The organism is Mycobacterium sp. NGS68, from assembly GCF_059812195.1.
This window is the reverse complement of record NZ_JCALCE010000009.1, coordinates 173,015-228,130: the sequence shown is the minus strand read 5'-3', so window position 1 is coordinate 228,130 and position 55,116 is coordinate 173,015. Positions and strand designations below refer to the sequence as shown.

General features: G+C 69.6%; 47 protein-coding genes and 2 pseudogenes (1 of these 49 running past the window's edge). 19 read left to right on the top strand and 30 right to left on the bottom strand.

Translation table 11 applies throughout. The features are described 5' to 3' along the window. Positions 1 to 203 precede the first annotated feature (203 nt). From AC5Y5V_RS12925 to AC5Y5V_RS12880, 10 genes are read right to left on the bottom strand one after another with little or no spacing between them, the layout of a single operon-like run. Positions 204 to 713: a GNAT family N-acetyltransferase gene (locus tag AC5Y5V_RS12925; protein WP_499935333.1), complete on the bottom strand. Its 510-nt coding sequence runs from the start codon at positions 711 to 713 to the stop codon at positions 204 to 206. Further along, positions 710 to 1,324: a TetR/AcrR family transcriptional regulator gene (locus AC5Y5V_RS12920; RefSeq protein ID WP_499935330.1), complete on the bottom strand. Its 615-nt coding sequence runs from the start codon at positions 1,322 to 1,324 to the stop codon at positions 710 to 712. Before AC5Y5V_RS12920 ends, AC5Y5V_RS12925 begins: the two co-directional genes overlap by 4 nt. Then, positions 1,324 to 2,394, bottom strand: coding sequence for a zinc-binding dehydrogenase (locus tag AC5Y5V_RS12915; RefSeq protein ID WP_499935328.1), 1,071 nt, complete (start codon positions 2,392 to 2,394; stop codon positions 1,324 to 1,326). The genes AC5Y5V_RS12920 and AC5Y5V_RS12915 overlap by 1 nt, the downstream gene beginning before the upstream one ends. Before the next feature lie 11 nt (positions 2,395 to 2,405). Then, positions 2,406 to 3,587 (bottom strand): lipid-transfer protein, encoded by a 1,182-nt coding sequence (locus AC5Y5V_RS12910; RefSeq protein WP_499935326.1) that lies wholly within the window; start codon positions 3,585 to 3,587, stop codon positions 2,406 to 2,408. After that, on the bottom strand, positions 3,584 to 4,030 hold the full coding sequence (locus tag AC5Y5V_RS12905) for a MaoC family dehydratase (RefSeq protein ID WP_499935324.1): 447 nt from the start codon (positions 4,028 to 4,030) through the stop codon (positions 3,584 to 3,586). Before AC5Y5V_RS12905 ends, AC5Y5V_RS12910 begins: the two co-directional genes overlap by 4 nt. Further along, entirely contained in the window at positions 4,027 to 5,142 is a 1,116-nt protein-coding gene (locus AC5Y5V_RS12900) for an acyl-CoA dehydrogenase family protein (RefSeq protein ID WP_499935319.1), read from the bottom strand. The genes AC5Y5V_RS12905 and AC5Y5V_RS12900 overlap by 4 nt, the downstream gene beginning before the upstream one ends. A gap of 13 nt (positions 5,143 to 5,155) precedes the next feature. Beyond that, positions 5,156 to 5,554 (bottom strand): Zn-ribbon domain-containing OB-fold protein, encoded by a 399-nt coding sequence (locus AC5Y5V_RS12895; protein ID WP_499935317.1) that lies wholly within the window; start codon positions 5,552 to 5,554, stop codon positions 5,156 to 5,158. Further along, positions 5,554 to 6,099, bottom strand: coding sequence for an FAS1-like dehydratase domain-containing protein (locus tag AC5Y5V_RS12890; RefSeq protein WP_499935315.1), 546 nt, complete (start codon positions 6,097 to 6,099; stop codon positions 5,554 to 5,556). The genes AC5Y5V_RS12895 and AC5Y5V_RS12890 overlap by 1 nt, the downstream gene beginning before the upstream one ends. 14 nt (positions 6,100 to 6,113) lie before the next feature. Then, positions 6,114 to 7,301: an acyl-CoA dehydrogenase family protein gene (locus AC5Y5V_RS12885; RefSeq protein ID WP_499935312.1), complete on the bottom strand. Its 1,188-nt coding sequence runs from the start codon at positions 7,299 to 7,301 to the stop codon at positions 6,114 to 6,116. A 3-nt stretch (positions 7,302 to 7,304) separates the two neighbouring features. Beyond that, positions 7,305 to 8,480 carry a cytochrome P450 gene (locus tag AC5Y5V_RS12880; RefSeq protein WP_499935309.1) on the bottom strand — a complete coding sequence of 392 codons (1,176 nt, stop codon included), beginning with the start codon at positions 8,478 to 8,480 and terminating at the stop codon, positions 7,305 to 7,307. Between the two features lie 192 nt (positions 8,481 to 8,672). Between AC5Y5V_RS12880 and AC5Y5V_RS12875 the strand changes: the two genes are divergently transcribed. Together AC5Y5V_RS12875 and AC5Y5V_RS12870 are read left to right on the top strand one after the other, a co-directional pair. Further along, complete coding sequence (locus AC5Y5V_RS12875) at positions 8,673 to 10,142, top strand: aldehyde dehydrogenase family protein (RefSeq protein WP_499935307.1); 1,470 nt, start codon at positions 8,673 to 8,675, stop codon at positions 10,140 to 10,142. Then, entirely contained in the window at positions 10,139 to 12,370 is a 2,232-nt protein-coding gene (locus AC5Y5V_RS12870) for a CaiB/BaiF CoA transferase family protein (protein ID WP_499935305.1), read from the top strand. The genes AC5Y5V_RS12875 and AC5Y5V_RS12870 overlap by 4 nt, the downstream gene beginning before the upstream one ends. Before the next feature lie 6 nt (positions 12,371 to 12,376). Here the strand turns inward: AC5Y5V_RS12870 and AC5Y5V_RS12865 are convergent, their stop codons facing one another. The 3 genes from AC5Y5V_RS12865 to AC5Y5V_RS12855 form a co-directional block, all read right to left on the bottom strand. Further along, a complete protein-coding gene (locus AC5Y5V_RS12865) occupies positions 12,377 to 13,222 on the bottom strand; it encodes a thioesterase family protein (protein WP_499935303.1) in 846 nt (281 codons plus the stop codon). A 130-nt stretch (positions 13,223 to 13,352) separates the two neighbouring features. Then, positions 13,353 to 17,567: a PE family protein gene (locus tag AC5Y5V_RS12860; protein ID WP_499935301.1), complete on the bottom strand. Its 4,215-nt coding sequence runs from the start codon at positions 17,565 to 17,567 to the stop codon at positions 13,353 to 13,355. A gap of 958 nt (positions 17,568 to 18,525) precedes the next feature. Beyond that, on the bottom strand, positions 18,526 to 21,291 hold the full coding sequence (locus AC5Y5V_RS12855) for an AAA family ATPase (RefSeq protein WP_499935299.1): 2,766 nt from the start codon (positions 21,289 to 21,291) through the stop codon (positions 18,526 to 18,528). 1,055 nt (positions 21,292 to 22,346) lie between these two features. On the opposite strand from AC5Y5V_RS12855, the gene AC5Y5V_RS12850 reads away from it, so the two are divergent. The 3 genes from AC5Y5V_RS12850 to AC5Y5V_RS12840 all read left to right on the top strand — a co-directional run bounded on the left by AC5Y5V_RS12850 (position 22,347) and on the right by AC5Y5V_RS12840 (position 25,526). After that, entirely contained in the window at positions 22,347 to 23,255 is a 909-nt protein-coding gene (locus AC5Y5V_RS12850; protein WP_499935297.1) for an alpha/beta fold hydrolase, read from the top strand. Next, positions 23,252 to 24,061: an esterase/lipase family protein gene (locus tag AC5Y5V_RS12845; protein ID WP_499935360.1), complete on the top strand. Its 810-nt coding sequence runs from the start codon at positions 23,252 to 23,254 to the stop codon at positions 24,059 to 24,061. The genes AC5Y5V_RS12850 and AC5Y5V_RS12845 overlap by 4 nt, the downstream gene beginning before the upstream one ends. 67 nt (positions 24,062 to 24,128) lie before the next feature. Next, positions 24,129 to 25,526 carry an acyl-CoA synthetase gene (locus AC5Y5V_RS12840; RefSeq protein ID WP_499935295.1) on the top strand — a complete coding sequence of 466 codons (1,398 nt, stop codon included), beginning with the start codon at positions 24,129 to 24,131 and terminating at the stop codon, positions 25,524 to 25,526. A gap of 5 nt (positions 25,527 to 25,531) precedes the next feature. Here the strand turns inward: AC5Y5V_RS12840 and AC5Y5V_RS12835 are convergent, their stop codons facing one another. Next, the gene (locus tag AC5Y5V_RS12835; protein WP_499935290.1) at positions 25,532 to 25,756 is read right to left on the bottom strand and encodes a hypothetical protein; all 225 of its coding nucleotides are present in this window, start codon (positions 25,754 to 25,756) and stop codon (positions 25,532 to 25,534) included. 239 nt (positions 25,757 to 25,995) lie between these two features. Here AC5Y5V_RS12835 and AC5Y5V_RS12830 point away from each other — a divergent pair, with 239 nt between their 5' ends. Next, complete coding sequence (locus AC5Y5V_RS12830; RefSeq protein WP_499935357.1) at positions 25,996 to 27,261, top strand: MFS transporter; 1,266 nt, start codon at positions 25,996 to 25,998, stop codon at positions 27,259 to 27,261. A gap of 227 nt (positions 27,262 to 27,488) precedes the next feature. On the opposite strand, the gene dapD is transcribed toward AC5Y5V_RS12830, so the two are convergent. Then, positions 27,489 to 28,442 carry a 2,3,4,5-tetrahydropyridine-2,6-dicarboxylate N-succinyltransferase gene (gene dapD / locus AC5Y5V_RS12825; protein ID WP_499935355.1) on the bottom strand — a complete coding sequence of 318 codons (954 nt, stop codon included), beginning with the start codon at positions 28,440 to 28,442 and terminating at the stop codon, positions 27,489 to 27,491. Between the two features lie 86 nt (positions 28,443 to 28,528). Here dapD and dapE point away from each other — a divergent pair, with 86 nt between their 5' ends. After that, on the top strand, positions 28,529 to 29,593 hold the full coding sequence (dapE, locus tag AC5Y5V_RS12820) for a succinyl-diaminopimelate desuccinylase (RefSeq protein WP_499935288.1): 1,065 nt from the start codon (positions 28,529 to 28,531) through the stop codon (positions 29,591 to 29,593). 306 nt (positions 29,594 to 29,899) lie between these two features. On the opposite strand, the gene AC5Y5V_RS12815 is transcribed toward dapE, so the two are convergent. The 3 genes from AC5Y5V_RS12815 to AC5Y5V_RS12805 form a co-directional block, all read right to left on the bottom strand. Continuing rightward, positions 29,900 to 30,229, bottom strand: a complete 330-nt coding sequence (locus AC5Y5V_RS12815; RefSeq protein WP_499935285.1) for a hypothetical protein — start codon at positions 30,227 to 30,229, stop codon at positions 29,900 to 29,902. A gap of 96 nt (positions 30,230 to 30,325) precedes the next feature. After that, the gene (locus tag AC5Y5V_RS12810; RefSeq protein WP_499935282.1) at positions 30,326 to 31,813 is read right to left on the bottom strand and encodes a cellulase family glycosylhydrolase; all 1,488 of its coding nucleotides are present in this window, start codon (positions 31,811 to 31,813) and stop codon (positions 30,326 to 30,328) included. 57 nt (positions 31,814 to 31,870) lie between these two features. Then, a complete protein-coding gene (locus tag AC5Y5V_RS12805) occupies positions 31,871 to 34,042 on the bottom strand; it encodes an AAA family ATPase (protein ID WP_499935279.1) in 2,172 nt (723 codons plus the stop codon). A gap of 60 nt (positions 34,043 to 34,102) precedes the next feature. Between AC5Y5V_RS12805 and log the strand changes: the two genes are divergently transcribed. From log to AC5Y5V_RS12770, 7 genes are all read left to right on the top strand, one after another. Beyond that, positions 34,103 to 34,672, top strand: coding sequence for a cytokinin riboside 5'-monophosphate phosphoribohydrolase (gene log / locus AC5Y5V_RS12800; RefSeq protein WP_499935276.1), 570 nt, complete (start codon positions 34,103 to 34,105; stop codon positions 34,670 to 34,672). A 16-nt stretch (positions 34,673 to 34,688) separates the two neighbouring features. Continuing rightward, a complete protein-coding gene (gene fadD6 / locus AC5Y5V_RS12795) occupies positions 34,689 to 36,470 on the top strand; it encodes a long-chain-acyl-CoA synthetase FadD6 (protein ID WP_499935272.1) in 1,782 nt (593 codons plus the stop codon). A gap of 224 nt (positions 36,471 to 36,694) precedes the next feature. Continuing rightward, positions 36,695 to 37,519, top strand: a complete 825-nt coding sequence (gene folP, locus AC5Y5V_RS12790) for a dihydropteroate synthase (RefSeq protein ID WP_499935353.1) — start codon at positions 36,695 to 36,697, stop codon at positions 37,517 to 37,519. Further along, a complete protein-coding gene (locus AC5Y5V_RS12785) occupies positions 37,516 to 38,469 on the top strand; it encodes a glucosyl-3-phosphoglycerate synthase (RefSeq protein WP_499935268.1) in 954 nt (317 codons plus the stop codon). The genes folP and AC5Y5V_RS12785 overlap by 4 nt, the downstream gene beginning before the upstream one ends. A gap of 38 nt (positions 38,470 to 38,507) precedes the next feature. Then, the gene (locus AC5Y5V_RS12780; RefSeq protein WP_499935265.1) at positions 38,508 to 38,840 is read left to right on the top strand and encodes a DivIVA domain-containing protein; all 333 of its coding nucleotides are present in this window, start codon (positions 38,508 to 38,510) and stop codon (positions 38,838 to 38,840) included. Continuing rightward, entirely contained in the window at positions 38,837 to 39,418 is a 582-nt protein-coding gene (locus tag AC5Y5V_RS12775; RefSeq protein ID WP_499935263.1) for a DNA-3-methyladenine glycosylase I, read from the top strand. Before AC5Y5V_RS12780 ends, AC5Y5V_RS12775 begins: the two co-directional genes overlap by 4 nt. Positions 39,419 to 39,595: 177 nt before the next feature. After that, entirely contained in the window at positions 39,596 to 39,763 is a 168-nt protein-coding gene (locus AC5Y5V_RS12770; RefSeq protein WP_003406247.1) for a DUF3117 domain-containing protein, read from the top strand. Positions 39,764 to 39,788: 25 nt separating this feature from the next. Here the strand turns inward: AC5Y5V_RS12770 and glgA are convergent, their stop codons facing one another. Then, complete coding sequence (gene glgA / locus AC5Y5V_RS12765; RefSeq protein ID WP_499935259.1) at positions 39,789 to 40,961, bottom strand: glycogen synthase; 1,173 nt, start codon at positions 40,959 to 40,961, stop codon at positions 39,789 to 39,791. A gap of 123 nt (positions 40,962 to 41,084) precedes the next feature. Between glgA and glgC the strand changes: the two genes are divergently transcribed. Then, the gene (gene glgC, locus AC5Y5V_RS12760) at positions 41,085 to 42,299 is read left to right on the top strand and encodes a glucose-1-phosphate adenylyltransferase (protein WP_499935254.1); all 1,215 of its coding nucleotides are present in this window, start codon (positions 41,085 to 41,087) and stop codon (positions 42,297 to 42,299) included. A 47-nt stretch (positions 42,300 to 42,346) separates the two neighbouring features. Here glgC and AC5Y5V_RS12755 read toward each other — a convergent pair. The 7 genes and pseudogenes from AC5Y5V_RS12755 to AC5Y5V_RS12725 form a co-directional block, all read right to left on the bottom strand. Beyond that, positions 42,347 to 42,850, bottom strand: a pseudogene (locus tag AC5Y5V_RS12755) (NHL repeat-containing protein); the annotation flags it as partial. 24 nt (positions 42,851 to 42,874) lie between these two features. After that, positions 42,875 to 43,147: pseudogene (locus AC5Y5V_RS12750) on the bottom strand (hypothetical protein); the annotation flags it as partial. A 213-nt stretch (positions 43,148 to 43,360) separates the two neighbouring features. After that, the gene (locus tag AC5Y5V_RS12745; RefSeq protein WP_499935251.1) at positions 43,361 to 44,035 is read right to left on the bottom strand and encodes a methyltransferase family protein; all 675 of its coding nucleotides are present in this window, start codon (positions 44,033 to 44,035) and stop codon (positions 43,361 to 43,363) included. Positions 44,036 to 44,081: 46 nt separating this feature from the next. Then, the gene (locus AC5Y5V_RS12740; protein WP_499935247.1) at positions 44,082 to 45,710 is read right to left on the bottom strand and encodes an ABC transporter permease; all 1,629 of its coding nucleotides are present in this window, start codon (positions 45,708 to 45,710) and stop codon (positions 44,082 to 44,084) included. After that, positions 45,707 to 46,615, bottom strand: coding sequence for an ABC transporter ATP-binding protein (locus tag AC5Y5V_RS12735; RefSeq protein WP_499935242.1), 909 nt, complete (start codon positions 46,613 to 46,615; stop codon positions 45,707 to 45,709). Before AC5Y5V_RS12735 ends, AC5Y5V_RS12740 begins: the two co-directional genes overlap by 4 nt. After that, positions 46,605 to 47,243 (bottom strand): TetR/AcrR family transcriptional regulator, encoded by a 639-nt coding sequence (locus AC5Y5V_RS12730; RefSeq protein ID WP_499935238.1) that lies wholly within the window; start codon positions 47,241 to 47,243, stop codon positions 46,605 to 46,607. The genes AC5Y5V_RS12735 and AC5Y5V_RS12730 overlap by 11 nt, the downstream gene beginning before the upstream one ends. A gap of 121 nt (positions 47,244 to 47,364) precedes the next feature. Beyond that, positions 47,365 to 48,048 (bottom strand): O-methyltransferase, encoded by a 684-nt coding sequence (locus tag AC5Y5V_RS12725; protein ID WP_499935233.1) that lies wholly within the window; start codon positions 48,046 to 48,048, stop codon positions 47,365 to 47,367. A gap of 202 nt (positions 48,049 to 48,250) precedes the next feature. Here AC5Y5V_RS12725 and sigE point away from each other — a divergent pair, with 202 nt between their 5' ends. The 4 genes from sigE to tatB all read left to right on the top strand — a co-directional run bounded on the left by sigE (position 48,251) and on the right by tatB (position 51,589). Beyond that, entirely contained in the window at positions 48,251 to 49,048 is a 798-nt protein-coding gene (sigE, locus tag AC5Y5V_RS12720; protein ID WP_499935229.1) for an RNA polymerase sigma factor SigE, read from the top strand. Positions 49,049 to 49,138: 90 nt separating this feature from the next. After that, positions 49,139 to 49,552 carry an anti-sigma E factor RseA gene (gene rseA, locus AC5Y5V_RS12715; protein WP_499935226.1) on the top strand — a complete coding sequence of 138 codons (414 nt, stop codon included), beginning with the start codon at positions 49,139 to 49,141 and terminating at the stop codon, positions 49,550 to 49,552. Positions 49,553 to 49,669: 117 nt separating this feature from the next. Then, entirely contained in the window at positions 49,670 to 51,184 is a 1,515-nt protein-coding gene (gene htrA / locus AC5Y5V_RS12710; protein ID WP_499935222.1) for a serine protease HtrA, read from the top strand. After that, complete coding sequence (gene tatB / locus AC5Y5V_RS12705; protein ID WP_499935219.1) at positions 51,185 to 51,589, top strand: Sec-independent protein translocase protein TatB; 405 nt, start codon at positions 51,185 to 51,187, stop codon at positions 51,587 to 51,589. A gap of 118 nt (positions 51,590 to 51,707) precedes the next feature. Here tatB and AC5Y5V_RS12700 read toward each other — a convergent pair whose 3' ends face one another. From AC5Y5V_RS12700 to AC5Y5V_RS12685, 4 genes are all read right to left on the bottom strand, one after another. Continuing rightward, positions 51,708 to 52,838, bottom strand: coding sequence for an Mrp/NBP35 family ATP-binding protein (locus tag AC5Y5V_RS12700; protein WP_499935214.1), 1,131 nt, complete (start codon positions 52,836 to 52,838; stop codon positions 51,708 to 51,710). A 37-nt stretch (positions 52,839 to 52,875) separates the two neighbouring features. Continuing rightward, the gene (locus AC5Y5V_RS12695) at positions 52,876 to 54,354 is read right to left on the bottom strand and encodes a lytic transglycosylase domain-containing protein (protein ID WP_499935210.1); all 1,479 of its coding nucleotides are present in this window, start codon (positions 54,352 to 54,354) and stop codon (positions 52,876 to 52,878) included. Positions 54,355 to 54,482: 128 nt separating this feature from the next. Next, positions 54,483 to 55,025, bottom strand: a complete 543-nt coding sequence (locus AC5Y5V_RS12690; RefSeq protein WP_499935208.1) for a DUF1003 domain-containing protein — start codon at positions 55,023 to 55,025, stop codon at positions 54,483 to 54,485. Then, on the bottom strand, positions 55,022 to 55,116 hold the 3' end of the coding sequence (locus AC5Y5V_RS12685) for a magnesium transporter MgtE N-terminal domain-containing protein (protein ID WP_499935206.1). Its footprint extends 1,216 nt past the window's final position; 95 of the gene's 1,311 nt are visible here — the last part of the coding sequence; the start codon falls outside the window, past its right edge; its stop codon occupies positions 55,022 to 55,024. The genes AC5Y5V_RS12690 and AC5Y5V_RS12685 overlap by 4 nt, the downstream gene beginning before the upstream one ends.

Here is a 55,116-nt window from a genome sequence, read left to right as displayed (position 1 = left end):
CGCACAGCCGGTCCATCTGAGCATCGAGCGCGGTGAAGACCTCCACGATCTCCTCACGCGTGCTCGCTGCCATGCCCCACAGTCTAGGAACACCCACCGACAAGAAACCCACAGTGACGCAAGGGGTTAACGGTCACCACGAGCAGACGCAAAAGCCCCCCGAAAGGGCCCAAAGAGGGGGCTTTTGCGTCTGCTCGCGCAGGCTAACCCAGCGCCCTGCGGTAGCGGAGTTCGACCAAGGTGGCGCCCGCGACGGTCCTGGTCTGCCGCGCACCGTCCGACACCCAGCCGTCGCGCTCGTAGAACCGAATCGCGCGGGCATTGCCGTCCAGCACCCACAGGGCGGCCTCGGTGTAGCCGTCGGCGCGCAGGCGCTCTCGCGCGGCGGCGAGCAGTAGGCGCCCCACGCCAGTGCCCCAATGTTCGGGATCGACGTAAAACGCCGCCAGTTCACCGGCATTCGACAGGTCGTCACCGCGATACGGGCCCATGATCGCCAGGCCACGGACGGTGTCTCCGTCCACCGCGACCAATGTCACCGGTCGCCCCGGCCCGGTGCGCTGGAAGCCGTATTTCGCCGCCCAGACCTCGGGCTTGAGGCTGTCGAGGTAGGCCTGGGGGATCAGTCCGCGATAGGCCACCTGCCAGGACCGCACGTGCACCCGCGCGACCGCCGGCGCGTCCTCCGCACAAGCCGCCCGGATTTCCGTCAACCCTGCCGCCTGGGTCGCGGGCGATCGCCGGCGAAGCCGCGCACCACGTGCGCGCTGACGAACTCGGCGACGACGTCGGGATCGTCCATATCGCGGATCGGCGACGCGGTGCTGAACAACGAGAAAAGTATGCGCGAGAACCACTCTCCGGCCGATTCGACGTCGAGGTCCTTGCGCACCTCGCCGGTGAGCTTGGCCGCTGAAAGATAGGGCGCGAAGAAGTCCACGCATTCGCGCAACAACACCGCGGCGTCCTTGGTCAGAAGCAGGCTGATGGCGTCTTCGTCGAAGTACTCCTCCGATGCGATGGCGCGCCGCGCCTGCGTCACGAACACCGCTGCCTTGGAGAGCTTTTCCTCAAGCGACCCGCCGCCGGCCATCGCCCGGGACATCTCGCGGTAGAACTGCTCGGAGGCGTGCTCGGCGCAGGCTTCCAGAATGGCGCCCTTGTCACGGAAGTATTCGTAGATGGTGCTGCGGGATACGTTGGCCTCCTTGGCGATATCGACGATCGTCGTCTTCAGCAGGCCATGCTTGCGAAAACAGGCGTAGGCGGACTCCAGGATGAGTTCACGGGTCTCGCTCGCCTGGGAAACGGAGGACTGGGTCATCAGGGCACCAGCGCGCCCCGGGGCACCAGACCGGCATCGGCCGACGCGAACGCGTCGTTGACGTCGGCGAGGCGGAACGGCTTGGGCATCAGCCGCTCGAACGGAAAGCTGGTGTGCGCCAGGAAGGATAGGCCCACCGCCAGCGTTACCGGCTCGTAGAACGACACCCCGCGGATGGACTTGTTGCCATAGACCAGCGCGCTGGGGTCCATTTCGAAGGTGCGGCCCATCCCGACGTTGCCGACCTCGAGCAGCGTGCCGCCATTGTTGAGGAAGCCGACACCGTCGGGAATGACGCCGGGCACGCCGACGACCTCCAGCACCCAGTCGGCGCCGATGCCGTCGGTGTGCCGGTGCACCTGCTCGGTGACTTCCCAGGCCGACAGGCCGCTGGCGTCGATGCACCGGGTGGCACCGAAATCCGATGCTACCGAGAGGCGCTCGGCAATCTTGTCGATCACGATCACCTCCGCGGCGCCGGCGGAACGCGCTACGGCGGCCGCGTTGATGCCCAGGCCGCCGGCGCCCTGGATGACGACGGTATCGCCCAGGCGCACGTCGCGCAAAGCGAACAACACCTGGGCCAGCGCGCAATTCAGCGGCGCGACGGCCTCGTCGGACAGCTCCTCCGGCACCTTGTACAGCGGCTGGCGCCGGGTGGTGTAGTAGTACTCGCCGTAGGCGGCGACGAAGTGTGGTGCCTGCTCATGCGTGCGGTATTCGCCGGCCATCAGGTTCTGGCACGCGTACGACCGGCCGCGCACACAGGCGTGACACTGCCCGCAGAACCAGAAGTAGGGCGTGACGACGCGGTCACCGACCGCGAGCGGCTGCCCGGCCGCATCGCAACTGAGGCCCTCGCCGAGTTCGGCCACCTCGCAGACCATCTCGTGACCCATCGCGAAAGGGCAGGGCAGCGGCAGCTCACCGCGGAAGATATGCAGGTCCGATCCGCAGATGCCGGCCATCCGTAGCCTGAGCGCCGCGGTTCCGGGAGCCGGTGTGGTGAGCGGGAAGTCGGCCAGCTCGATCGGTCCGCCGTGGGCGGTCAGCACTGCGAGCTTGGGCATGATGCTCCCCTCTAGTTGGCCGGTGCGAGGATCAGGCCGCTGGTGGGCACGCCGGTGCCCGACGTGACCAGTACGTGCTCGACGTTGTCGACCTGGTTGTGCGACGTGCCCCGCACCTGGCGCACGCCTTCGGTGATGCCGTTCATGCCGTGGATGTAGGCCTCGCCAAGCAGGCCGCCGTTGGTGTTGATCGGCAGTTCGCCGCCCAGTGAAAGGCGTTCGACGGTGGCGAAGTCCTTTGCCTCACCGCGCCCGCAGAAGCCGAGCTCCTCGAGCTGGGTGAATACGAACGGCGTGAAATGGTCGTAGATGAAAGCCGTTTGGATGTCTTGCGGCTTGAGGCCCGAATCGCGCCACAGCTGCTCGGCCACCACCCCCATCTCGGGCAGCCCGGTGATGTCGTCGCGGTAGTAGCTGGTCATCATCTCGCCGTTGTAGGCCGCGCCCTGTGCCGCCGCGGTGATGACCGCCGGCGGCTGGCGCAGGTCGCGGGCGCGTTCGGCGCTGGTAACCACCAGAGCGACGCCGCCGTCGCTCTCCTGGCAGCAATCCAGCAGGCGCAGCACCGGTTCGACGATCCAGCGTGAGCTCTGGTGGTCTTCCAGGGTGATCGGGCGCTCGTAGAACCAGGCGTCGGGGTTGCGGGCGGCGTGCGCCCGGTCGACGACGGCGATCCGGCCGAAATCCTCGTTGGTGACGCCGTACGTCGACATGTAACGCTGGGCGTGCAGCGCGACCCAGGCCGCGGGAGTGATCAGCCCGAACGGCGCGTAGTGCGCCATGAACAGTGGGGTTTCCGCGCTGGTGCGGCCGCTGCCGCCGAACCGGAAGCCGGACCGTTCGTTGAAGGCGCGCCAGCAGACGACGACGTCGGCGACCCCGGTGGCGACGGCCATCGCCGCGTGCACGACGGTGCCGGCCGCGGCGCCGCCGCCATGGTGCACGCGGCTGAAGAAGCTCAGGTCACCGATGCCCACGTTGCGGGCGATGTCGATCTCGTCGCTGGCGTCCATCGTGAACGTGACCATGCCGTCGACGTCGGCGGGCGACAGGCCCGCGTCGTCCAGCGCGGCGCTCACCGCCTCGCACGCCAATTGCAGTTCGCTACGGCCGGATTCCTTGGAGAACTCGGTCTGGCCGATCCCGGCGATGGCACAGCTGCCGGGCAGGCTGCTGGGGCGCGAGCGGCTCATGCGGTTGCCTTTTCGGACGACCCGTCGAGCAGGCTGAGGATCGCGGTGCCCGAGACGTGGTTGCCGAGGCTGTTGGCGCCGGCGAACGTCACCTCGATGAAGTTCTCGCCTTCAGTCCCTTCGGTTTTCCCGGTCACGCTGCCGGTGAAGCGCAGCGGGTCGTCCGGAAACGACGGCACGCCAAGGCGAATGGACAGGTTCTTGACCATCGCCTCTGGGCCGGCCCAGTCGGTGAGGAACCGCACGCAGTACCCGTTGGTGGTCAGGATGTTCATGAACAGGTTGGGGGAGCCCTGCTTGTTTGCGTAGTCGCGGTCGTGGTGCACCGGCATGAAGTCGCGGGACGCGATCGCGCCGGCGACGATCATCGTTGTGGTGATCGGTACTTCGAGCGGGGCGACCTCGTCGCCGACCGAAATGTCCGCCCACTTGAGTGTCGTCATGCCTGTCCTTCCGAATAGGTCGCACCGAGGCTGGCCAACTGAGCGGCGGCCGGCCCGAGGCTGAGTTCGTTGTTTTTGGCCCAGAGGAAGTAGCGGTGCAGGGGATAGCTGATGTCGATTCCGATGCCGCCGTGGACCTGCTGGGCGGTGGCGGCGACGCGGGCGCCGGCCTCGGCGGCCCAGAATTTGGCGATCCGGGCGGCCCGGTCTGTCAGTGTCAAGGGCCGCTCACGGGCGATCAGCCACGCCGCGTGCCAGGTGGTCCAGCGGATCGCCTCGACATCGATGAACGCGTCGGCCATCCGCTGCTGCACCGCCTGGAAGCTGCCGATCGGGCGCCCGAATTGCTCTCGGCCCGTGGTGTATTCGGCCGCGATCCGCAGCGCCCGCTCGACGACGCCGAGCTGGATGGCGCAGAGCCCCACCAGCGCACGGCAGTGCAGCGACCCGACGTCGCCGCGCAGCCGGTCGCCGTCGGAAACCACTGCCCCGTCCAGCAATACGTCGGCGTACGGTTCGCGGTCGGTGGTCCGTACCGGCCGGATCTGCACACCGGGGGCGTCGGCCGCGACCAGGAACAGCCCCGGCTCGCCGTCGTCCGTAGACGCCGGAATCAGCACGGTATCGGCGAGTTGGGCGGCCGGCACCAGTTCCTTTGCGCCGTCGAGGCGCCAGTTCGGGCCGTCGCGGCGCGCGGTGGTGGACGGCATGCACGGATCCGAGCGGCCGGGCTCGGCCAGGGCGGCGGTCAGGATGCGTTGGCCGGCAACGACGCCGGGCAGGAACCGTTGCCGCTGTTCTTCGTTGCCGTGCCGGGCGATCGGGTCGGCGCCGAGCAGCAGCGTCGGATACACCGGTACCGGCGCCACGCTCCAGCCGATCTCGGCGAGCAGCACGCCGAGTTCCACGAAACTCCCGCCGTTTCCGCCCACCGACTGCGGCAGGGCGACGCCCAGCAGGTCGGAGGCCGCGAGTTGCCGCCACAGCGTGTCGTCGTAACGTGTCTCGCCGGATTCCAGCTCCGTCAGTCGTTCGGGCGTCGCGCGCCGCTCGAACAGATCGCGGGCCAGCTTGGAGATGGTCTCCTGCTCTTCGGTGAAGGTGAAGTCCATGTTCTCCCCTGGTCTATCCGCTCGCGCGAAACTGGTGCAGCACCAGGTCGTTATCGAAAGCCTGGTAGTACACCTCGACCGGCATTCCGACCGTGATGTCCGCCGGGTCGATGTCGGTCAGGTTGGACACCACCCGCACGCCTTCTTCGAGTTCCACCAGCGCCACGACGTAGGGGTAGTCGAAGAACGGGAACCGGGGCTGGTGCGGCATCACGTAGCTGTAGACGGTGCCCCGGCCCGACGACTCGATCGGCGACCAGTCCAGCGAGCGGCAGCGGGGGCACATCGGGCGGGGCGGGTGACGCAGTTCGCCGCATCCGCCGCAGCGCTGGATCAGCAACTTGTGTTCCCGCAGCCCGTTCCAGAAGAATTCGGTGTCCGCGCTGATCGTCGGCGCCATCCGGGTGGCCATCAGTTGGCCGGCCTGAATCGCAACACGCGGAATCGCTGCCGCCCCAGCACTTCACCGTCTTGGTTGGTGTAGGTAGTCAGCCAGGTCAGGAAGAAGCCGGTGCCCAGCGCGGTCTTCTTCTCGTCGGAGACCGACTCGTACACCGCCGTCGCGCTGATGACGTCGCCCAGCCGGGGATACCGCTCGATCTCGAACTCCGAGTTGGTCGCCACCGTGCTGGTGTAGCCGGCCTCGTCCAGGAAGGCGGTCGGGTTGGACTTGATCACCATGGGGGCGCCGCCGCGTTCGCCGATCCCCTCGAGCAGCGGCGACGGCATGGTCCAGGTCTGCAGCATCACCGGCGGGGAGACGATCCCACCGAACCGCGACGCGGCCGCGAATTCCGGGTCGAGGTAGACGGGGTTCATGTCGGCCAGCGCGTACGCCCAGTGCCGGATCATCGGCTGGTTGACGGGATCCGGTGCCACCGTGGGCTTTCCGCTGCCACCCGTGGGCTGGCCCACGAGCGCGCGGACCTTGGCGGCGACGGTATCTGCTTCGGTCACTTGTGGTCGTCCTCCTACTTAGTCGAAGCTCGCAGGTCGCGGGGTGCCCGCGGCATGAGCAATCCGGCCATCGCGATGATGTCACGCTGCAGTTCGTTGGCTCCGCCGCCGAACGTGTTGATGACCGCCATCCGGTACGCCGACTCCAGCGCGCCGCGCAGGGGAGCGTCGGAGCCGTGGCGTAAACCGTTGCGGTCGAGCACTTCCAGCAGCTCGCGGGCGACCTGCTGGGTGAGCTCGGTGCCGAATACCTTGGCGGCCGACGCTTCCCCCATGCTCAGGACGCCCTTTGTCATGGCCGCGTTCACCCGCAGGTTGACCAGTTTGTAGGCGGCCACCTGCGCCTCTACCCGGGCCAGCGCGAGCTGCACCCAGGGCTGGTCGATGACGCGCCCTCCGTCAAGCTCGGTGGCCCTGGCCCAGGCCAGCGTCTTCTCGAACAGCGGCTCCAGAGCGCCGAGATTGCCCAGGGCCGCGCGTTCGAAGTTCAGCTGGGTGGTGATCAGCTGCCAGCCCAGGTTCTCGCCCGCGACGATCGCACTCGCCGGGACCCGCACGTCGTCGTAGAAGGTGTAGAACGTGGACACGCCCGGCATGGTGTGCAGTGGCCGCCAGGAAAAACCGGGCGAGTCGGTGGGGACGACGAATATCGTAATGCCCTTGTGCTTCTTGACGTTCGGGTCCGTGCGGGCGGCGAGCCAGATGTAGTCGGCGTAGGCGGCGCCGCTGGTGAACATCTTCTGGCCGTTGATGACGTAGTCGGAGCCGTCACGAACGGCCGTCGTGCGCAGCGATGCCAGATCGCTGCCCGCCCCGGGCTCGGAGTAGCCGATCGCGAACTCCACGCTGCCGTCCAGGATCGCCGGCAGGAACTTCTGCTTCTGCTCCTCGGTGCCGTACTGCATCAACGTGGGCCCGACGGTGTTCAGCGTCACCAGCGGGATCGGCGCGTTGACCCGGCGGGCCTCCTCGGCGAAGATGAACTGCTCGATCGCCGTAAATCCGCGTCCGCCAAACTCTTTCGGCCAGCCGACGCCCAGCAGGTCGGCCGCCGCCAGGGCCCGCACGCAGTCCCGCACCGCGGGCCCGCCCTCGAGCCGTTCGCTGACCGCGGCCGTGCGTTCGGGCGTCATCACCTGTTCGAGCGTGGCCCGGATCTCGGCGCGCAGCTGCTCCTGTTCGGGGGTGTATTCGAGTTGCACGTCTCAGGCTCCCAGCCGGACCGGCATCCGCTTGACCCCCGGCACCATGGTGGCCCGCATCCGGTCCACCTGACCGACGAGCTCCAGCGTGGGGAAGCGGCGCAGCAGCTCGTCGAACAGGACCGTCGCCTCCAGCCGCGCCAATTGCGCACCGACACAGGAATGTTCGCCGCAGCCGAAGGCGATGTGCGGGTTGGGGTGGCGGGTCACCTTGAACTCCTCCGCGTCGGGGCCGAAGATGTCCTCGTCGCGGTTGGCCGACCCGTACAGCATCACCACCACCTCGCCCTCGCGGATCAGCCGGCCGCGGATCTCGACGTCGGCCGTCGCGGTGCGGGCCATGTGGACCACCGGGCTGTTCCAGCGCAGCATCTCCTCGACCGCGCTCGGGATCAGGTGGGGATCCTCGACCAGCAACCGGCACTGGTCGGGGTGTTCGATCAGCGCGAGCGTGCCCAGCGCGATCAGGTTGCGGGTGGTCTCGTTGCCGGCCACCAGCAGCAGGAACGCGAAGTTGAGCAGCTCCTCGTCGGAGAGCCGGTGTTCGTCGATCTCCGCCTCGGCCAGCACCGACAACAGGTCATCGCGCGGCTCGGCGCGGCGGGCGGCGATCAGCTTCTGGAAGTACTCGAACAGCTGCCCGATGGCCACGAACGGGTCGAGCTCGATTTCCGGGTCGGCGGTCCCGGTGGCCGCGTCCGACCACGCGCGGAATTGCTCCCAGTCGTCCGGCGGCGCGCCGATCAGCTCGGCGATCATGCGGGTGGGCAGCGGGGCGGCGATCTCCTCGGCGAACTCGTGCACCGAACCGGGTTCGATGCCGTCGAGGATCCCGCGCACGATCTCGCGGATCTTCGGTTCCAGCACGGCCACCCGGCGGCGGGTGAAGCCGGAGTTGATCAGCTTGCGCATCTGCCGGTGCCGGGGCGGGTCGCTGAAGATGAGGTTGCCCTCCTGCACCGGGCTCGGCATCGCCGGGTCGGGGATCGTGATGCCCTTGGTCGACGAGAACAGCGCCGGAGTGCTCGACACGTACCGGATGTCCTCGTACTTCAGCAACGCCCAGAAGTTGGTGACGTCGTTCCAGCACACCGGTTCCCGGGCGCGCAGCTCGCGATAGGCGGGGTAGGGGTCGCCGGCGTAGAAGTCGGGGGAGTGCAAAGGGATCGCAGTCTGCACGGGCCGTCTCCGTATCCGACAGATTGAAGCAATCTGTCCTGTGAAGTGTGTCTACCCGCAGCCGTCCTCGACTGTCAATACGGACCCAAGGCACTGGTATAGCCACGAATTCACGTCTCAGACGATTGACGGCGGAGTCTCGCGGGTGTACACCGGACGGTTAGATGACCGACGCGTGGCGTGAGGAAGCAGATGACGACGGTTTCAAAGCTGCCAAAACTGGTCGACACCTACCAGCTCTACATCGACGGGCGATGGGTCGAGCCGGACGGCGGTCGCTACGAGGACATCTCGCCCGCCACCGAGCAGGCCATCGCCACCGCTCCCGACGCGGGCGTGGGGCAGGTCAGCGAGGCGATCGGCGCCGCGCGGCGGGCGTTCGACAGCGGGCCGTGGGGCACCATGAGCGCGCAGGAGCGCGCCGGCTGCCTCAACCAGCTCGGCGACGCGCTGATGAAGCACGCCGACGAGTTCTTCGCGCTGTCGCAGGTGGAGTGGGGCTGCATCGCGAACGAGCGGATGATGCAGATCGACGGGGCCGCGTTCATGTCGATGCACGCCGCCCAGCTCGCATCGCAGCTGGCCGACCAGGAGGTCACCGGGATCGGCGCCGGAAAAACGTTGCTGCGGCACGAGCCGCTGGGCGTGGTGTCCATCCTGACGCCGTGGAACTTCCCGCACTGCCTGAACGTGATGAAGCTCAATAATGCTCTGGCAGCGGGCAATACGGTGGTGCTGAAGCCGTCGCCGCTGACCCCGCTGGCCGGCCTCGCGCTGGCCCGGCTGATCGACGAGCACACCGACATCCCGCCCGGCGTGGTCAACGTCGTCACGCCGTCGGGGCTCGAGGCCGCCAAGCTGCTGACCACCGATCCGCGGATCGACATGATCAGCTTCACCGGCAGCTCGGTCGTCGGTCGCCAGGTCATGTCCGCGGCGGGTGACAGCCTCAAGAGAATCCTGCTGGAGCTGGGCGGCAAGTCGGCGAGCATCATCCTCGACGACACCGTGGTCACCGACGAGATGCTGGCGCAGATGCTGTTCGACTGCTGCTCGTTGCACGCCGGGCAGGCCTGCATCCTGCACAGCCGGCTGTTGCTGCCCGACTCGCTGCACGACGACGTCCTCGACCGGCTGGCCGCGCTGGCCCGTCAGGTGAAGGTGGGCGACCCGACCGATCCGGATGTGCAGATGGGGCCGCTGATCAGCGCGGCGCAGCGCGACCGCGTCGCCGCACTCGTCGACGGCGCCGTCAACGACGGGGCCAAGCTGGTGACCGGCGGCGGGCGGCCCTCCGATCTGGACGTCGGATTCTATTTCGAGCCAACGATTCTCACCGAGGTCGGCCCCGATTCGACCCTTGCGCAGGAGGAAGTCTTCGGGCCCGTGCTGTCGGTGCTGCGCTACCGCGACGACGACGACGCGGTGGCGATCGCCAACAACTCCCGGTACGGCCTGTCCGGCGCGGTGTGGGGTGCCGACACCGACCGCGCCGTCGGCGTCGCCCGGCGCATCCGCACCGGCCAGATCGCGGTCAACGGCGTCGGCCCGGGCGATGCGCCGTTCGGCGGCTTCAAGCTGAGCGGTCTGGGGCGCGAGGGCGGGGGCATCGGCGGACTGCACCAGTACATGGAGAAGAAGGCCATCGGGGTCCCCGCGTGACGGGACCCCTCGCCGGGCTCCGCATCGTCGAAATCGCGACCGAGATCTCAGGTCCCTACGCCGCAAAGCTTTTCGTCGACCTCGGCGCCGAGGTCGTCAAGATCGAGCCGCCCGACGGGGATCCGCTGCGGTACTGGGGACCGTTCCGCGGGGGAGTCGTAGATCCGGAGCGCTCCGGACTGTTCGAATACCTCAACGCGGGCAAGGGCAGCGCCACTTTGGCCGAGGCATCCGCACTCCTGGCCGACGCACACATCCTGGTCGAGAACCTGCCGCCGGGAACCCTGGACGACTGGGGACTGCGGGATGTCAACCCAAACCTGGTGTGGCTCAGCATCTCCCACTTCGGGCAGACCGGACCGTGGCGGGACCGCAGCGAATCGCCGCTGACAATGCAGGCGGTATCGGGCTGGGTCAGCCCCCGAGATCCGCAGCGCCCGCCGGTGCAGGCCGGTGCCCGCATCGCCGAGTACGTCGCGGGGGCGTACGGGGCGCTGGGGGCGTTGACGGCGTTGCGGCTGTCGGGTCCGGGCCGCGTGGTCGACGTGTCGGAGTTCGAGGCGTTGCTGTCGGCGCTGCCGTACCCGATGCTGATGGCAGAGCGCATGCGCGGCCTGGGGCTGCCGACGAATGTCAAGGCGGGACCCTTGCTGGGCGTGGTGCGGGCCGCAGACGGCTGGGTGGGCATCAACTGTCTCACCGGGCAACACTGGCTCGACGTGTGCGCGATGCTGGGATTGCCGGAGTTCGGCGAGCACCAGATCTCGATCATGCTGGGTGGCCCCGAACGCGCCGAGTTCTTCGACAAGGCATTGCCGTTGCTCGCCGAGCGCACCGTCGCCGAAATCATCGAACTGGGTCAGGCCATGCGCATTCCGACCGCGCCGGTCAACGACGGAGCCACCGCCCCGGAGTCGCCGCAGTACGCCGAACGCGGCTTCTACATCGAGAGCGGCGGTGTCCGACGGCCCGGGGCGCCGTTCCGGATGTCCAAAACGCCGGTGGGCCGACCTGGTCCGGCGCCGTGCCGGGGGGCTGGGGCCCGCTGGTCTTCGCATGCTGAATCATTCTCGCCGACAACGGGTCCCATGCCGTTTACCGGGTTGCGCGTGCTGGACTTGAGCACATTCTGGGCCGGCGCCTACCTCACCTGCTACCTCGGCGCATTCGGCGCCGACATCGTCAAGGTGGAGTCCATCCAGCGCCCCGACGGGTTCCGCTACTCGGGCGCTTACCCTTTCGAGGGCGACGACTGGTACGAGCGCAGTGCACTGTGGCAGGCCACCAACCTGAACAAGAAGGACATCACCCTCGACCTGAGTACGCGCCGCGGCCGCGACATCGCCCACCGGCTCGCCGCGGACGCGGACGTCGTCGTGGAGAACTTCTCGCCGCGGGTGGTGGAGCAGTTCGGCCTCGATTACGACTCGCTGGTCGAGCTGAACCCCGAGGTGATCGCCGTCCGCATGCCGGGCTACGGATTGCAGGGCCCGTGGCGCGACTACGTCGGCTGGGCACTCAACTTCGAACAGACCTCCGGAATGACTGCCGCCACCGGCTACGCCGACGGGCCGCCGTGCAACCTGCAGGGGCCGGCCGACCCCGTCGTCGGCGTACACGCCGCGGTCGCGCTGCTGGCGGCGATGGAACATCGGCGTCGCACCGGCGAGGGTCAGCTGATCGAGATCGCCCAAATCGAGGTGGCCGCATGCCTGACCGCCGAGCCGGTGATCGAGTACTCGATGAACGGTGTGGTGCGGCCGCGGGAAGGCAACAGGCAGCGCGGCTGGCTGCAAGGTGTTTACCCGACCAGTGTCGAGAACGGCTGGGTGGCGCTGTCGGTGCCCGACACCGGAACGCTGGACCACGACGTGTTCGACGAACTCGTCGCCGCCTGGACCCGCACCCAGACCGCGGACGCCATCGTCGAAAGCCTTAGAGCACAGGGTATTCCGACTGAAGGCGTCACCACCGGCACCCAGATGTACGACTTCGCCCAACTCGACGCCCGGGGATTCTACGAGGAGTTCGAGCACCCGATCACCGGGGCGTGGCGTTTTCCCGGCTGGCCGTTTCGCATCACGCCAGGGCCCTCCCGGCACCACCGCACCACGCCGCCGACCCTCGGGCAGCACAACGACGAAATCCTGCGCGGGCTCGGCCTTTGCGACGCTGCCATCGCCGAATTGCGGGAGGGTCGAGTTATCGGGGAGCGGGTGCTGAGCTGACGGTATCTACCGGTCCGACGAGGAGTCTTTGGGCAGCAACGCCAATTGGCGACTTTGGACGACGACCTGACCGGTGGCGTCGAGGACGACATGGTCCTGCTCGAACCAGGTGTCGCCGAGGACGGTTGAGCTGGCCATTACGCGCATCCAGCCGGGGGTGGGGCGGCGCCGTAAATAGGTGGTGAGTTGGACGGTCGGGGTCCAGCCGAAGATGCCGCAGTTCACTGTCACCCGCGGGGCGATGTCGCCGGCCATGATCGCAAAGAGCGTTGCGACGGCGGAGTCGGCTTCGTCATCGGCAAACGGGCGAGCCCACATCCGGTTGAGCGGGGCACCCTTTTGCCCACTGAGGAAGCCGGCGGTGGCGGCATCCATCAGTAGCTCGCATCCTTGGCCCACGTGGAGGATCTTTCCCAGCAGATGTGTTGCTGAGACGCGTATGGCGTCAGCGGGCGGCTGGACCGGCATGTCCGACACGGGCAGCGCTTCGACGTGTCGTGGGGGCTTTGTGTCGACGGGACCGAGGGTGACCGAACAGGTCACCGCGGTGCATTCGTTCTGTGAGAGTTCCACATCGACGAGGCATACCTGTCGTCCGCGCCGGCGGAGCTTCGTGGTGAGCTGCACCTCGCCGGGATCTGGAGGGCTGATGTAATTGGCGCTCAGCGCAACTGGCACCAAGTCAGCCGCATCGCCGATGCTCCGACGTGCGGTCGCGGCGCAGATCGCCATCATGCAGCCGCCGTGCACCTTGGGTCCGATGGTCCACGTGGGATCGACGGTGGCGCGGTAGACCCCATTACCGAGGTCATGGGTGGTGGTGAGGTCGGTGAAGGGTCGGCTGCTGATCATTGGTGCTCGGTTGCGTTCCGATTCTGGGTCAGAGTTTGGTGACGGCTTGGACGCCAGCCGCGTCCGTGGGCCGCCTTTTGGGCTGCCGTTGTAGTCTCTCGCGCCGTCGCCTCGGCGTTGCTAGGTGGTGTTAACCGGACTTGCCGTCGCCGCCGGCGGCGGGGGTGAAGGCAAAGAACGCCCCGCCGCCCGCGCCACCCACGCCGGCGTGGTTGCCGCCTGCGCCGCCGACCACGGCAAACAGCTCGGCGCCGTTGTTCCCGCCGGCGCCGCCATCGACACCGTTTTGGCCGGGACCCCCATTTAGAGACGTGCCAGTCGATCCCGCTGTGGCGCCGCCGCCACCACCACCGCCGGTGCCGCCCGGTGCGCCGACGCCGCCGGTGCCGCCGGTCCCGCCGCCACCCGGAACGAAGGCGTCGCCGCCCGCGCCGCCGTTTCCGGCGGTACCGCCGGGACCGCCGGCCGCGCCGCCTCCGCCTCCGCCTCCGCCTGCGGAGCCCCCGCCGGCCGCGGCGCCCCCGCCTCCGCCGCCGCCTCCACCGCCGGTGCCGCCGGTCGCGCCGGAGGCGTTGCCGCCTCCGCCGCCGCCTCCGCCGAAGCCGCCGGCGGCGACGGCCTGGGTGATGCCACTCGCCGCAGGTCCTCCGTCGGCGCCGTCGCCGCCGTTGCCGCCGTTGCCGCCCGAGGCCCCGCCACCTCCGCCGTCGCCACCATGGCCACCCGCGCCGCCGCCACCACCGCCACCGCCGTACCCGAAGGCGGTAGCGGTGCCGGTGGTGTTCGTGCCCCCGAAGCCGCCATTGCCGCCGTTACCGCCGTCACCGCCTTGGCCGCCGGTGGTGCTACCCGCGCCGGGCGCCCCGCCGGCACCGCCGGTTCCGCCGTTGCCGCCGGCCCCGCCGGCCGCGCTGACATCGTTGAAACCGCTGGGGACGCCGGTGAACTCGCCGCCCATGCCGCCGTCGCCGCCGGTGCCGCCGGTACCGCCTTGGCCGCCGGCGCCGCCACCCACTCCGCCGATGCCCGCACCGCCGGTGCCGCCGGTACCACCAGCACCGCCGCCGCCGCCCGCACCGCCGATGACCGGCGAGATTCCGGGCGTGCCGAGGATGCCAGTGCCGCCGCCACCGCCTTTGCCCCCTTGACCGCCGACGCCGCCGGTGCCGATGTTGCCGTCAGCGCCGCCGTCGACGCCCGTGCCGGCCGCACCCGCGCCGCCGCCGGTGCCGCCCTGGCCGCCGCCCGCACCCAGGCCGCCGGTGCTGCCGGTGTTGGTGCCGCCCAGGCCGCCGGTGCCGCCGGTCCCGCCGATGCCGCCATTGCCGCCGTTGCCCCCGCCGACGCCGTCGATGCCGGCTCCGCCATTGCCGCCTTTACCGCCGTCGCCGCCCTGGCCGCCCAGCTGACCGTTGGTGGGGTTGGGGTCGTCGGTGCCGGCGATGCCGGCCCCGCCGTGGCCGCCGTTGCCGCCGTCGCCGCCAGTGCCGCCGTGGCCGGTGTTGCCGTTGGCGCCGCCGTCAGTGCCCTGACCGGCGGCCCCGGCCTTGCCGCCGTCGCCACCGTCGCCGCCTTTGGCGCCGTTGCCGCCGGTGGTGCCGGTGTTGTCGCCGCCGTTGCTGCCGTTGCCGCCGTCACCGCCGAGGCCGCCGTTGCCGCCGGCCCCGCCGCCGGCTCCGCCGATGCCGGCCCCGCCGTCACCGCCCTGGCCCCCGCCGCCGCCTTGGCCGCCCGGGCCACCTCCGGTGGGGCCGAGGTTCGCGCCGTTACCGCCGTTGCCGCCCGCGCCGCCATCGTCGTCGGGGACCGCGGGCCTGGTGCCCGACATGCCGTTGACCGTGTTGTTGGCGCCGTTGCCGCCGGTGCCGCCGTTGCCGCCGACGCCGCCCGTGCCGATGTTGCCGTCAACGCCGCCGTCGGTGCCGGTACCGGCCGCGCCCGCGCCGCCGCCGGTGCCGCCCTTGCCCCCGTCGGCGCCGATGCCGCCGTCGGCACCCAGGCCGCCGGTGCTGGCGGTATTCGTCCCGCCGTGGCCGCCGGTGCCGCCGGTCCCGCCGCTGCCGCCGTTGCCGCCGTTGCCGCCGCCGACTCCGCCGATGCCGGCTCCGCCGTTGCCGCCTTTACCGCCGTCGCCGCCCTGGCCGCCCTGCTGACCGTTGGTCGGGTTGGGGTCGTTGTTTCCGGCGCCGCCGTCCCCGCCGTGGCCACCGTTGCCGCCGTTGCCCCCCGTGCCGCCGTGGCCGATGTTGCCGTCAGCGCCGCCGTCGACGCCCGCGCCAGCCGCACCCGCGCCGCCGCCGTCGCCGCCGTCGCCGCCCTTGGCGCCGTTGCCGGTGTTGGTGCCGCCGCCGCCGGTGGTGCCGGTGTTGTCGCCGCCGTTGCTGCCGTTGCCGCCGTGACCGCCGGTGCCGCCGTTGCCGCCGTGGCCGCCGCCGACTCCGGCGATGCCGGCTCCGCCGTCACCGCCTTTACCGCCGTCGCCGCCCTGGCCGCCCTGCTGACCTGGGTCGGGCGTGGCGCCCGACATGCCGTTGACCGTGTTGTTGGCGCCTTTACCGCCGTCGCCGCCGTTGCCGCCGACCCCGCCGTGGCCGATGTGGCCGTTAGCGCCGCCGTCGACGCCCACGCCGGCCGCACCCGCGCCGCCGCCGTTGCCGCCGTCGCCACCCTTGGCGCCGTTGCCGCCGGTGGTGCCGGTGTTGTCGCCGCCGTTGCTGCCGTTGCCCCCGCTACCGCCGAGCCCGCCGCTGCCGCCAAGGCCGCCGCCGACTCCGCCGATGCCGGCGCCGCCGTCACCACCTTTACCGCCGGCCCCGCCCTGGCCACCCTGCTGACCTGGGTCGGGCGACGCGCCCGACATGCCGTTGACCGTGTTGTTGGCACCGTTACCGCCGGTTCCGCCGTTGCCGCCGGTTCCGCCGGCGCCGATGTTGCCGTTAGCGCCGCCGTCGGTGCCGTTACCGGCCGCGCCCGCGCCGCCGCCGGTGCCGCCCTTGCCGGCGTCGGCGCCGTTGCCGCCGGCGGTGCCGGTGTTGGTGCCGCCGTCACCGCCGGTGCCGCCGGTCCCGCCGTTGCCGCCGTTGCCGCCGGCACCGCCGCCGACTCCGCCGATGCCGGCCCCGCCGTCACCGCCGTGGCCGCCGGCCCCGCCCTGGCCGCCCTGATGACCCCCGGTCGGGGTGAGCGGGTCGTCGGTGCCGGCCAGACCGGTGCCCCCGATGCCGCCGGTCCCACCCGCGCCACCGGCGCCGCCACGGCCGATGTCGCCGGCCGCGCCGACAGTGCCCAGGGAATTAGTCGCCACGGTTACCGCGCCACCGGCGCCACCGGCCCCGGCGTGACCGCCGGTCCCGCCGGTCCCGCCGTCACCGCCGTTGGCGCCAACACCCGTGGCATCACCGCCGAATCCGCCCATCCCGCCGACCCCGCCGGTCGCGCCGTCACCGCCGTGCCCGCCGGCGCCGCCGATGAGTGCTTGATCGGCCCCGCCGGCCCCGCCGGCCCCGGCGGCCCCACCGGCCCCGCCGGCCTGTCCGGTCACACCCGCCGGCCCCACCCCACCCGAGCCCCCGGCACCGCCGCCACCGCCGTCACCGCCGGCCCCGCCGACCCCGGCCACCGACACCCACTGCCGATTGGCCCCACCGGTCCCGCCGTCACCGCCGGCCCCGCCGCCCTGCCCGGTCTGGGCTGCGCCCGCACCGCCGCTGCCGCCGGCCCCGCCAGCCCCGCCGTTACCGCCGCCCAGGTACCCGTTGGCCCCGCCGGCCCCACCGGCCCCGCCGTGACCGCCCGCGGTCGTCGCGTTGCCGCCCGCCCCGCCGGCCCCACCGGCCCCGAACAGCCCCGCCGACCCACCGGCCCCACCGGCCCCGCCGGCGGCACCCGATCCGCCGTTGCCGCCGTCACCCAGAATCCAACCGCCGTCGCCCCCCGCCAGACCGCTACCCGCGGCCTGACTAGCCCCGTTGCCAGCCAACGGGCGCCCCGTCGCCAACTGCACCGGGGAAAACAGCGTCAGGTTCTGAGCCTCTTGCACCAGACTGTGCAACAACGACACATTGGCCGCCTCCCCGCCGGCATAGGACCCCGCACCGGCCAGCAGCGACTGCACAAACCCGGCATGAAACGCCGCGCTACGCGCGCTGAGCGCCTGAAACTGCTGCCCGTAAACACCGAACAACCGCGTCACCGCCGCCGACACCTCATCACCGGCCAACGGCACAATCCCAGTCGTCAACGGTGCCGCAGCCGCCGCCGCCGCCCCCAACGCCTCACCAATCCCACTCAGATCCCCCGCCGCAGCAACCAAAACCTCCGGCCCCACCAACACATAAGACGACATCTCGACCCCTCATCTAGCTAACCGACGGACAATTCTGCGACCGATGCCCTCACGCCGGTCTTCAATTGACACGCGTGTGGTTGAGGAATGGTGTGCCAAAGCCGCCACTGCAGAGAGGGCCGGCGTCGCCGCGCGACGCGGACCGTGTCGCCCCCACGGCTGGTCGGTTTCATCGACTCCCCGATGCCGCCCAGGTCTGCCGATGTTCTGTGAAAGACATCGGGCGTTGCGACCATTAGCAACGACATGGTGCTCCTAAAGTCCTCAGGCCACATCCATAGACGAGCCCGAAACACTACATACCGTCTTACGCGCATTCGGTGAGACGCGCAGCCGATTCGTGATTTGCCTGCTAACTGTTTTGAGGCGCGATGCGGAATGCTGCGCCGAATCCGCCCTTCTCTGATGTTCATGACTTTGCTGACGTGAATCACGTTGCATCACAATGAGATACGTCATGAACTTCTCTCATCAGCGTCAATGCCGCCTGCCACTTATAGCGCTCGCCGCAGCATTGTTGACGGTGATGCGAAGCTTTTGCAGGTGGTGAACTGACACGTTGTCGGAAACCGCGCCGACGTCCGCCCTGTCCAGGCTCTCCGCGGCGCTAACGCACGGTCGCTCCATCGCGCCCACCGCAATCAGCAACTCATCACGACGAGGCGCCTCGTCGGCGTAGAGGACATAGGTGGACGCGCCGTCGGTTGCCGTCGGAAAGGGCTGCGACCGCGGTTGCTGGGTCTGGTCCGTGGAGCACCGCCGCGCCGGACGAAGCTTCCTCTACCGCTGCCCAGCGCTGCATGGTCAAGCCCTGGGCTCGCGCGACACGTGAGTGCAGCCATAGCCCTCGGATGAACGCCACCTGTGTCCGCGCGTGCGCCATCTGGTGCTCCTTGACCTTGATCCCCGCTGTCTCGCGGTGACCTGAAAAGGGTGGCGCCTAGCGGGCGAGCCGGGATCAGTCAGATGACTCAATCGTGTTAGCTGCAGCATCGAGGGCAGCGAGAGCGTCATGCAATCCCGCGCGTCTGGTGATGCCCAACTTTGGGAAGAGCCGATATAGGTGCGCACCAACGGTCCGCGGCGAGAGACTCAACTGCCTGGCGATCTCTTTGTTAGTCAGTCCTTTTGCGGCCAGTTCGGCGATACGACGTTCCTGCGCGCTGAGCGGAGCAGGGCCCCCAGCGGGAGAGTGGTGCACTGCGGTGCCCGCGGCGCGAAGTTCACTGCGTGCCCGTTGGACCCACGGTTGCGCACCCAAGCCAGCGAAGATTTCCGCCGCCGCACTCAGCGCCACCCGAGCGGCGCCGTAGTGGCGCAAACGGCGAAGGCGCATCCCGTAGGCCAGGCGAACACGGGCGTGTTCGAACGGGAAGGAAGTGATCGAGGGGTGCTGTAGCACCTTTTCGAACAGTGCGGGCGCCAGCTCGCCCGAGGCGCACAAGGCCGCTGCAGCGCCCGTCGCAATGGCCAGTCGGGGTGTGGCGAGAGCAAATTTCAGATCTTCCGCCGCCTGCAGATGGCGGCGCGCTTCGTCTAACCGGTCCGTGTGTACGGCTGCCTCGACCAAATCGAGCAAGGTACGGGGCGCGTGCAGCGAGTACGGCGGGAACTCGCCGGCTGCGGAGATTGCGGTGGCGTGCAGATAGGCCGATTCATAATCACCTTCGGCAAGACTGCACAGGACCGCGATCTGCTGGGCGTTGCCCACGCAGAAGCCCACGCGCCGCGGCTCGGCCCAAACCCGCACCTCCGCGGCAAGCTCGCGCGCCCGCACCAGATCGCCCCGGAATGCTGCCAGCAAACCTAGATAGCTTCTGAACTGACAGCCGAACAGGTCGTAGCGATGCTGACTGCACAGCGAGACACCCCGTTGGCCGGAGCGAAGCGCCTCCGACCACTGACCAGCCGCCATTTGGTAGACCATGACCAGCGCAAGCGTCGCGAGCGCGATGGTGGCAGCACCGCCATGGATTTCGCGGTCGACGATACGGGCCAAAGCCGAGCGAAAATCGTCGATCAGGTCCACGTAATAGCCCGAGAGGGCAAGCCGCATCACATCCCAAGGTTCCAACTCCGGCAGCCGATTCAGCTGTAGGTTCAGCCGTTCTCTCACGGTGTGGCCGCGGCGCGCGGCATCGGCCCACGCGTCCCGGTAGATCAGAGTCAACTCGCCCAGCCGGCTGGCCAGAGAGTTCACGAGGCTGTCGGTGACTCTCCACTGATCCGGATCCCCGGTGAACATGTTGGCCGCGAGCAGCAAGTTGACCATTCGGGTGAGGGTTTCGCCGTTCAGGTCATCAGCGGATTGCAATCGCTCGACGAGCCGCTGATGGGCCGTGGTCAGGTCGCCGTAGCGATACAGCGAGATGAAAGACGAGGTAAGCACCGCCGTTCCCGACGCGTGCGTCCCCAGATCCACATCGGCGAGCAGCTGCTCGGCCTCGTCAAGTTGCGCGGCTTGCAACGCGACGAAGGCTGCATCTGCCAACAGTTCCTCTCGTCGTCGCGGTCGCACACACAATTCGGCGGCGCGACGGAGGGACCGAACCGCCTGCCGTGCACCGCCGAGCCGGATCGTGACTTCGGCTGCCCTGACGAGGGCATCGGCAACCGCTTGATCCGGACCGACGGTGGCATCGGCAAGGTGTGCGCCGTGCCGTACCACGTCATCGGGATAAAGGTCAGCGAGAAATGCGTGAGCAGCGCGGCGATGCGCAGCGGTCGACGCTTGAATCACCGCGGCCCGGACCAGCGGATGCCTGAACACCATTTCACCGCGGCTGTCGATCATCAGGATGCCGGACTCGACGGCAGCCTCTACGCCCTGCATCACGTAGCGGGTCCGCGGCGGTGCACTCGCGACACCGGCGGACGCTGCCCCATCGAGGGCCCCACGAAGGAGCTCAGTCTTCGCGGCCTCGTCGAGGTCCTTCAGCCTGGCGCCGAAGATTGCGACCAGGCGCTGAGTCAGCGGCAACGGTGTTTCGGGGGTCCACGCGTTCTTCAGGGCGCACCTAGAGAGTTCGGCCAGCGCCAGCGGGTTCCCTGCGGCCTGCTCGAGCACCGCACGACGGGCTGGCGGTGCTAGGTCGACTCCGAGTTCGTCCAGAAAGCTCGCAGAGTGCTCGGCGCCGAACGGACCCAGCAGCAGCTGTGGCCATCCTCCTTCGGACAGCGGGTTAGGAACTTCATTGCGGCACGCGCCAATCAATCTCACCGTGGCCACGTCGAGCCGCCGGCCGGCCATCGCAATCACCCGCGCGCTGACGTCATCGAACCAATGCGCATCATCGAGAACCACCAGCAGCGGCTCAGCCTCACCGACCATTGTCAAGAGGTTTAGCAAAGCAAAGGTCAGCCCGCTAACCGATGGCGCCTTATCCGACGACACGCCCAGTACGGTCTGCAAGGTGCGCTGATCCTCGACCCCAAGGGCGCCCATGAAGTCCCGCAGCGGATAGACGAGCTGGCTTAACCCCGCCAGCACGAAGGCGGCCTCCGCTTTGACTCCGCTGCATCGCAATACCCGTCTACCCTGCGCGGCCGCTCGTTCCGATAGCTCCTGTACCAGCATTGACTTGCCGACCCCGGCATCACCCCTCAGCAACAGGCCGCCGCACGAGCCGCCATCGTCGAGGAACGACTCCATGGTGGCCAGCTCATCGACCCGATCGATCAACCGGTCACCACCGGGGTTCGGTTCGGCCGAAAACGTGGACACGCTTAGCCCGCTTCGGTGATCACGTGGAGTGGGCGCCCGTTGCACGTCGGCGAGCGCATCTCGCGGACTGAATGTTTGCGCACAAGACGGCGATGACTGGTCAAATTGTGAGTTGCCGCAACAATTTTCATTGTCATTGGGGAGACATGCCGGTAGTGGTGCTCAAGCTTGATGTTCGACCATCGCGACGCTGGGCACACGCCGTCAAAGAACCGGTGGCTTCCATTGAGCGGCAGCGCCCATTGGTGGCGCGTGAGCACCCGTCGCGGATCCACGCAGCTAACATTATCGCCATTTCCTGAGCTCAGGCAGGTGATTCCCGGACGAACCGTGTCGATGCGACCCGTGAGCAAGCACCGCCGCTCTCCTTCTCAGGCTGGATGACGGCTCGTTCCCGTCGCCTCAAGGCGATACACATTAACAAAACATGCTTCGCAGACGGTGCACTCACGATATTCACCAAATCGCGCGTTGGCCCTGCACGCGCGTCACGTCAGATCGCAGCAGATTCACAGTGCATGACCGGTGCGCCAGCAGAGACTAAAAATGCTGTGCTCCATGGTATTTCGCGATAATGCATTGTTGTCGGTGCTCCGAAGCGTCGCGCGATCCGCCTTGCAGGACAACTGACTTACTATGCCGGAAAGGGATTGACCACAGTGTTTCGATTTGACGCCGTCGTCCTGTCGGCGTGGCTGCGGAGCGCAGCAACTGCTCGCCTTGGGTAGCGGGAAGTCGTGGCGCCGCTTACTGCTGATCCACGGTTATCCGTTCAATCCCTATGACTCGCAGTCGATCTGGCAAAGGTCGTCCGCTTCCTCAATGGCCGCTACGTTCACCGCAACCGATGGGTGCCCATATGGCTGGTCGCTGTGCCGAAGTGATCCCGACGCCGAGGTGGTGATGCTCGCCGATGGCATCGGGCATTGGCTGCAGCTCGACGCGGTGCTGACACTTCTTCGCCCACGTCGACCGCGTTACCACGGGCGAACGTCCGGCAGGGCATAAGCCAGAAACGTTTTACCGCGGCGTCCACACATGCAATGCTGCTCGGCATGGTCATCGCGATAGCCCGCCCCAAGCTCGAAGGAAACATCGCGGTCGGTGAGGACCGCCAGATCAGCTTCGCCGAGTTCGGTGACCCGCAGGGGCGCGCCGTCTTCTGGCTGCACGGCACCCCGGGCGCCCGCCGGCAGATCCCGACCGAGGCCCGCGTCTACGCCGAAGACAACGGCATCCGGCTGATCGGCGTCGACCGGCCGGGCATCGGCTCGTCGACGCCGCATCGGTACGAAACCATCTCGGCCTTCGCCGACGACCTGCGGACGATCGCCGACACGCTCGGAATCGACAAGATGGCCGTCGTCGGCCTTTCCGGCGGCGGTCCCTACAGCCTGGCCTGCGCCGCGAAGCTGCCCGACCGGGTGGTGGCGGTCGCGGTGCTCGGCGGCGTGGCGCCCACGCAGGGGCCCGACGCGATCAGCGGCGGTGCCATGACGCTCGGCCTGCGGGTGGCGCCGCTGCTGAAGTTCGGCGGCAACCCGCTGCGGATCGGCGCGAGCTTGCTGATCCAGTCGATCCGGCCGGTCGCGTCGCCCGCCCTGATCTTGTATGCCATGGTCTCGCCCGAGGCCGACCGGCATCTGCTGACCCGCCCGGAGTTCAAGGCGATGTTCCTCGACGACCTGCTCAACGGCAGCCGCAAGCAGTTGGCCGCGCCGTTCAACGACGTCATCCTGTTCGCCAAGGACTGGGGCTTCCGCCTCGACGAGGTGAAGGTGCCGATCAAGTGGTGGCACGGCGACCACGACCACATCATCCCGTTCTCACACGGCGAGCACGTGGTGTCCCGGCTGCCCGACGCCGAGCTGTTCCATTTGCCGGAGGAAAGCCACCTGGCCGGGCTGGGCCGCGGCGAGGAGATCCTGTCCACGCTGATCAAGGTCTGGGACGAGCGGGGCTGATAGCCGTGGCCGAGCAGGTGCCGTCGCTGCCCCTCTACCTCAGTGACATACCGCGCGCAGTGGTCGAGTACGGGGTGCTGGTCAGCGCGCTGCCGCTGCACCGGAAGTTGCCGACGGGCGACGGGCACCCGGTCCTGGTGTTGCCCGGTCTGCTCGCCGCCGACGGCTCCACCTGGACGTTGCGCCGCATCCTGCGCCGGCTGGGATATCGGGCGCATGGCTGGGGGCTGGGCCGCAACATCGGCCCGACGGCCAAGGCGGTCGCCGGAATGGCCGCGCGCCTCGACGAGCTGCACACCCGCTACGACGCCCCGGTCAGCCTCATCGGCTGGAGCCTGGGCGGCATCTTCGCGCGCACGCTGGCGCGTCGGGACCCGTCGCAGGTGCGTCAGGTGATCACGCTGGGCAGTCCGTTCGCGATGGAACACGAACGCCAGTCCCGGGCCGCGCGCAGCTTCAACCGCTTTTCGCACCTGCACGTCGAGCGGCCCCCGCTGCCGCTGGCATCCGAGGCCGAAGCATTGCCGGTGCCGGCGACGTCGATCTACTCGCGGTTCGACGGCATGGTCGCCTGGCGGGCGTGTCTCGAGCGGCCGTCGGCGCGCGCGGAGAACATCGCGGTGCTGGCCAGCCACATCGGCTACGGCCACAACGCGGCCGTGGTGTGGGCGATCGCGGACCGGCTGGCGCAGCCGGCGGGGCAGTGGGCGCCGTTCCGGCCGCCGTCGGTGCTGCGGCCGCTGTATCGCTTGGCGGACGCGCCTGCGTGGCCCGCACGTCCGTCGCCGAGTGTGCGGCCGGCTTGACGTTCGGCGCCGAACGTGCGGCCAGCGTCACGTTGGACGCCATCGGCGCCCGGGTAGCCTCGCTCCCGTGCTGTTAGCCTCCCTGAACCCGGCGGCCGCCACCGACACCGGTGACGCGGTGAGCATCGACGGCGTCACGTTGAGCCGCAGCGACCTGGTCGGCGCCGCGACGTCGGTGGCCGAGCGGGTCGGCGGCGCGCAGCAGGTCGCCGTGCTGGCCACACCCACCGCGTCGACCGTGCTGGCGATCGTGGGCTGCCTGATCGCCGGCGTCCCCGTCGTCCCGGTGCCCGCCGACATCGGCGTCGCCGAACGCCGGCACATGCTCACCGACTCCGGCGCGCAGGCGTGGCTGGGGCCGGTACCCGAGCAAACGGACGGCCTGCCGCACATCCCGGTGCGGCTGCATGCCCGCTCCTGGCATCGCTATCCCGAGCCGTCGCCGGACGCCACCGCGATGGTGATCTATACGTCGGGCACCACCGGGCTGCCCAAGGGCGTGCAACTGAGCCGGCGCGCGATCGCCGCCGACCTCGACGCGCTGGCTGCGGCCTGGCAGTGGACGGCCGACGACGTGCTGGTGCACGGGCTGCCGCTGTTTCACGTGCACGGGCTGGTGCTGGGCCTGCTCGGGTCGCTGCGGGTGGGAAATCGCTTCGTGCACACCGGAAAACCGACGCCGGCCGGATACGCGGGTGCTGGCGGCTCGCTGTATTTCGGGGTGCCCACCGTGTGGTCGCGGGTGGTGGGCGACCGCGCGGCCGCCGAGGCGCTGCGGCCCGCGCGGCTGCTGGTGTCGGGCAGCGCGGCGTTGCCGGTGCCGGTGTTCGACGGGCTGGCCGAGCTCACCGGGCACCAGCCGGTCGAACGCTACGGCAGCACCGAGTCGCTGATCACGTTGTCCACCCGGGCCGACGGTGAGCGGCGTGCCGGGTGGGTGGGCCTGCCGCTGGCCGGCGTGCAAACCCGGCTGGTCGACGACGACGGCGCCCCGGTGCCGCACGACGGGGAAACCGTTGGGAAGCTTCAGGTTCGGGGCCCGACGCTGTTCGACGGCTACCTCAATCGTCCGGAGGCCACCGCCGACGCATTCGACGCGGACGGCTGGTATCGAACGGGAGACGTTGCGGTCGTCGACGCCGGCGGCATGCACCGGATCGTCGGGCGCGAGTCGGTGGACCTGATCAAGTCCGGCGGATACCGCATCGGCGCAGGGGAAATCGAGACCGCGCTGCTGGGGCATCCGGACGTCGACGAGGTGGCCGTCGTCGGGCTGCCCGACGAGGATCTGGGTCAGCGGATCGTCGCATTCGTCGTCGGATCCGCCGACCCAGACGGCCTAATCAACTATGTCGCACAACAGCTTTCGGTGCACAAGCGGCCGCGCGAGGTGCGCCTGGTCCAGGCGCTGCCGCGCAACGCGATGGGCAAGGTGCTCAAGAAGCAGCTGCTGAGCGACGGCTGAGCCCGTTACGGCGCCAGTGCCGAGACGGGGTGCGTGACCGACCAGACCGGGTGGGTGAGGTCGTCGGTGTAGTGGTAGATCGGGTGCGTCGGCGGCGGCTCGGGCCGCATCGGGGGCGCGACGGGCCCGCCCGGGGCCGCGTTGGCTATCGCCGGCCCGGCCGCCGCTCCGACCAGCGACAGGCCAACGGCGCAGAGCACTCCCGCCGACAAGGTACGAATCCTGGACATTTCCGGCTCCTTTCGTTCGAGTCTCATTTGTCATATCTGGTTGACAATTGCGACGGTAGGCCGGACGCCCAGATACTGTCAACCAAGGTTGTCAAATTGGCAACGAACGCGCAGGAATTTGCCAGGCTTCCGGACGGGCAAACCCGAGCGACCTCACCTAGCGTGGTGGTGTGCCGCTACAGCCCAGCCCGACAACCAGTGACTCCGCTGTGACGACCGTCGGCCATGCCGCCACGCCGATGAAGCGGGTGGCCGCCGCCTGCCTGGTCGGCAATGCCATCGAGTACTACGACTTCCTCATCTACGGCACCGCGGCGGCCCTGGTGTTCCCCGCGGTGTTCTTTCCACACCTCGGCCCGGGTGTCGCGGCGATCGCGTCGATGGGGACGTTCGCGACGGCGTTCTTGTCGCGGCCGCTCGGCGCGGCCGTCTTCGGATACTTCGGGGATCGGCTGGGTCGCAAGAAGACGCTGATCGCCACGCTGGCGATCATGGCCGTCGCGACCGTGGGCGTGGGCTTGGTGCCCAGCACCGGGGCGATCGGCGCGGCCGCGCCGCTGATCCTCGTCGCGCTGCGGCTGATGCAGGGATTCGCCGTCGGCGGCGAGTGGGCCGGCTCGGCATTGCTGAGCGCCGAGTACGCGCCGCCCGACAAACGCGGCCGCTACGGCATGTTCACCCTGATCGGTGGTGGAATCGGGGCGGTGCTGAGCAGCGGCACGTTTCTGGGCGTCAACCTGACCATCGGCGAGAGCAGCTCCGCGTTCCTGCAGTGGGGGTGGCGGGTGCCGTTCCTGCTCAGCGGGGTGATGATCGCGCTGGCGTTCTACGTGCGGCTCAGCATCGACGAGACCCCCGTGTTCGCCGAGGAAAAGGCCCGCAACCTGGTTCCCGACGCGCCGATCGCCGAGTTGCTGCGGCTGCAGCGCCGCGAGATCGCGCTGGCCGCGGGCAGCATCCTGGGCGCGCTGGGCTTCATCTACATGGCCAACACCTACCTCGCTATTTACGCGCACTCCCACCTGGGGTATTCGCGTAACTTCATCTGGTCCGTCGGCGCTTTGGGCGGCGTCGCGAGCATGACGTTCATGTCGCTGTCCGCGTTTCTGTGCGACCGCGTGGGACGCCGGCGCATGATGCTCGTCGGCTGGACCGGCTGCCTGGCGTGGGCATTCGCGGTGATGCCGCTGCTGAACACCGGCAAGCCGCTGCTGTACGCGGTCGCGATCGTCGGCATGTGCGGCGTCGCGGCGATCGGCTGCGGACCGACGGCCGCGTTCATCCCCGAGCTGTTCGCCACCCGCTACCGCTACAGCGGAACGGCGCTGGCGCAGAACTTCGCGGGGATCGTCGGCAGCGCGATGCCGCCGCTGATCGCCGGAACGCTGCTGGCGACCTACGGCAGTTGGGCGATCGGCCTGATGCTCGCGACCCTCTCGGCGGCCAGCCTGGTGTGCACGTATCTGTTGCCGGAGACGAACGGGACCGCGCTGCGCCCGCGCTAGTCTTGGGCACTTTCGCTTTTTTGGCCCGCCGAACGTGAACTGGTTGCGAAACAACGGCCGTGATTTCGCAGGGAATTCACTCTCGGCGAGTACACACCCGTGGCGGGTAGAAGCTGCGCTGGCCCGGCGCCTCGCGTCCCGCGAGGGCGCTCAAATTTGCCGGAAATTACGGGTGAGGCCTCGAATTTGGGGACTCTCGCCGCGACGCCGCGTGGTCCGCGCTCGCGCTAGTTGGCGTGCAGGTCCTCGTTGAGCGCGATGCCCTGACCGTCGCGGGCCACCACCTCGACCGCCCCGGTCAGCGAATTGCGCCGGAACAGCAGGTTGTTGCCGCCGGAGAGGTCGCGGGCCTTGGCGGATTTGCCGTCGGGCATGGTGACTTTGGTGCCCGCGGTGACGTAGAGGCCGGCCTCGACGACGCAGTCGTCGCCCAGCGAGATGCCGATGCCGGCGTTGGCGCCGAGCAGGCAGCGCTTGCCGATAGAGATGACCTGCTCGCCGCCGCCGGACAGCGTGCCCATGATCGATGCGCCGCCGCCGACGTCGGAGCCGTCACCCACGACCACGCCCGCCGAGATGCGGCCCTCGACCATCGACGCGCCCAGCGTGCCGGCGTTGAAGTTGACGAAGCCCTCGTGCATCACGGTGGTGCCCGGCGCCAGGTGCGCGCCCAGGCGCACCCGGTCGGCGTCGGCGATGCGCACCCCGGTGGGCAGGACGTAGTCGACCATGCGCGGGAACTTGTCGACGCCGTATACGGTCACCGGTCCGTTGCGGCGCAGCCGGGCGCGGGTGGCTTCGAAGCCGTCGACCGCGCAGGGGCCGTGATTAGTCCACACCACATTGGTCAATACCCCGAACAAGCCGCCGGCGTTCAGCCCGTGCGGCGCCACCAACCGGTGCGAGAGCAGATGTAACCGCAGGTAGGCGTCGTGCGCGTCGGCGGCGACGTCGTCGAGCGAGCCGATGACCGTGCGGACCGCGATGACCTCGGTGTTGCGGTCGTCGTCGCGGCCGATCAGGCCGGCCAGCTCGGCGGGGACGTCGGAAACCGCCAGCCGCGTGGTAGCGCTGGTGTCTGAGTCGGTGAGTTCCGGTGCGGGGAACCACGTGTCGAGGATCGATCCGTCGGAGGCGAGCGTCGCCAGTCCGATACCTGCAGCTCCAGTCACGGCGGTCAGGTTACTTTCCCCGCCGAGCAGACACAAAAGCCCCCTGTTTCGGCCCAGAATGGGCGCTTTTGCGTCTGCTCGGCATACTTGGTGCCGTGCTGGATTTGCGTGGGGACCCCGTTGCGCTGACCGCGGCGCTCGTCGACATCCCCAGCGAATCGCGCGACGAGGAGCGTATCGCCGACGAGGTGGAGGCCGCGCTGCGCGCCCAGGCGCCGGGCTTCGAGATCATCCGCAACGGCAATGCCGTGCTGGCGCGCACGTCGCTGGGACGGCCGACGCGCGTGCTGCTCGCCGGACACCTGGACACCGTGCCGATCGCCGACAACCTGCCCAGTCGCATCGAAGACGGCGAAATGCACGGTTGCGGTACCGCGGACATGAAATCCGGCGACGCGGTCTTCCTCCATCTGGCCGCCACCGTCGCCGAACCCGTGCACGACCTGACGCTGGTGTTCTACGACTGCGAGGAAATCGAATCCGCGGCAAACGGTTTGGGCCGCATCGAGCGCGAGCTGCCGGACTGGCTCAGCGCCGACGTGGCGATCCTGGGCGAGCCCACCGCCGGCTACATCGAGGCCGGCTGCCAGGGCACGCTGCGGGTGTTGTTGAGCGCGACCGGCACTCGCGCGCACTCGGCGCGGTCATGGTTGGGCGACAACGCGATTCACAAGCTGGGCGCCGTGCTGGACCGGCTGGCGGGCTACTCGCCGCGCAGCGTGGACATCGACGGCTGCATCTACCGCGAGGGTTTGTCGGCCGTGCGGATCGACGGCGGGGTGGCCGGCAACGTGATCCCCGACGCGGCGTCGGTGACCGTGAACTTCCGCTTCGCGCCCGACCGCTCGCCCGACGCCGCATTGCGGCACGTGCACGACGTGTTCGACGGGTTGGACGTGCGGATCGAGCTGACCGATTCCGCGGCGGGCGCGCTGCCCGGCCTGTCCCGGCCGGCGGCCGGGGCGCTGGTGGATGCCGCCGGTGGGCAGGTCCGCGCGAAGTACGGCTGGACCGACGTGTCCCGGTTCGCCGCGCTGGGGATACCGGCCGTCAACTACGGCCCCGGCGACCCCAACCTGGCGCACAAGCGCGACGAGCGGGTGCCGGTGGCCAACATCACCGCGGCCGTGGCGATGCTGCGCGGATACCTGAGCCGGTAGGGCCTGCCCGCTGCGCCGAACGTGAACTGGCTGCGACAAAACCGCGGTGATTTCGCAGGGAATTCACGCTCGGCGGGCTGAAAGCCTTGTGCCGACTTTCTTGTGACGCCTGGGACTTGTGAGACCAACGCGGCGCCGCGGCGACAGTCCCCAAATTCGAGGCCACACCCGCAATTTCAGGCAAATTTGAGCGCCCTCGCCGGGCAAGCGACGGCCCGGGCCGCCGCGAGGGTGCACAAAATGCCAGTCAGGCCGGCGTGTCGCCGTACAACCGCGCACGGACACGGGCACGCGACGGGAGTAGCTCTAGGGGCTAGGTTCCGCCGGCGGTTCGGTGGTGGGACTCGATGTGGAGGGAGCATTCGGCGGGTCGGTGGGCAGCTTCGGCGGCTTCGGTGAATTGGGCGCGGGCGAGTTGGTCGCCGGCGAATTGGGGCAGGGACCCGCGTGCACGGGGCCGGTGATGACCTCGCCCGGCTTGGGCATGTAGCCCTCCGGGGGGATGTAGAACGGGACCCCGTTCAAGCGGGCGCACACCCCTCCGTCGGGACCGGCGCTCACGACCGGCGACACGGCCAGCACCGTGCCCGCGGCGGCTGCCAATACCAGTGCTGCGGCTTTCCCCTGCTTGCGCATAGCGTTCCCCCAATATCCACCAGACGGCGTGCGTCAGCTACATGATTGCTGGTGTTCCCTAGTCCCAGCAAGGGGAAACAAGTTGATTTGCTCGGCTCAGGGCGTGACGGTGACGTCGACGGTGTCCGCGCCGGCGTTCGCCGCGACGGTCAGCAGGGGCGCGTTGGGCGCCGAGACCACCTGCCCGCCCTGCACCGTCACGTGATACCCGCTGGGATACTCGACGGCCGGGGTCGAGATGACGGTCGGCGAGCCCGGGGCGAAGCTGCCCCGGCCGTCGACCCGTCGGGTCGAGTAGGACAGCTTGAAGGTGCCCGACGAGAACGACCATTGGCTCGGTGTGCCCGCCACCAGTTGCGGGTACGGCGCGGCGAGCACCGCGAGCTTGGGCATGTTGACGTTGCTGCCGGTGGGCGGCTGGCTGGGGTCGAACACCAGCGCCTGGTCGTTGGGCGACGAGCTGGTCTTGTCGTGGCCGGTGTAGGCCCACTCCAGCCAGCCTGTGCGGTCCTCGTCGGCCCGGCGCAACACCCCCGCGAGGTTCGCCAGATCGTTGGTCGCACCGAACTCGGTCAACAGTGCGGGTATTTGACGAAAGCCCGTGTAGGTCTTGGCGTTGTTGAAGACGGCGCGGTCCTGCTGGCTGCAGGTGACGTTCTTCTGCAACACCGTCAGCAGCGCGCAGTAGTCGTGAAAGGAGAAGGCCACGTTGGCGTCCCGCACCGTTCCGACGTCGGTGTGGATCACCTGGCTGAACAACACGTTCGGCTCGTAGAACACCAGCGTGGTGGGGTCGGTGGTGCGAATGGCCGTGACCACCCGGTTGTAGAGCCAGCGCAGCTTGGCGTCGTTGAGGACGCAACCCACGACGGGGTTGGCGCACGGCTCCCACACCAGGCCCGTCCACGGCTCGTTAAGGATCTCGTAGCCGAAAACGCCCGGCTTGCCCTGGAAATAGGCCGCGACGTGCGCCCAGGTCTGGGCCAGGTGGTCCTGCAGTCCGACGCCGTCCGGGCCAGGGGCGTTGCGCCACAGCGAATTCCAGGCGAAATCCTGGGCGGGGTTGGCGAAATAGTTGGCCGGAAAGCCCAATTGGGGATTGGGCAGGCCGCCGGTCTGCACGGCCCAGGCCGGAGCGCCCTCGCCCTGGAACGCCTCGTTGAACAGGTCCTGATGGAAGTCCAGCAGGCTGAGCACACCGTGTGACGCCAGCGTCTGCACGGTTTGCGCGACCGAGGCGAGGTAGTTGTCGTCGTAGCTGCCCGGCTGCGGTTCGACGGCGGCCCAGATGACACCCACCCGCATCGCGTTAAAGCCGTTGGCGGCAAGGAATGCGGCGTCGTCGTCGCCGAATCCGTCGGCGGAGGGCTCGTATGGCGGCACCTTGTACACCTGGTTGAGGCCATGCAGCACCACCACGCGCCCGTCGGCGTCGGTCATCCACGTCCCGAAGTGCCCGATCGGCAGTGTCGGCGCGGTGGCCGCCGTCAGCCGCATCCGTGGGGCTGCGACCGCGGTATTCAGCGCCGCAAGCAGCAGGCATGCCGCGACGAGGCAGGCCGCGCGGAAGGGGCGGATACGCATCACTTTTGGAAACAGTGAGGCGTGCTGGTCACTTTGCCAGCACGGCGCGGTTACGGTTTAGCGGCTAGCCACCCGCTGCGCCTGGGCAGCGGCATCGGCGGCGGCCGCGTGCATTCCGGCCGCCGCCAGCTCGTCGGCGGCCGAGCGCAGCCCCGCGCCGTCGCCGGCGGTCAGCGCACGCGCGTGCGCGAGGGCAATATGTCCTACGGCGCAATCGATCTCGGCGGCAAGGCGGGAAAGCGGGTCGACGGCGCGGGCGTCGCCGAGGCGAGCCGCGTCGTGCCAGGCGCTCAGCGCCACCGCCGACTGCCCGGCCCGCTCCGCCGTGCGGGCCGCCTCGCGCGCCGCGCTGATCGCGCCCGTGATGTCGCGGGCCGTCGCACGCGTCCACGCCCGCGCCAACCCGAGTTCGGGTGCGAACAACGCCGACTTGGTCCCGTGCCGGGTTTCCGCGCGACGCAACGCCTTTGCCGACGCGGGGATGTCGCCCTGCTGCGCCAGGGCGGTCGCGAGCAGCATCAGCGACAGCGGGCCCCAGGAGTAGCCGGTGCGTTCCAGCGTCGCGGCCGCCGGCTCCAGTATCGAAGCGGCCGCGGCGAATTCGCCGCTCACGATCAACACGTGCGCCAACAGCACCTCGCCGACGGCCCGGCCGGGCTGCTGCAGCTCGGCGAAGTCGGTGAATCGCTGAGCCAGGGTCTGGGCGGCCGCGACCTCGCCGGCCATCAGCAGCGCCGTGATCTGGCCCAGGCCGACGGTGAACCGCAGCAGCCCGGGATGCTCGGCCGTCGACGCCAGCTCGGCGAGCCGCTCGACGTCACCGAGGCGGCCCATCCGCGCCGAACACAGCGTGCCCGCGCTGGCCGCCCAGGCGACGGCCGTGTCCCCGGCGGGTGGCCCCGCCAGCACCTCGGCGCTTAACGTGATGGCGCGCTTGAGGTTTCCGGCATTCATGGCGAACGTCGCGGTCAGCGCGTCCAGGGTGGCGCGCGCGGCCGGATCGGCGACCCGGTTGCGGGTGGTCTGCAGGAACGCCGTGGCCCGCTCGGGCTCGCTGAGCATCCAGAATTGGTTCGCCGCACGCGGTACGGCCCACGACATCAGCTCGGTCTCCGACAGGCCGGCGGGATCGACCTCGCCGAGCACGGCCCCGGCCTCGCGTCCGCGGCCCTGCCAGCTCAGCGCGTACGCCAGCGGCAGCCGGGCGGCCAAACAGCCGGACCGGTCCTCGGACCGGTCCTCGGATCGGTCCAGTGCCGCCCAGCCGAATCGCTCGGCAAGCGCCATGTCGCCCAGCCGTAGCGCCTGTTGCTCCGCCTCGATCACCTCCGGCACCGGTTGCGGGGCGTCGCTGTCGAGGGCCAGCGAAGCCAGCCGCAGCCGGTCACTGAGGTGTTCCCATGGCCGCTGCGCGTGCAGCCTGACCAGATCGGTGCGGCGCCGGCGGGCGCCGTCGCGGCCCAACGCGGCCAGCGCTCGTTCGGCAAACAGCGGGTGCGCGGTGTACACCATGGGCTCGTCCGCCCGTCCGCCCGGCACCCGGCTTTCCGCCGCGCCCCAGTCTTCGGCCTGCCCCACGGCGCCGTCACCGGCGAGGACGGCGAGATCCGCGACCGACAGCGGCTCGGCAACGGCCAGATAGTCCAGCACCGACCGCGCCGGCCCCGGCAGCTCGGCGAGGAACTCGTCGACCTGGGCCGGCCCGGCGGGCCCCGTCGGCCCGGACGCCTCCGTCGGCGCCTCGAGGTCGATCCGTTCCAGCAGGCCGTCGGTCCACAGCGCCGCGATGGCGTCCGGTGCCGCGTCAGCGCGGGCGCTGACGATCATCCGCGCGGCGCCGGCCAGCGCAAGCTGGTACACCAGGGTGGCCGAAAGGATGTCGAGGCAGTGCGCGTCGTCGACGACGAGCAGCAGGTCGCCCTCGCGGCCGTCCCGGACCAGGGACGCGCGGGCCGCCCGCAGCAGCGCGGCCGGCTTGCCGATGTCGGCGATCTCCACGAGATGGCTGAAGGCCCCGAACGGGACCACGCGCTCGGTCGGTGTGCCGGTGACCCAGCGGGTGATGGTGGCCGGGCGCTCGGCGGTGACGTGTTCGGCGGCCAACCGGGCCAGCGTGGATTTGCCCACGCCGTCGGGGCCGAGCAGCACCGCGCCGCCCTCGCGTTGCAGGCTGAGCTTCAGCCGCTCGAGGGCGGCTGCGTGTTCCGGAACGTTCCACCGAATCGGCACCTACCGAATTTTATGTACCAGCGTCGCGAGTTGACCAGCGTGGTTTACCCTTTGGCAAATATGCGCCCTAACCGCGATCCGGCCGCCGAGTGGGCGGTTTGTGTGTTCTGTGCGGCCACGCCGACGCATCCCCGGTTGCTCGAACTCGCCGCCGACCTCGGCGAGGCGATCGCGGATCGGGGCTGGACGCTGGTGTGGGGCGGCGGTCGCGTCTCCGCGATGGGCGCGGTGGCCAGCGCCGCCCGCGCGCGGGGTGGCCGGACCGTCGGCGTGATCCCGCAGACGCTGATGCGGCGCGAGATCGCGGACACCAACGCCGACGAGCTGATCGTCACCGACACGATGAGCGAACGTAAGCAGATCATGGAGGACCGCTCCGACGCGTTCATCACGCTGCCGGGTGGCATCGGGACCATGGACGAACTGTTCGACGTGTGGACGGCGAGCGTACTGGGCATGCACGACAAGCCGATCGTGATGCTGGATCCCTGGGGCCACTATCGGGACCTGTGGGTCTGGTTGAGCGGGCTGCTGGACGAGAACTACATCTCACAGCTCGCGATGGACCGGTTGGTGCTGGTCGATAAGGTGAGTGCCGCAATCAAGGAGTGCGAGCCCGACGGGTCATAAGGAATCGAGGGATCACGTGTCCGATCATGACGGGGGCGCTCGCAGCGCGATCAAGCTCACCGACATCGCCGTCCGGGTGCCTGCCGTGCTGGCCGACCTGCCCGTGATCTTGCGCGGTGTGGTGACCGGGCTGGCCCAGCCGAATGCCAAGAAGTCGATCGGCTCGGTGTTCCAGGAGCGCGCGGCGCGCTTCAGCGACCGTGTCTTCCTCCGGTTCGGCGACCAGCAGATCACCTACCGCGAGGCCAACGCGACCGCCAACCGGTATGCGGCGGTGCTGGCCGCGCGCGGGGTCGGCCACGGCGACGTCGTCGCCGTCATGCTGCGCAACTCGCCCAACGCCGTGCTGACGATGCTGGCCGCCGTCAAGTGCGGTGCCGTCGCCGGGATGATCAACTACCACCAGCGCGGCGAGGTGCTGGCCCACAGCATGGGCCTGCTGGACGCCAAGGTGCTGGTCGCCGAGACCGACCTGATCAGCGCCGTCACCGAGTCCGGGGGCGCGGGCGCCACCGAGGCGCTGACCATCGAGGATCTGGAGCGGTTCGCGGTCAGCGCGCCCGCCACCAACCCCGCGTCGGTGTCGGCGGTGCGGGCCAAGGACACCGCGTTCTATATCTTCACCTCGGGCACCACCGGCTTCCCCAAGGCCAGCGTGATGACGCACCGGCGGTGGCTGTCCGCGCTGGCCGGCTTCGGCGGGCTGGGGCTGCGGTTGCGCGGCTCCGACACGCTGTACAGCTGCCTACCGCTGTACCACAACAACGCGCTGACGGTCGCGGTGTCGTCGGTGGTCAACTCCGGCGCGACGCTGGCGCTGGGCAAGTCGTTCTCGGCCTCCCGGTTCTGGGACGAGGTGATCGCCAGCGAGGCCACGGCGTTCATCTACATCGGCGAGCTGTGCCGGTACCTGCTCAACCAGCCGACGAAGCCGACCGACCGCAGGCACAGGGTGCGGGTGATCGGCGGTAACGGGTTGCGGCCCGAGATCTGGGACGAGTTCACCGAGCGGTTCGGCATCAAGCGGGTCTGCGAGTTCTACGCCGCCAGCGAAGGCACCACCGCCTTCGTCAACATCTTCAACCTGCCCAGGACCACGGGGATCTCGCCGACGCCGCTGGCCTACGTGGAGTACGACCCGGACACCGGCGCGCCGCTGCGCGACTCCGGCGGGCGGGTGCGCCGGGTGCCCCCCGGCCAGCCGGGTCTGGCGCTCAGCGCGGTCAACCGGTTGCAGCCGTTCGACGGCTACACCGACAAGGCGTCCAGCGAGAAGAAGCTGGTGCGCGACGCCTTCAAGGAGGGCGACTGCTGGTTCAATACCGGTGACGTGCTGCGCCCGCAGGGTTTTGGGCACGCCGCGTTCGTCGACCGGCTCGGCGACACGTTCCGCTGGAAGGGCGAGAACGTCGCCACCACCCAGGTGGAGGCGGCGGTGGCGACCGACCCGGCCGTCGAGGAGTGCACGGTCTACGGCGTCGAGATTCCGCGCACCGGCGGCCGTGCCGGGATGGCCGCGGTCAAGCTGCGCGACGGTGCCGAATTCGACGGCCACGCCCTGGCCCGCGCGGTGTATGACCAGCTGCCCGCGTATGCGTTGCCGCTGTTCGTGCGCGTGGCGCATTCGCTGGAGCACACGTCGACGTTCAAGAGCCGCAAGGTGGAGCTGCGCAATCAGGCCTACGGCGACGACGTCGAGGATCCGCTGTATGTGCTGTCCGGGCGCGCGGAGGGATACGTGCCGTTCTACGGCGAATTCCCCGAGGAAGTGGCGGCGGGTAAGCGCCCGCAGGGGTAGCTTTCGCGGGTCGGGCCGCTTCGGGGCCGCTTCGGGGCCGCTTCGGGGCCGCTTGGGCCCCGGCGAGCGTCGGGTTAAGACACGCTCCCGGCGATTTTGCGTGACACAACCCGACACTCGTCGAATGCGGCGATCGCCGGGGCACCAGGCACTATGGAGGCGTGCAGTCAACCGTGCAGTCGACTCTGTGCGGCCGCCCGGTCGCCGCGGATCGCGCGCTGATCATGGCGATCGTCAACCGCACCCCGGACTCGTTCTACGACCGGGGTGTGCACTTCAGCGACGATGCGGCCAGGTCCGCAGCGCACCGGGCCGTCGCCGACGGCGCCGACGTCATCGATGTCGGCGGCGTCAAAGCGGGCCCGGGCCAAGACGTCGACGCGGCGACCGAGCTCGCCCGCCTCATTCCCTACATCGAATGGCTCCGCGGCGCGTACCCCGACCTGCTGATCAGCGTCGACACCTGGCGCGCGGGCGTGGCCCGCGCGGCGTGCGCGGCGGGCGCCGACATCATCAACGACACCTGGGCCGGCATCGACCCGGCGCTGCCTGAGGTGGCCGCAGAGTTCGGCGCCGGGCTGGTGTGTTCGCACACCGGCGGTGCGCAGCCGCGCACACGACCGTTCCGGGTGAGCTACGGTACGACTACCCGCGGTGTCGTGGACGACGTGATTCGCCAGGTCACCGAAGCCGCCGAGCGGGCGGTCGCGGCCGGCGTAGCCCGCGATCGGGTACTGATCGACCCGACGCACGACTTCGGCAAGAACACCTTCCACAGCTTGCTGCTGTTGCGCCACGTGGCCGATCTTGTTAAGACCGGATGGCCCGTGCTGATGGCTTTGAGTAATAAGGACTTCGTCGGGGAGACTCTGGGCGTGGAATTGACCGAACGGCTCGAGGGAACGTTGGCGGCCACCGCGCTGGCGGCGGCCGCGGGCGCCCGGATGTTTCGGGTACACGAGGTCGCCGCGACCAGGCAGGTGCTGGAGATGGTGGCCTCGATCCAGGGGACGCGCCCGCCGACGCGCACGGTGAGGGGACTCGCATGACTGCATCCGAGCTGGTCGGCGAGTTCACCAGCGACGGCAGCCCGGCGGACAGCTGGCTGGCGCAGCGCAGCTGGAACCGACCCGGCTGGACCGTCGGCGAATTGGTGGCGGCCAAGGCGGGCCGAACCATCTCGGTGGTGCTGCCCGCCCTCAACGAGGAACAGACCATCGAATCGGTGATCGACAGCATCTCGCCGCTGGTGAACGGGCTGGTCGACGAGCTGATCGTGCTGGACTCCGGCTCCACCGACGACACCGAGATCCGCGCGATCGCCGCGGGCGCCCGCGTGGTCAGCCGGGAGCAGGCGCTGCCCGAGGTCCCGACGCGGCCCGGCAAGGGTGAGGCGTTGTGGCGCTCACTGGCGGCCACCAGCGGCGACATCGTCGTGTTCGTCGACTCCGACCTGATCAATCCGCACCCCATGTTCGTGCCGTGGCTGGTCGGCCCGCTGTTGACTGGTGACGGCATTCACCTGGTCAAGGGCTTCTATCGACGGCCGCTTCAGGGCGAGGGCGCCACGGGCGGGGGGCGGGTCACCGAGCTGGTGGCCCGGCCGCTGTTGGCCGCGCTGCGGCCCGAGCTGGGCTGCGTGGCCCAGCCGTTGGGCGGCGAGTACGCGGCCAGCCGCGAGCTGCTGACGTCGTTGCCGTTCGCGCCGGGCTACGGCGTGGAGATCGGCCTGCTTGTGGACACCTTCGACCGGCTGGGCCTGGACGCGATCGCGCAGGTCAACCTGGGAGTGCGGGCGCACCGGAATCGGCCGCTGACCGAGCTGGGCGGGATGAGCCGGCAGGTGATCGCCACGCTGTTCGCGCGCTGCGGGATCCCCGACTCCGGGGCCGGGCTGACGCAGTTCTTCGCCGGTCCCGACGATTTCGGCTACACGGCGCAGACGGCGCCGGTGTCGCTGCTGGACCGGCCGCCGATGAACGTGTTGCGGCCCCGCTAGTCGGCGGGTTGTCGGTGCTCTAAGGCAAGATCGACGGCGTGGCGTTGGTGTTGCTGTACCTGGTGGTGCTCATCCTGGTGGCGATCGTGCTGTTCGGGGCGGCCAGTCTGCTGTTCGGCCGCGGCGAGCAGTTGCCGCCATTGCCGCGGGGAACGACGGTGACGGTGCTGCCCGCGTTCGGCGTCACCGGGGCGGACGTCGACGCCGTCAAGTTCACCCAGGTTCTGCGCGGCTACAACACCAGCGAGGTGGACTGGGTGCTGGACCGGCTCGGCCGCGAACTCGAGGCGCTGCGCGGACAGCTCGCCGCGCGGGAAAAGGCCGACGTCGTGGAACCTGGCGGCGGTGAGGAACGTCAGGACGAGGTATGAGCGATGACGGAGTGGTCCGCTGCGGCTGGGCGATAGGACGGCCGGGGCCGGACTTCGAGCTGTACCGCGACTATCACGACCAGGAATGGGGCCGCACGCTGCGCGGCGGCGTGGAGTTGTTCGAGCGGATGAGCCTGGAGGCCTTCCAGAGCGGGCTGTCCTGGCTGATCATCCTGCGCAAACGGGAGAATTTCCGGCGCGCGTTCGCCGGGTTCGACATCGAGCGGGTCGCCGGCTTCACCGACGCCGACGTGCAGCGGTTGCTGGCCGACCAGGGCATCGTGCGCAACCGGGCCAAGATCGAGGCGACCATCGCCAACGCGCGGGCCGCCGCCGACCTGGGAAGTCCCGACGACCTGGCGGACCTGCTGTGGTCGTTCGCCCCGCCGGCCCGGCCGCGGCCGGCCGACCTGTCCGAAATACCCTCGGCCAGTGCGGAATCGAAGGCCATGGCGCGTGAGCTGAAACGGCGCGGTTTCCGGTTCGTCGGGCCCACCACCGCCTATGCGCTGATGCAGGCAACCGGCATGGTCGACGACCACATCCGGGGTTGCTGGGTGCCCCCATCGGCGGCCTGAGGCCCCGGCGGGAGCCGCATAGCCGGGTCTTGTGCACATGGTCGCGTGGATAAGGAACAATGGGGGGGTGATTTGGCAGTTCAATGTCGGGTATGGCTGGAAATCCACTGGCGGGGCATGCGCGGCGCCGACCAGGTCCGCAACGGCGGGCCAGCTCGAATCTGGAGGGAGCACTCGATGGCGGCGATGAAGCCCCGGACCGGAGACGGTCCTCTGGAAGCGACAAAGGAGGGGCGCGGCATCGTGATGCGGGTACCACTTGAGGGTGGCGGCCGACTCGTCGTAGAGCTCACGCCCGACGAAGCCGCCGCGCTGGGTGACGAACTGAAGGGCGTTACCAGCTAGGCCGCCCGGGCGGCAAACTCTGGGGTCACGCGCACACCTTCCGGTAGATGTCCAGCGTCTGCTCGGCCACGCGGGCCCAGGAGAATTCCTCGATGCATCGCTGGCGTCCGGCCTTCCCGTAGCTTTCAGCCCGCTCGGGATCGGCGATCAGCCCGTTGACGGCTTCGGCCAATCTCGTCTCGTAACCCCCGGCGTCCGACGCGTCCCGCACGTCGTAGTGCACCAGCGATCCGGTGACGCCGTCGGTCACCACCTCCGGTATCCCCCCGACGTCGGACGCCACCACCGGCGTGGCGCACGCCATCGCCTCCAGGTTCACGATTCCCAACGGCTCGTATACCGAGGGGCATACGAAAACCGTTGCTGCCGAGAGTATTTCACGAAGCTTCCGGACTGGCAGGATCTCGCGGATCCAGAACACGCCGGTGCGATTATGGGCCAGCCGGGCGACCGCGGACCGCACTTCGTTGGCGATCTCCGGCGTGTCGGGCGCGCCGGCGCACAGCACCAGCTGCGCGTCCGGGCTGAATTGGTGCGCCGCTGCGACCAGGTGCGCGACGCCCTTCTGCCGGGTGATGCGCCCGACGAACGCCACGATCGGCCGGCTGAGGTCGACCCCGAGTTCGGCCAGGACGGACCCGTCGGCCCCCGGGTCGGCCGGGTACCAGACGTCGGTGTCGATGCCGTTGCGGATGACGTGCACCAGGCTGGGATCCAAGCGAGGGTAGACGCGCAGCACGTCCTCCCGCATGCCTTCGCTGACCGCGATGACGGCGTCGGCGGCCAGCATCGCCGTCCGCTCCACCCACGACGACACCTGGTAGCCGCCGCCGAGCTGCTCGGCCTTCCAGGGCCGCATCGGCTCGAGCGAATGGGCGGTCAGCACGTGCGGGATGTCGTAGAGCAGCCCGGCCAGGTGCCCGGCCAGGTTCGCGTACCAGGTGTGCGAGTGCACGACGGTGGCCGCCGACGCGGCGTCGGCCATCACCAGGTCGGCGGACAGGGTGGACAGCGCCGCGTTGGCGCCGCTCAACCGCTCGTCGGGCTGGTGGGCGACGGCCGTCGGGCGCGGGGCGCCCATGCAATGCACGTCGACGGCGCACAGTCGGCGCAGATGCGCGACCAATTCGGTGACGTGCACGCCGGCCCCGCCGTAGACCTCCGGAGGGTATTCCCGAGTCATCATCGCCACCCGCATACAGCGCACCGTAGTTGGCGGGACCGACCTCCGCACAACTAGGCCAAACACCGCGGGGGACAGCAGCGCCGAACGCGGGGTTACCACTGGCAGGGGTCAGCGGCGGCCGATAGGTTTGAGGCCATGAGGGAAGCGCCACACGTGCTGGGCATCGTCCTGGCCGGCGGTGAGGGCAAGCGGCTGTATCCGCTGACCGCGGACCGGGCGAAACCGGCGGTTCCCTTCGGCGGCGCCTACCGGCTGATCGATTTCGTGCTCTCCAACCTCGTCAACGCCCGCTACCTGAGGATCTGCGTTCTCACCCAATACAAGTCGCACTCGCTGGACCGCCACATCTCGCAGAACTGGCGGCTGTCCGGCTTGGCGGGGGAGTACATCACGCCGGTGCCGGCGCAGCAGCGGCTGGGCCCGCGCTGGTACACCGGCTCGGCGGACGCGATCTACCAGTCGCTGAACCTGATCTACGACGAAGACCCCGATTACATCGTGGTTTTCGGCGCCGACCACGTGTACCGGATGGACCCCGAGCAGATGGTCCAATTCCACGTCGACAGCGGCGCGGGCGCGACGGTGGCGGGTATCCGGGTCCCGCGCAGCGAGGCCAGCGCTTTCGGCTGCATCGAGGCCGACGATTCCGGGCGCATCCGCCGCTTCCTGGAGAAGCCGCTGGAGCCGCCCAGCACGCCCGACGACCCCGAATCCGCGTTCGTGTCGATGGGCAACTACATCTTCACCACCAAGGTGCTGATCGACGCGATCCGCGCCGACGCCGACGACGACCACTCGGATCACGACATGGGTGGCGACATCATTCCGCGGCTGGTGGCCGACGGCATGGCTGCCGTGTACGACTTCAACGACAACGACGTGCCCGGCGCCACCGAGCGCGACCGGGCCTACTGGCGCGACGTCGGGACACTGGACGCGTTCTACGACGCGCACATGGATCTGGTGTCGGTGCATCCGGTGTTCAACCTCTACAACCGGCGCTGGCCGATCCTAGGTGCGTCCGAAAACCTGGCGCCGGCGAAGTTCGTCAACGGCGGGTCCGCGCAGGAGTCGGTGGTGGGGGCGGGCAGCATCATCTCGGCGGCGTCGGTGCGCAATTCGGTGCTGTCGTCGAACGTCGTGGTCGACGACGGCGCGATCGTCGAGGGCAGCGTCATCATGCCCGGCGCCCGGGTCGGTCGCGGTGCGGTGGTTCGGCACGCGATCCTGGACAAGAATGTCGTTGTGGGGCCGGGCGAGATGGTCGGGGTGGACCTGGAGAAGGACCGGGAGCGGTTCGCGATCAGCGCCGGTGGGGTGGTCGCGGTGGGCAAGGGCGTCTGGCTCTAGCGGTCCTGCTCGGTCCTGCGCGGTCCTGCTCGGCGAGACAAGGCGGGCTAGGCGGAGAGCGAGACCACCCGGCCGTTGCCGTAGTCGGCGACGTAGACGGTGCCCTTGCCGTCGACCGCGACATCGGCGGGACTGTTGAGGCCGCTGAAGGGCAGGACGGTCTGGGTGGTGGAACCCGCGGCCAGGGACACCACGCGGTTGTTGCCGTCGTCGGCGACGTACACGGTTCCGTTGCTGCCGATCGTGACGCCGTATGGATGGTTGAGTCCGGTGAAGGGCAGGACGGTCTGGCTGGTGGAGCCGGGGGCGAGCGACACCACCCGGTTGTTGCCATAGTCGGCGACATACACGGTGCCGTCGCCGTTGACCGCCAGGCCGAACTGGCTGTGGAGCCCGCTGAACGGCAGGACGGTCTGCGTGGTGGCGCCTGCCGCCAGCGCGAGCACCCGGCTGTGGCCGCTGTCCGCGAGGTAGACGGTTCCGGCGCCGTCGACCGCGACGCCGGAGGGGCCGCTGAGGCCGGTGAATGCGAGGACGGTCTGGCTGGTCGAACCCGGCGCCAGCGCGAGCACCTGATGGCTGCCGTAATCGGTGATGTACACGGTTCCGTCACGGTTCACGGCCACGCCGTCGGGAATGTCGAGGTCGCTGAAGGGCAGTTCGGTCTGGCCGGTGGCGCCGGCCGCCAACGACAGCACGCGCGGGCTGCGGGAGTCGGTGACGTAGAGCGTGCCGTTGCTGTCGACGGCCAGGCCATGCGGCGTGATGCCGACCAGTGGCAACGTGCTCTGGTGCCGCGCGGCGGCGGCGCTGGGCTTCGCGGCGGGCCGGAGGGTCAGCGCGGCCACGCCCGCCGCCACCAGGAGCGCGAGGCAGACGGCGATCACCAGGGCTGGACGGCGGGGGAATCCGAAAAGCGTGCCCTTCACTGCGTCTCCTGCGCGGTCTGCCTGCACGTACGGGCCGGTGGATCTTCGGCTAGCGAACCACAGCGCCGCCCGCCCGTCCACGAAAATGGCCACGACACGCGCCAGACGCCCGCCGACGCCGCGGTCGCTGGGTTACCAGACGTACGGCACCAAGCGGTAGCGCACCCGGTCGGAGTATTCGCGGTACCCGCCCAGCTCCTGGTTGAGCAGACGTTCCTCGTCGAGGATGCGTACGACCAACACCGCTACACCCGGGATGGTGAACAGCAGGCCCCAATAGGAACCCAGCGCCAGCGGTATCCCCGCCATGATGCCGATGTTGCCGACGTACATCGGATGCCGCACGTACTTGTACACGCCGCTGGACACCAGCGTCTGGCCCGACTCCACGGTCACGGTCGCGGCCGCGTAGGCATTCTGCACGACGACCAGCATGGCGAGCCCGAGGCCGGCGGCGACCAGCACGTTCCCGAGCACGCACACCCACGCCGGCACCGACGACCAGCCCATCCGGTGGTCGAGGGCGCTGAACGCCGTCATGGCGAACAGCGCGACGAACGCGACGGTGATGATCGCCTTCTGGATCGGCCTGCCTTCGGCCTGCGGACCGCTGTGCATGCGCCGCTGCAGCGCCGCCGGGTTGGTGCGCATCAGATAGACGGCCGGCAAGAGCGTCGCGGTGGTGAACACGGCCATGAAAACCCAGGCCTGCCAGTAGCTGAGCGTGCCGGCCGGCACGAACAGCAGCAAACCCAAGACCACCAGGCCGATGACCGACGATGTCGCAACCTGCACAACGGTCTTCATGATCTCCCCCTACGCGTTGACGACAGGGAGGGGTACCCGCGTCCGCTCACCGCAAATCCCGTCGCCGAAAGGCCATGATCCCGACCGCAATCAGCACCGCATCGACCGCCAGCAGCCACAGCAGCGGCACCGCAGTGAAGTCGCCGCCGCCCACCCGGGGGACATGCGCGAAGGGCTCGAGGTCGAGCAGCCACTGCGAAAAGCCGGCCAGCGAGCCGATCAGATACAGCGCGACGAACCCGACCAGCACCCCCCAAGCGACGGGGGCGAACCTCGGTGCGAGGCCGAACAGCGCCATCGTCACCGCGGACAGCAGCCAGACGGCGGGCAGTTGCGCGAGCGCGGTGCCCACCGTGATGCCCAGCTTGCCGCCGACGTCGTCGGCCGCGGCGCCGTACACCAGGCCGGTCGCCACGCCGGCCACCAGCATCGCCAACGCGGAACCGCCGAGCGCGGCCGCCAGATGCGTTGCCACCCAGCGGGTCCGGGAGACGGCACCGGCCAGCGTCGGCTCGGCCCGCTGGCCGGACTCCTCCTGGTGCAGCCGCAGCGTGAGCGAGACGGCGAACGCCGCCGCGACCATCCCCAGCATGATGAACGCCACCGCGACGAAGGCCTGCTCCAGCACGCCGGTGCCGCCCATCCGCGCGACGATGTCGCGGCTCTGCTGGCTGTCGCCGATCTCGTCGCCGATGCCGTGCACGACGCTGCCGATCACCACGCCGTACACGCACAACCCGACGGTCCACAGCAGCAGCGCGCCGCGGTCCAGCCGCCAGGTCAGTCCGGCGACGCCGCGCAGTCCCGCGCCGGCGGAGCCCCGACCGGTGCGCTCGGCGATCAATCCGGCGCCGACGTCGCGGCCGGCGAGTAGCCGGTACGCCACCAGGGTGAGCGCGGCCGTCGTCGCCAAGTGCAGCAACAGCACCCACCAGCGATCACCCGCGTAGGGCCGGACCTGCAGCGACCAGCCCAGCGGCGACGCCCAGGACAGCGCCCCGGAACCCGCGTCGCCGACGGCGCGCACCGTGAATGCGGCGCCCAGCACCGCGAACGCCGTGCCGCGGGCGAAGCGGGCGCTCGGTGAGAGCTGCGCGGCCACCGCGGCCACCGCCGCGAACACCAGGCCGGACCCGGCCAGCGCCGCCCCGAAAGCCACCGACCCGCCCGCCGGGACGTCGGTCTTGAGCAACCCCGCCGCACCGATGGCGCCGGTGGCGATCGACGCCCCGAACGACAGGATCAGCGCCGCGGTGAGGCTGGCGTAGCGGCCCACCGCGGTCGAGTCCATCAGCTCGGTCCGGCCGGACTCCTCGTCGGCGCGGGTGTGCCGGATCACGGTGAGGATGACCGCGACGGCGATCAACGCGTGAAACATTCCAGCCTTCCAGATCCCCACGGCCCCAAGGCTGTTGTTGTAGATCTGGCCGTAGAGTCCACGCTGGGCCGGGCTGGCCATGATGGTGGCCGCAAACCCGGCGCGCGCGGCCTCGGTGGGGTAGAGCTTCTCGATGCTGCCGATGTAGACGGTGGAAAGCGGCAGCGACAGCAGCAGCACCCACAGCGGCAACGAGACCCGGTCGCGGCGCAGGTAGAGCCGCAACATCCCCAGCGTCCCAGTGAAATTCGAGCCGGCCCGCGGCGGCGCCGGCCGGTCCAGCGTTGCGGTGCTCATAGCGTCGCCACCGTGGTGTCGTAGTGGCGCAGGAAGAGATCCTCGAGCGTCGGCGGCTGGCTGACGAGGCTGCGCACCCCGGCGTCACCGAGCACCCGGATGAGTTCGCCGAGGTTTTCGCTGTCGACCTGGGCGCGCAGCGTGCGCCCGTCCAGGCTGACGTCCGCGACGCCGCGGATGCGCGTGAGGTCGCCTGGGTCGCCGATCATTTCGGCCCTGATCGACGTGCGGCTGAGGTGCCGCATCGAGTCAAGCGTGCCGCTCTCGACGGTCCGGCCGGCCCGGATGATGGTCACCCGTTCGCACAGCGCCTCCGTCTCGGCCAGGATGTGGCTGGACAGCAGCACGGTCACGCCGCGATCCCGGGCCTCGCCGACGCACTGCTGAAACACATTCTCCATCAACGGGTCCAGGCCACTGCTCGGCTCGTCGAGCAGCAGCAGCGTGGCGTGCGACGAGAACGCCGAGATCAGGGAGACCTTCTGGCGGTTGCCCTTCGAGTAGGTGCGGGCCTTCTTGTGCGGGTCGAGGTCGAAGCGCTCGACCAGTTCCGCACGGCGCTGTTCGTCGATGCCGCCGCGCATGCGGGCCAGCAGGTCGATGGTCTCGCCGCCGGTGAGCGACGGCCACAGCGTGACATCGCCTGGCACGTAGGCGATCTCGCGATGCAGGCGCACCGCGTCGGTCCACGGGTCGCCACCGAGCAGTCGCACGCTGCCGCCGTCGGCCTTGACCAGGCCCAGCAGGATGCGGATGGTGGTGGACTTGCCGGCGCCGTTGGGCCCCAGGAAGCCGTGCACCTCGCCGCGGCGGACGGTCAGGTCGAGGCCGTCCAGCGCGCGTACCGCACCAAAATTCTTTGCCAGCCCCCGGATTTCGATGGGCGGGCAGTTGTCAACCGACATGCGGTTCTCCTTCCTCCTCTGCGGCCAGGAACGCGTCGTACATCGTGCGGTCGGCCAGCAGTCCTTCCGTGAACACCTCCATGGCGGGCAGCACCATGTCCCGCGCGTAGTCGCGCAGCACCGCCTTGAGATCCGTTGGTGTTTCATGCAATTGCAGGTACAGCAGGAATCCGCCGCCACCGGTGATCGCGAGGTACTTGGCGCGCGCGTGCGCATCGCGACTGGGCTTGATGGTGCCGGCCCGTACGCCCTCGTCCATGTAGTCGTCGACGTTGTCGATCATCCTGTGCCACAACGTCGTCGCCAGGTCACCGCCGGATTGCATGCTGCGCACCAGGTAGGCCATCAGCGGTGCGTAGGACTCGATTTCGGCCATCGCCGCGAACCAGGTTGCGGGATCGCTGGACTGAATCGCCTCGGACTTCTCGCTGCGGATCTCTTCGGCGACGAACTCGTCGCACGCCTTGCGCAGGCCGTCCTTGGAGCCGAAGTGGTGGATCACCAGCGCGGCGCTCACCCCCGCGGCCTCGGCGATGGTGCGCAACCCGACGCCGAAGCCGTGCTGGCCCCACTGCTCGATGGCCGCATCGCGGATGCGGGCCACGGCCGTGAGATCGGCTGAACGCATGTTCAGGACACTAAACGCACGTTCAGTCGAGTGTCAAGGGGGTGGCGCGAGCAGACGCAAAAGCCCCTCATTTCGGCACGAAACGGGGGCTTATGCGTCTGCTCGGCGGGACTCGCGGTAGTTAGTCGCGCACGGCGGCCAGCACGCCGTCGCCGAGCGGGATCAGCGCGGGCGTGAGCCGCTCGTCCTCGGCGATGAGCCGGGCGGCCTCGCGCACCGCGACCACCTCGGCGTCGCGCGCCGACGGGTCTCCGGCGCGCCCGCCCAGCGCCGCCCGGTGCACGACGATCACCCCGCCGGACCGCAGCAGCCGCACGCCCTCGACGACATACTCGGGCTGGTCGATCGGGTCGGCGTCGATGAACACCAGGTCGTAGGACTCGTCGGCCAGCCGCGTCAGCACCTCCTGCGCGCGGCCGCTGATCAGCCGGGTGCGCGACGGCCCGATGCCCGCCTCGGAGAACGCCTGCTTGGCCAGCCGCAGGTATTCGGGCTCGATGTCGATGGTGGTCAGCACGCCGTCGTCGCTCATCCCGGACAGCAGCCAGACGCCGCTGACGCCGGCGCCGCTGCCCACCTCGGCGACGGCCTTGCCGCCGCTGAGTTTGGCCAGCAGGCTCAGCAGCGCGCCGACCGCCGGCGTCACCGCGCCGGCGCCGATGTCCACCGCGCGCTCGCGGGCCGCGGCCAGGATCGCGTCCTCCGAGATCGACCCCTCGGCGTGCCGCGAGATCGACTCGGCGCGGCTGGGGGCCGCCTCGGCCGCCTCGTCGGGGGTGTCCGTGCTGTTACCGGGGGCGTCCATGATCGGCAGCGTATTCCATGCCGCCCGGGGGGCCGGCAGGCGCGCCTGGGCCGGTCCGCGGCAACACGCCCGAGGCCGCAAAGGCGACCAAGCTCACGCCACACGGCAAACGCCCTGATAGACGCAGGTAACGATATGGTTTCTCAGGCAAACCTCAGTTTGCTCCTATATCGCCCACACTCCGGTAGGCGACGGTATGCGTATGGAACGCGAGGGGCGCTGGAATGGGTATACAGCCGGGAATAGCCGGTGGCCGCTTCGCGTTGCCGGTGACGAACTGCCTATTCCTGACGGCAGTGCAAACCCGGAGGACCCGATCATCACCACCTTGAGCCCAACGCATTTGAGCCCAACGCTGAACTCGACCACGATGTCGCACCCGCAGGTGATCCGTGACGACGAGTGGGTGGAGCCGTCCGACCAGCTGCACGGCACCGCGGTGTTCGACGCGACCGGCGACAAGGCGAACATGCCGTCGTGGGACGAACTCGTGCGCCAACACGCCGACCGGGTGTACCGGCTGGCCTACCGGCTCTCCGGCAACCAGCAGGACGCCGAAGACCTGACCCAGGAGACCTTCATCCGGGTCTTCCGCTCGGTCCAGAACTACCAGCCCGGCACCTTCGAGGGCTGGCTGCACCGCATCACCACGAACCTGTTCCTGGACATGGTCCGCCGGCGCACCCGCATCCGCATGGAGGCACTGCCCGACGACTATGACCGCGTGCCCGCCGACGAGCCCAACCCCGAGCAGATCTACCACGACTCCCGGCTGGGTCCGGACCTGCAGGCCGCCCTGGACTCGCTGCCGCCGGAGTTCCGCGCCGCCGTGGTGCTGTGCGACATCGAGGGGCTGTCCTACGAGGAGATCGGCGCCACCCTCGGGGTGAAGCTGGGCACCGTGCGCAGCCGCATCCACCGCGGACGTCAGGCCCTGCGCGACTACCTGGCCGCGCACCCCGAACACGACATTCGCGCCGAAACGCGCAAAGCTGGCTAACCGACCACCTGCGGTTTTACCGATTTCTGCTGGGTAAATGCCGCGCGCCGCGCTACATTCGAATATGCGTGGCAGCGAAAGGAGCCGGTAATGGCCTACCCCGAGGGTGTGGGGCATGTGTTCCGGCGCGCGTTCTCGTGGCTGCCCGCCCAGTTCGCCTCGCAAAGCGATGCGCCGGTGGGCGCGCCGCGGCGATTCGGCTCCACCGAGCACCTGTCGATCGAGGCGATCGCCGCGTTCGTCGACGGCGAGCTGCGGATGAACGCCCACCTGCGCGCGGCGCACCACCTTTCGCTGTGCCCGCAGTGTGCGGCCGAGGTCGACGACCACAGCCGGGCGCGTGCCGCGCTGCGCGACTCGCACCCCATCCGCGTCCCGACCTCGCTGCTGGGGCTGCTGTCGGAGATCCCGCACTGCGCGCCCGACGACACGACCGCATTCCCCGGGCCGCTGCCCGACCGTGTCGGTGAGGGCGACCCACGCAACTCACGTAAGCGCCGGTAGCTTGGCGGTTAATCGCCGGGCACACCCGGGGCGTTCCCGCGTGTGCGCTCAGGCCGACCGATCCAGAACCGTGGATACTAGGGTGGACATACCGTTCCGGGCCGAGAAGGGGAGAGAGTGACCTCCGACCAAGGCAACAACATCGGCCAAGACGGCGGCAACCGGCTGGCGCCGCGGCCCGTCTCCCGGCCTCCCGTCGACCCCGCGGCGACGCAGACGTTCGGTCGTCCGCGGGGGCTGCGCGGGTCGTTCGTGGCGGAGCGTGTGCGCCCGCAGAAGTACCGCGACCAGACCGACTTCCGGCCCCACGACAAGCCCGCCGACCCGGTCCTCGAAGAGGCGTTCAGCCGGCCGTTCGCGGGCGCCGACTCGCTGCAGCGCCACCCGATCGACGCGAATGCGCTGGCCGCCGAGAAGGACGGCGCGGACACCGACGAGGCCGACGACCCCTGGCGGGATCCGGGCGCGGGCGCCGCGCTGGGCACCCCGGCGGTGTCGGCGCCGGTGTCGCACGCCCCGCTGGGGCAGACCGGCAAGCTCGGCGTGCGCGATGTGCTGTTCGGCGGCAAGGTGTCCTATCTGGCGCTGGTGGTGCTGCTGCTGATCGCGCTGGTGGTCGGCGCGGTGGGCGGCGTGATCGGCCGCAAGACCGCCGAGGTCGTCGGCGCGTTCACCACGTCCAAGGTGACGCTGTCCACCAGCGGCAATAAAGAAGAGCCGGCCGGCCGATTCACCAAGGTCGCCGCCGCGGTCGCCGACTCCGTGGTGACCATCGAGTCCAAGAGCGACACCGAGGGCATGCAGGGTTCCGGCGTGATCATCGACGGTCGCGGCTACATCGTCACCAACAACCACGTCATCTCCGAGGCGGCCAACAACCCCAGCCAGTTCAAGACCAAGGTGGTGTTCAACGACGGCAAGGAAGTGCCCGCCACCCTGGTGGGCCGCGACCCCAAGACCGACCTGGCCGTGCTCAAGGTCGACAACGTCGACAACCTGAGCGTTGCCCGGCTCGGCGACTCCGACAAGGTCCGGGTCGGCGACGAGGTGCTGGCCGCCGGCGCGCCGCTGGGCCTGCGCAGCACCGTCACCCACGGCATCATCAGCGCGCTGCACCGCCCGGTGCCGCTGTCGGGGGAGGGTTCGGACACCGACACCGTCATCGACGCCCTGCAGACCGACGCCTCGATCAACCACGGCAACTCCGGCGGCCCGCTGATCGACATGTCTTCGCAGGTGATCGGCATCAACACTGCCGGCAAGTCGCTGTCCGACAGCGCCAGTGGCCTGGGCTTCGCGATCCCGGTCAACGAGATGAAGCAGGTCGCGCAGACGCTGATCAAGGACGGCAAGATCGTGCACCCGACGCTGGGGATCAGCACGCGGTCGGTTTCGAACGCGATCGCGTCGGGCGCGCAGGTCGCCAACGTGAAGGCCGGCAGCCCCGCGCAGAAGGGCGGCATTCTCGAGAACGACGTGATCGTCAAGGTCGGCAACCGCAAGGTCGCCGACGCCGACGAGTTCGTCGTCGCCGTGCGGCAGCTGACCATCGGGCAGGACGCCCCGATCGAGGTCGTCCGCGAAGGCCGGCACGTCACTCTGACCGTCAAGCCAGACCCCGACACCAGCTAGATGTTCGCCAACGTCGGCTGGGGGGAGCTGCTGGTACTGCTGGTGGTCGGGCTGCTGGTGCTGGGCCCCGAACGCCTGCCGGGTGCCATCAGGTGGACTGCGGGGGCTCTGGGGCAGGCCCGCGACTACCTCAGCGGCATGACCAACCAGCTGCGCGAGGACATCGGCCCGGAGTTCGACGACATCCGCGGGCAGCTCAGCGAGCTGCAGAAGCTGCGGGGCATGACGCCGCGTGCTGCGCTCACCAAGCATCTGCTCGACGGCGACGACTCGATCTTCACCGGAAACTTCGAGCAGCCCGTCAACGGTGCGCCCGTTGCGCCTGAGCCGGCCGCTGAGTCTGATGCGGAGTCTGCTCCTGCCGTGCCGCCCGAGCACACGCCGTTCGACCCGGACGCGACCTGAATCCTTAGCCCGTCGAGCGTCGGATTGTGGCACGCTGTGCGGCGATTTGCGTGTCTTAACTCGACACCCGTCGGCGGCGTTTCGCGAGGTTACGGTCGCGACAGGGCCAGAGCGCAGGTTAGCGCCGCGTCGGGTCCAGGCCCAGCGACATGCCCGCCAGCCCGCGCCGCCGCGATGACAGGCCGTCGGCGATGCCCCGCAGCTCCTTGCCGACCGGCGAGTCGGGCGCGCTCAGCACGATCGGGACACCGGCGTCGCCGGCTTCGACCAGCGCGGGGTCCAGCGGGATCTGCCCCAGCAGCGGCACCTCGACGCCGGTGGCGCGGGACAGCCGCTCGGCGACCTGCGCACCCCCGCCTTCGCCGAAGACCTGCAGCGTCGAGCCGTCCGGCAGCAGCAGCCCGGACATGTTCTCCACCACGCCGACGATGCGCTGACGGGTCTGGATCGCGATGCTGCCGGCCCGTTCGGCGACCTCGGCCGCCGCGAGCTGCGGAGTGGTCACCACCAGGATCTCGGCGTTCGGGATCAGCTGAGCCACCGAGATGGCGATGTCGCCGGTCCCGGGCGGCAGGTCGAGCAGCAGCACGTCCAGATCGCCCCAGTAGACGTCGGCGAGGAACTGCTGCAGTGCGCGGTGCAGCATCGGGCCGCGCCATACCACCGGGGAATTGCCCTCCGTGAACTGGGCGATCGAGATGACCTTAACCTCGTGGGCGATCGGCGGCAGGATCATCGACTCGACCTGGGTGGGACGGTCGGTGGTGCCCATCATGCGGGGGATGGAATGGCCGTGGATGTCGGCGTCGAGCACGCCGACCGACAGCCCGCGGGCGGCCATCGCGGCGGCCAGATTGACTGTGACGCTGGACTTTCCGACCCCGCCCTTGCCGGATGCGACGGCGTACACCCGAGTCAGCGAGCTGGGCTGGGCGAACGGGATGACGGGTTCGTGGGCGTCTCCGCGCAACTGCTTGCGCAGCTCGGTCCGCTGCTCGTCGCTCATTACGTCGAGGCTGACCTTGACGGCGCCGGTTCCCGGCACGTCCGCGACGGCTGCGGCGACGCGCTCGCTGATCTCGGTCTTCTTGGGGCACGCCGCGGTGGTCAGGTAGATCCCCACGTGCACACCGCCGTCGGGTTCGACGTCGATGCTCTTGACCATGCCCAGTTCGGTGATGGGCCGCCGCAGTTCGGGGTCGATTACCTTGGCCAGGGCGGCGTGGATCGCCGAATTCAGATCAGACATCACTGCCGAGTCTATGCGGCCCGGGCGGCGTGGGCTCTCAGCCGGGTGGCGGTGGCACCGGCTCGGCCGGTGCGGGCGGGTTCACCGCGGGCACGTTCGGGGCGGGCGGTGCCGCAGGTCCGGCCGGCCGCTTCGGGGCATTGGGCGCCCCGCCAGCGGGCGGCGCCCCGGCAGCAGGCGGCGCCCCGCCAGCGGGCGGCGCAACGGCCGGCGCGGGAGCCGCGGGCGGGGCCAGCGGGTCGGGCGCGGGCGGCGGTGCCTGCGGGAACGGCGGTGCCTGCGGGAACGGCGGTGCCCCGAACGGGGGCGCCCCGACGGCCGGAGCGCCGAACGGTGGGGCGGCGTCGGGCTGCGGCGGCAGCGTCCCGGCCGCCTGCGGGCCCGGCCCCGGGCCCGTCCCGCCGATGCAGATCAGCGTGCAGCCGGGCGCGAGCGTCAGCGGCGCCGGACCCTGCGTGGTCGGCGGCGTCATCCAGGGGTACATCGGCTGCGTGCTGATCAGCTGAGGGTTGTTGCCACCCAGGTCGATCAGCGGCGTCCGGCCGGCGAACGGGTCGGTCATCGGGAGGCCGCCGCTGTGGTCCAGCAACATGCTGGGCCCGAGGCCCTCCGGGTGCTCCAGGTGCGAGTCGCCGATGGGCGGCGGGGTACCGGTGATCGGCGGCAGGTCGACGGGCACCACGCCGGTGGCGTACGCCGCGGCCCAGCCCAGCACGTTCTGGGCGTAGGCCACCGAGTTGTTGTAGCGCAGGATCGCGGCCATGACCTGGTTCGGGTCGCGCAGGTTCAGGCCGCCGCTGCACAGATACCGGGCCGCCGCGAGCGTCGCGTCGTACAGGTTTTGCGGATCGGCGATGCCGTCGCCGTCGCCGTCGGCGGCGTAGCGCGCCCAGGTGCCGGGCAGGAACTGCATCGGCCCCAACGCGCGGGCGTAGGTGACTCGGTTGCCGACGTTGCTCTGGACGATGACCTCGTTGCCGGGCAGCGTGCCGTCCAGCGCGGGGCCGTAGATCGGGTTGATCGCGGTGCCGCGCGCATCGACCGCGCCGCCGCTGGCATGCCCGGACTCGATGCGGCCGATCCCGGCCAGCAGGTTCCAGCTGACGCCGCAGTTCGGCATGGCCGCGGCCATCTTCAGCTCAGCGTTGCGGTAGGCGGCCAGGGCGGGCTTCGGGATGCCCAGCGTCCCAGGCGCGGTCACGACCGTCGGGGGCGGCGGCGCCGACGAGCTGGCCTCCGCGACGTGGAAGGCGGCGGGCCCCCGCGGGATGGCGACGACGCCCGGGCCCGACGAGACGCGGGTGGTGCCGGCCGGGGAGACCGCGGCCACCGGAGTGACGGCGCGCACCGACGGGATCCTTCCGGGCAGCGCGCCGGGCGTCCCCCCGACGGCACCGGCGAAAACCAACGGCGTGATGACGGCGATACCAAAAGCAGGCGTACGCGTCAGATGACGCGCACGATGCCGCATCGCTGCGACGGCCGGGAGTGCATCCCAGCGTCCCCCTATGCGCACTCGACCGTCCTCATGTTTGAGTCGTCGGGAATCGTGTCCTCTTTGTTACGGCTTCTTCTTAGCTTCGTGAACTAGATCACCATACATAACTCTTGTGACGGGAGTGGCGCAATGCCCCGTTTGGGGTACTACCCCGATTTCTTGGTCCGGCGCTCAACAATCTCACCCGGTCGTGGGTGCTGTTTATCCGGGTCCTGAGGCTGAGTTTCGGCCAGTGCAGCGCGCAGATTTTCCAGCTCGTGGCGCAGGTAATCGCGGGTGGCGACCTCGCCGACGGCCAGCCGCAGCGCGGCCAGTTCGCGGGCCAGATATTCGGTGTCCGCCTTGGTCTGTGCGGCCCGACGGCGGTCCTCTTCCAGCGCGACGCGGTCCCGGTTCTCCTGCCGGTTCTGGGCCAGCAGGATCAGCGGGGCCGCGTAGGCGGCCTGGGTGGAGAACGCGAGGTTGAGCAGGATGAACGGGTAGGGGTCCCAGCGCCAGTGCACCACGCCGAGGTTGAGCATGATCCAGGCCACCACCATGATCGTCTGCAGCAGCAGATAGCGCCCGGTGCCGAAGAAGCGCGCGATGGATTCGGTGAACTGCCCGACGGTCTCGGGGTCCACCTGCAGCGCGAACTTGCGCGAGGTCCGCGGGGTGTACAGCCGGCGCGGGGCCGTCGATTTGCTCACCGGGCCGCTCCGGGTGTGCCGGTCACGGCGACGGTGCCGTCGAGCTGCTGGGCGTCCAGCCGCCAGTCGTGCGGCAGCAGGTGGTCGAGCA

Coding starts and splice junctions, on each gene's coding strand:
- sigE (WP_499935229.1), top strand. CDS start 48,251: ATGGAACGCGAGGGGCGCTGGAATGGGTATACAGCCGGGAATAGCCGG.
- rseA (WP_499935226.1), top strand. CDS start 49,139: ATGGCCTACCCCGAGGGTGTGGGGCATGTGTTCCGGCGCGCGTTCTCG.
- AC5Y5V_RS12860 (WP_499935301.1), bottom strand. CDS start 17,567: ATGTCGTCTTATGTGTTGGTGGGGCCGGAGGTTTTGGTTGCTGCGGCG.
- glgC (WP_499935254.1), top strand. CDS start 41,085: ATGAGGGAAGCGCCACACGTGCTGGGCATCGTCCTGGCCGGCGGTGAG.
- folP (WP_499935353.1), top strand. CDS start 36,695: ATGGCGATCGTCAACCGCACCCCGGACTCGTTCTACGACCGGGGTGTG.
- AC5Y5V_RS12865 (WP_499935303.1), bottom strand. CDS start 13,222: ATGATCAGCAGCCGACCCTTCACCGACCTCACCACCACCCATGACCTC.
- AC5Y5V_RS12830 (WP_499935357.1), top strand. CDS start 25,996: ATGAAGCGGGTGGCCGCCGCCTGCCTGGTCGGCAATGCCATCGAGTAC.
- AC5Y5V_RS12810 (WP_499935282.1), bottom strand. CDS start 31,813: ATGCGTATCCGCCCCTTCCGCGCGGCCTGCCTCGTCGCGGCATGCCTG.
- tatB (WP_499935219.1), top strand. CDS start 51,185: ATGTTCGCCAACGTCGGCTGGGGGGAGCTGCTGGTACTGCTGGTGGTC.
- AC5Y5V_RS12745 (WP_499935251.1), bottom strand. CDS start 44,035: ATGAAGACCGTTGTGCAGGTTGCGACATCGTCGGTCATCGGCCTGGTG.
- AC5Y5V_RS12700 (WP_499935214.1), bottom strand. CDS start 52,838: ATGTCTGATCTGAATTCGGCGATCCACGCCGCCCTGGCCAAGGTAATC.
- AC5Y5V_RS12895 (WP_499935317.1), bottom strand. CDS start 5,554: ATGGCCACCCGGATGGCGCCGACGATCAGCGCGGACACCGAATTCTTC.
- AC5Y5V_RS12815 (WP_499935285.1), bottom strand. CDS start 30,229: ATGCGCAAGCAGGGGAAAGCCGCAGCACTGGTATTGGCAGCCGCCGCG.
- AC5Y5V_RS12735 (WP_499935242.1), bottom strand. CDS start 46,615: ATGTCGGTTGACAACTGCCCGCCCATCGAAATCCGGGGGCTGGCAAAG.
- AC5Y5V_RS12905 (WP_499935324.1), bottom strand. CDS start 4,030: ATGACGACACTCAAGTGGGCGGACATTTCGGTCGGCGACGAGGTCGCC.
- glgA (WP_499935259.1), bottom strand. CDS start 40,961: ATGCGGGTGGCGATGATGACTCGGGAATACCCTCCGGAGGTCTACGGC.
- AC5Y5V_RS12740 (WP_499935247.1), bottom strand. CDS start 45,710: ATGAGCACCGCAACGCTGGACCGGCCGGCGCCGCCGCGGGCCGGCTCG.
- AC5Y5V_RS12875 (WP_499935307.1), top strand. CDS start 8,673: ATGACGACGGTTTCAAAGCTGCCAAAACTGGTCGACACCTACCAGCTC.
- AC5Y5V_RS12725 (WP_499935233.1), bottom strand. CDS start 48,048: ATGGACGCCCCCGGTAACAGCACGGACACCCCCGACGAGGCGGCCGAG.
- log (WP_499935276.1), top strand. CDS start 34,103: ATGCGCCCTAACCGCGATCCGGCCGCCGAGTGGGCGGTTTGTGTGTTC.
- AC5Y5V_RS12730 (WP_499935238.1), bottom strand. CDS start 47,243: ATGCGTTCAGCCGATCTCACGGCCGTGGCCCGCATCCGCGATGCGGCC.
- AC5Y5V_RS12910 (WP_499935326.1), bottom strand. CDS start 3,587: ATGAGCCGCTCGCGCCCCAGCAGCCTGCCCGGCAGCTGTGCCATCGCC.
- AC5Y5V_RS12850 (WP_499935297.1), top strand. CDS start 22,347: ATGGTCATCGCGATAGCCCGCCCCAAGCTCGAAGGAAACATCGCGGTC.
- AC5Y5V_RS12915 (WP_499935328.1), bottom strand. CDS start 2,394: ATGCCCAAGCTCGCAGTGCTGACCGCCCACGGCGGACCGATCGAGCTG.
- AC5Y5V_RS12835 (WP_499935290.1), bottom strand. CDS start 25,756: ATGTCCAGGATTCGTACCTTGTCGGCGGGAGTGCTCTGCGCCGTTGGC.
- AC5Y5V_RS12775 (WP_499935263.1), top strand. CDS start 38,837: ATGAGCGATGACGGAGTGGTCCGCTGCGGCTGGGCGATAGGACGGCCG.
- AC5Y5V_RS12785 (WP_499935268.1), top strand. CDS start 37,516: ATGACTGCATCCGAGCTGGTCGGCGAGTTCACCAGCGACGGCAGCCCG.
- AC5Y5V_RS12770 (WP_003406247.1), top strand. CDS start 39,596: ATGGCGGCGATGAAGCCCCGGACCGGAGACGGTCCTCTGGAAGCGACA.
- AC5Y5V_RS12920 (WP_499935330.1), bottom strand. CDS start 1,324: ATGACCCAGTCCTCCGTTTCCCAGGCGAGCGAGACCCGTGAACTCATC.
- AC5Y5V_RS12900 (WP_499935319.1), bottom strand. CDS start 5,142: ATGGACTTCACCTTCACCGAAGAGCAGGAGACCATCTCCAAGCTGGCC.